General features: G+C 67.0%; 52 protein-coding genes, 7 tRNA genes and 1 riboswitch (2 of these 60 only partly in view). Of the genes, 36 read left to right on the forward strand and 23 right to left on the reverse strand.

The window, feature by feature from the left end:
• The 6 genes from ACFO0G_RS17615 to ACFO0G_RS17640 all read left to right on the forward strand — a co-directional run.
• Positions 1 to 549, forward strand: partial view of a hypothetical protein gene (locus ACFO0G_RS17615; RefSeq protein WP_286403485.1) — the 3' portion only. It extends 12 nt beyond the left edge of the window; the window shows 549 of its 561 coding nt (coding positions 13-561); the start codon falls outside the window, past its left edge; the stop codon is at positions 547 to 549.
• Positions 550 to 558: 9 nt separating this feature from the next.
• On the forward strand, positions 559 to 1536 hold the full coding sequence (locus tag ACFO0G_RS17620; protein ID WP_286403488.1) for an aldo/keto reductase: 978 nt from the start codon (positions 559 to 561) through the stop codon (positions 1534 to 1536).
• 6 nt (positions 1537 to 1542) lie between these two features.
• Positions 1543 to 2568 carry a nucleoside hydrolase gene (locus ACFO0G_RS17625; protein ID WP_376979243.1) on the forward strand — a complete coding sequence of 342 codons (1026 nt, stop codon included), beginning with the start codon at positions 1543 to 1545 and terminating at the stop codon, positions 2566 to 2568.
• 147 nt (positions 2569 to 2715) lie between these two features.
• A complete protein-coding gene (locus ACFO0G_RS17630; RefSeq protein WP_376979245.1) occupies positions 2716 to 3630 on the forward strand; it encodes an ECF transporter S component in 915 nt (304 codons plus the stop codon).
• A gap of 9 nt (positions 3631 to 3639) precedes the next feature.
• Positions 3640 to 4428 (forward strand): energy-coupling factor transporter transmembrane component T, encoded by a 789-nt coding sequence (locus ACFO0G_RS17635; RefSeq protein ID WP_376979247.1) that lies wholly within the window; start codon positions 3640 to 3642, stop codon positions 4426 to 4428.
• Between the two features lie 4 nt (positions 4429 to 4432).
• Positions 4433 to 6022, forward strand: a complete 1590-nt coding sequence (locus tag ACFO0G_RS17640; RefSeq protein ID WP_376979331.1) for an ABC transporter ATP-binding protein — start codon at positions 4433 to 4435, stop codon at positions 6020 to 6022.
• Between the two features lie 45 nt (positions 6023 to 6067).
• Here the strand turns inward: ACFO0G_RS17640 and ACFO0G_RS17645 are convergent, their stop codons facing one another.
• The 10 genes from ACFO0G_RS17645 to ACFO0G_RS17690 form a co-directional block, all read right to left on the reverse strand.
• Positions 6068 to 8230 carry a 3-hydroxyacyl-CoA dehydrogenase NAD-binding domain-containing protein gene (locus tag ACFO0G_RS17645; protein WP_376979249.1) on the reverse strand — a complete coding sequence of 721 codons (2163 nt, stop codon included), beginning with the start codon at positions 8228 to 8230 and terminating at the stop codon, positions 6068 to 6070.
• Positions 8227 to 9504, reverse strand: coding sequence for a thiolase family protein (locus ACFO0G_RS17650; RefSeq protein ID WP_286403498.1), 1278 nt, complete (start codon positions 9502 to 9504; stop codon positions 8227 to 8229). Before ACFO0G_RS17650 ends, ACFO0G_RS17645 begins: the two co-directional genes overlap by 4 nt.
• A gap of 121 nt (positions 9505 to 9625) precedes the next feature.
• A complete protein-coding gene (locus ACFO0G_RS17655; protein WP_376979252.1) occupies positions 9626 to 10960 on the reverse strand; it encodes an HRDC domain-containing protein in 1335 nt (444 codons plus the stop codon).
• Between the two features lie 12 nt (positions 10961 to 10972).
• Positions 10973 to 11662: a DUF3000 domain-containing protein gene (locus tag ACFO0G_RS17660; protein WP_286403504.1), complete on the reverse strand. Its 690-nt coding sequence runs from the start codon at positions 11660 to 11662 to the stop codon at positions 10973 to 10975.
• A gap of 58 nt (positions 11663 to 11720) precedes the next feature.
• Complete coding sequence (locus ACFO0G_RS17665) at positions 11721 to 12818, reverse strand: threonine aldolase family protein (RefSeq protein ID WP_376979333.1); 1098 nt, start codon at positions 12816 to 12818, stop codon at positions 11721 to 11723.
• A 40-nt stretch (positions 12819 to 12858) separates the two neighbouring features.
• Positions 12859 to 13599 (reverse strand): SDR family NAD(P)-dependent oxidoreductase, encoded by a 741-nt coding sequence (locus ACFO0G_RS17670; RefSeq protein WP_376979254.1) that lies wholly within the window; start codon positions 13597 to 13599, stop codon positions 12859 to 12861.
• Positions 13596 to 14963: a DUF6421 family protein gene (locus tag ACFO0G_RS17675; protein WP_376979256.1), complete on the reverse strand. Its 1368-nt coding sequence runs from the start codon at positions 14961 to 14963 to the stop codon at positions 13596 to 13598. Before ACFO0G_RS17675 ends, ACFO0G_RS17670 begins: the two co-directional genes overlap by 4 nt.
• 213 nt (positions 14964 to 15176) lie before the next feature.
• A complete protein-coding gene (locus ACFO0G_RS17680) occupies positions 15177 to 16136 on the reverse strand; it encodes an IS481 family transposase (RefSeq protein WP_376979258.1) in 960 nt (319 codons plus the stop codon).
• A 108-nt stretch (positions 16137 to 16244) separates the two neighbouring features.
• Complete coding sequence (gene msrB / locus ACFO0G_RS17685) at positions 16245 to 16703, reverse strand: peptide-methionine (R)-S-oxide reductase MsrB (RefSeq protein WP_286404375.1); 459 nt, start codon at positions 16701 to 16703, stop codon at positions 16245 to 16247.
• A gap of 59 nt (positions 16704 to 16762) precedes the next feature.
• Positions 16763 to 17254: a hypothetical protein gene (locus ACFO0G_RS17690; protein WP_236802098.1), complete on the reverse strand. Its 492-nt coding sequence runs from the start codon at positions 17252 to 17254 to the stop codon at positions 16763 to 16765.
• A 158-nt stretch (positions 17255 to 17412) separates the two neighbouring features.
• On the opposite strand from ACFO0G_RS17690, the gene ACFO0G_RS17695 reads away from it, so the two are divergent.
• The 3 genes from ACFO0G_RS17695 to ACFO0G_RS17705 all read left to right on the forward strand — a co-directional run bounded on the left by ACFO0G_RS17695 (position 17413) and on the right by ACFO0G_RS17705 (position 21147).
• On the forward strand, positions 17413 to 18684 hold the full coding sequence (locus tag ACFO0G_RS17695) for an alpha/beta hydrolase family protein (RefSeq protein ID WP_376979261.1): 1272 nt from the start codon (positions 17413 to 17415) through the stop codon (positions 18682 to 18684).
• 1 nt (position 18685) lies between these two features.
• Positions 18686 to 20257 carry a succinic semialdehyde dehydrogenase gene (locus ACFO0G_RS17700; RefSeq protein WP_376979263.1) on the forward strand — a complete coding sequence of 524 codons (1572 nt, stop codon included), beginning with the start codon at positions 18686 to 18688 and terminating at the stop codon, positions 20255 to 20257.
• An 80-nt stretch (positions 20258 to 20337) separates the two neighbouring features.
• A complete protein-coding gene (locus tag ACFO0G_RS17705; RefSeq protein WP_376979265.1) occupies positions 20338 to 21147 on the forward strand; it encodes an SDR family oxidoreductase in 810 nt (269 codons plus the stop codon).
• 15 nt (positions 21148 to 21162) lie between these two features.
• Here the strand turns inward: ACFO0G_RS17705 and ybaK are convergent, their stop codons facing one another.
• Genes ybaK through ACFO0G_RS17720 form a run of 3 tightly spaced genes read right to left on the reverse strand, consistent with a single transcriptional unit; the run spans position 21163 to position 23100 of the window.
• A complete protein-coding gene (gene ybaK / locus ACFO0G_RS17710) occupies positions 21163 to 21675 on the reverse strand; it encodes a Cys-tRNA(Pro) deacylase (protein WP_376979267.1) in 513 nt (170 codons plus the stop codon).
• Positions 21676 to 21684: 9 nt separating this feature from the next.
• Positions 21685 to 22146 carry a SufE family protein gene (locus tag ACFO0G_RS17715; protein ID WP_376979269.1) on the reverse strand — a complete coding sequence of 154 codons (462 nt, stop codon included), beginning with the start codon at positions 22144 to 22146 and terminating at the stop codon, positions 21685 to 21687.
• A 30-nt stretch (positions 22147 to 22176) separates the two neighbouring features.
• Complete coding sequence (locus ACFO0G_RS17720) at positions 22177 to 23100, reverse strand: sulfurtransferase (RefSeq protein WP_286403522.1); 924 nt, start codon at positions 23098 to 23100, stop codon at positions 22177 to 22179.
• Between the two features lie 215 nt (positions 23101 to 23315).
• Between ACFO0G_RS17720 and zapE the strand changes: the two genes are divergently transcribed.
• Entirely contained in the window at positions 23316 to 24353 is a 1038-nt protein-coding gene (gene zapE / locus ACFO0G_RS17725) for a cell division protein ZapE (RefSeq protein ID WP_286403524.1), read from the forward strand.
• Here the strand turns inward: zapE and ACFO0G_RS17730 are convergent.
• The 7 genes from ACFO0G_RS17730 to ACFO0G_RS17760 form a co-directional block, all read right to left on the reverse strand.
• Entirely contained in the window at positions 24350 to 25591 is a 1242-nt protein-coding gene (locus ACFO0G_RS17730) for a benzoate/H(+) symporter BenE family transporter (protein ID WP_376979272.1), read from the reverse strand. The genes zapE and ACFO0G_RS17730 overlap by 4 nt on opposite strands.
• A gap of 173 nt (positions 25592 to 25764) precedes the next feature.
• Positions 25765 to 26028 (reverse strand): antitoxin, encoded by a 264-nt coding sequence (locus ACFO0G_RS17735; RefSeq protein WP_376979274.1) that lies wholly within the window; start codon positions 26026 to 26028, stop codon positions 25765 to 25767.
• 148 nt (positions 26029 to 26176) lie between these two features.
• Positions 26177 to 26248, reverse strand: a tRNA-Val gene (locus ACFO0G_RS17740).
• Between the two features lie 33 nt (positions 26249 to 26281).
• Positions 26282 to 26354, reverse strand: a tRNA-Gly gene (locus ACFO0G_RS17745).
• 58 nt (positions 26355 to 26412) lie between these two features.
• Positions 26413 to 26484 (reverse strand) — tRNA-Val (locus tag ACFO0G_RS17750).
• Between the two features lie 38 nt (positions 26485 to 26522).
• A tRNA-Cys gene (locus ACFO0G_RS17755) sits at positions 26523 to 26593 on the reverse strand.
• A 47-nt stretch (positions 26594 to 26640) separates the two neighbouring features.
• A tRNA-Gly gene (locus tag ACFO0G_RS17760) sits at positions 26641 to 26713 on the reverse strand.
• Between the two features lie 304 nt (positions 26714 to 27017).
• Here ACFO0G_RS17760 and ACFO0G_RS17765 point away from each other — a divergent pair.
• From ACFO0G_RS17765 to hisF, 14 genes are all read left to right on the forward strand, one after another.
• A tRNA-Val gene (locus ACFO0G_RS17765) sits at positions 27018 to 27089 on the forward strand.
• 104 nt (positions 27090 to 27193) lie between these two features.
• A complete protein-coding gene (locus ACFO0G_RS17770; protein WP_376979276.1) occupies positions 27194 to 28054 on the forward strand; it encodes a cytochrome in 861 nt (286 codons plus the stop codon).
• A gap of 74 nt (positions 28055 to 28128) precedes the next feature.
• Positions 28129 to 28731: a peptide deformylase gene (gene def, locus ACFO0G_RS17775; protein WP_376979278.1), complete on the forward strand. Its 603-nt coding sequence runs from the start codon at positions 28129 to 28131 to the stop codon at positions 28729 to 28731.
• A complete protein-coding gene (gene fmt, locus ACFO0G_RS17780) occupies positions 28728 to 29648 on the forward strand; it encodes a methionyl-tRNA formyltransferase (protein ID WP_376979280.1) in 921 nt (306 codons plus the stop codon). The genes def and fmt overlap by 4 nt, the downstream gene beginning before the upstream one ends.
• Positions 29645 to 31291, forward strand: a complete 1647-nt coding sequence (locus tag ACFO0G_RS17785) for an RsmB/NOP family class I SAM-dependent RNA methyltransferase (RefSeq protein WP_376979282.1) — start codon at positions 29645 to 29647, stop codon at positions 31289 to 31291. The genes fmt and ACFO0G_RS17785 overlap by 4 nt, the downstream gene beginning before the upstream one ends.
• 69 nt (positions 31292 to 31360) lie before the next feature.
• Entirely contained in the window at positions 31361 to 32038 is a 678-nt protein-coding gene (rpe, locus tag ACFO0G_RS17790) for a ribulose-phosphate 3-epimerase (RefSeq protein WP_286403536.1), read from the forward strand.
• A 39-nt stretch (positions 32039 to 32077) separates the two neighbouring features.
• Positions 32078 to 32227: riboswitch (FMN riboswitch) on the forward strand.
• A gap of 186 nt (positions 32228 to 32413) precedes the next feature.
• Positions 32414 to 33553, forward strand: a complete 1140-nt coding sequence (gene ribD / locus ACFO0G_RS17795) for a bifunctional diaminohydroxyphosphoribosylaminopyrimidine deaminase/5-amino-6-(5-phosphoribosylamino)uracil reductase RibD (RefSeq protein WP_376979285.1) — start codon at positions 32414 to 32416, stop codon at positions 33551 to 33553.
• On the forward strand, positions 33553 to 34212 hold the full coding sequence (locus tag ACFO0G_RS17800) for a riboflavin synthase (protein ID WP_376979287.1): 660 nt from the start codon (positions 33553 to 33555) through the stop codon (positions 34210 to 34212). The genes ribD and ACFO0G_RS17800 overlap by 1 nt, the downstream gene beginning before the upstream one ends.
• Positions 34213 to 34238: 26 nt before the next feature.
• Positions 34239 to 34952 carry a 3,4-dihydroxy-2-butanone-4-phosphate synthase gene (gene ribB / locus ACFO0G_RS17805; RefSeq protein ID WP_376979334.1) on the forward strand — a complete coding sequence of 238 codons (714 nt, stop codon included), beginning with the start codon at positions 34239 to 34241 and terminating at the stop codon, positions 34950 to 34952.
• On the forward strand, positions 34949 to 35683 hold the full coding sequence (ribA, locus tag ACFO0G_RS17810) for a GTP cyclohydrolase II (protein WP_286403540.1): 735 nt from the start codon (positions 34949 to 34951) through the stop codon (positions 35681 to 35683). The genes ribB and ribA overlap by 4 nt, the downstream gene beginning before the upstream one ends.
• 33 nt (positions 35684 to 35716) lie before the next feature.
• Positions 35717 to 36205 carry a 6,7-dimethyl-8-ribityllumazine synthase gene (gene ribH / locus ACFO0G_RS17815; protein WP_018770776.1) on the forward strand — a complete coding sequence of 163 codons (489 nt, stop codon included), beginning with the start codon at positions 35717 to 35719 and terminating at the stop codon, positions 36203 to 36205.
• A 101-nt stretch (positions 36206 to 36306) separates the two neighbouring features.
• Complete coding sequence (locus ACFO0G_RS17820) at positions 36307 to 36570, forward strand: phosphoribosyl-ATP diphosphatase (RefSeq protein WP_009358176.1); 264 nt, start codon at positions 36307 to 36309, stop codon at positions 36568 to 36570.
• Positions 36571 to 36659: 89 nt separating this feature from the next.
• Entirely contained in the window at positions 36660 to 37520 is an 861-nt protein-coding gene (gene hisG, locus ACFO0G_RS17825; RefSeq protein WP_376979290.1) for an ATP phosphoribosyltransferase, read from the forward strand.
• Between the two features lie 53 nt (positions 37521 to 37573).
• Positions 37574 to 38350: an imidazole glycerol phosphate synthase subunit HisF gene (gene hisF, locus ACFO0G_RS17830; RefSeq protein WP_286403544.1), complete on the forward strand. Its 777-nt coding sequence runs from the start codon at positions 37574 to 37576 to the stop codon at positions 38348 to 38350.
• 53 nt (positions 38351 to 38403) lie between these two features.
• On the opposite strand, the gene ACFO0G_RS17835 is transcribed toward hisF, so the two are convergent.
• Positions 38404 to 39048: a TIGR03085 family metal-binding protein gene (locus tag ACFO0G_RS17835; RefSeq protein WP_141940969.1), complete on the reverse strand. Its 645-nt coding sequence runs from the start codon at positions 39046 to 39048 to the stop codon at positions 38404 to 38406.
• Positions 39049 to 39160: 112 nt separating this feature from the next.
• On the opposite strand from ACFO0G_RS17835, the gene hisI reads away from it, so the two are divergent.
• From hisI to pyk, 11 genes are all read left to right on the forward strand, one after another.
• A complete protein-coding gene (gene hisI, locus ACFO0G_RS17840) occupies positions 39161 to 39601 on the forward strand; it encodes a phosphoribosyl-AMP cyclohydrolase (protein WP_286403547.1) in 441 nt (146 codons plus the stop codon).
• Between the two features lie 109 nt (positions 39602 to 39710).
• Entirely contained in the window at positions 39711 to 41273 is a 1563-nt protein-coding gene (locus ACFO0G_RS17845; protein ID WP_286403550.1) for an anthranilate synthase component I, read from the forward strand.
• Positions 41273 to 41962, forward strand: coding sequence for a Trp biosynthesis-associated membrane protein (locus ACFO0G_RS17850; protein ID WP_376979294.1), 690 nt, complete (start codon positions 41273 to 41275; stop codon positions 41960 to 41962). Before ACFO0G_RS17845 ends, ACFO0G_RS17850 begins: the two co-directional genes overlap by 1 nt.
• 105 nt (positions 41963 to 42067) lie before the next feature.
• The gene (locus tag ACFO0G_RS17855) at positions 42068 to 42355 is read left to right on the forward strand and encodes an HGxxPAAW family protein (RefSeq protein ID WP_286403556.1); all 288 of its coding nucleotides are present in this window, start codon (positions 42068 to 42070) and stop codon (positions 42353 to 42355) included.
• Entirely contained in the window at positions 42355 to 43176 is an 822-nt protein-coding gene (gene trpC / locus ACFO0G_RS17860) for an indole-3-glycerol phosphate synthase TrpC (RefSeq protein WP_376979296.1), read from the forward strand. Before ACFO0G_RS17855 ends, trpC begins: the two co-directional genes overlap by 1 nt.
• Positions 43177 to 43294: 118 nt before the next feature.
• Entirely contained in the window at positions 43295 to 44614 is a 1320-nt protein-coding gene (gene trpB, locus ACFO0G_RS17865) for a tryptophan synthase subunit beta (RefSeq protein WP_286403563.1), read from the forward strand.
• Positions 44611 to 45441 (forward strand): tryptophan synthase subunit alpha, encoded by an 831-nt coding sequence (trpA, locus tag ACFO0G_RS17870; protein ID WP_376979298.1) that lies wholly within the window; start codon positions 44611 to 44613, stop codon positions 45439 to 45441. Before trpB ends, trpA begins: the two co-directional genes overlap by 4 nt.
• Positions 45442 to 45444: 3 nt before the next feature.
• Positions 45445 to 46611 (forward strand): prolipoprotein diacylglyceryl transferase, encoded by a 1167-nt coding sequence (lgt, locus tag ACFO0G_RS17875; RefSeq protein ID WP_376979300.1) that lies wholly within the window; start codon positions 45445 to 45447, stop codon positions 46609 to 46611.
• Positions 46612 to 46872: 261 nt separating this feature from the next.
• On the forward strand, positions 46873 to 51486 hold the full coding sequence (gene gltB, locus ACFO0G_RS17880; protein ID WP_376979302.1) for a glutamate synthase large subunit: 4614 nt from the start codon (positions 46873 to 46875) through the stop codon (positions 51484 to 51486).
• Positions 51479 to 52936: a glutamate synthase subunit beta gene (locus tag ACFO0G_RS17885; RefSeq protein WP_376979304.1), complete on the forward strand. Its 1458-nt coding sequence runs from the start codon at positions 51479 to 51481 to the stop codon at positions 52934 to 52936. Before gltB ends, ACFO0G_RS17885 begins: the two co-directional genes overlap by 8 nt.
• Positions 52937 to 53000: 64 nt before the next feature.
• A complete protein-coding gene (gene pyk / locus ACFO0G_RS17890; RefSeq protein WP_376979306.1) occupies positions 53001 to 54509 on the forward strand; it encodes a pyruvate kinase in 1509 nt (502 codons plus the stop codon).
• Positions 54510 to 54648: 139 nt separating this feature from the next.
• Here the strand turns inward: pyk and ACFO0G_RS17895 are convergent, their stop codons facing one another.
• On the reverse strand, positions 54649 to 55254 hold the full coding sequence (locus ACFO0G_RS17895; RefSeq protein WP_009358190.1) for an ANTAR domain-containing response regulator: 606 nt from the start codon (positions 55252 to 55254) through the stop codon (positions 54649 to 54651).
• A gap of 202 nt (positions 55255 to 55456) precedes the next feature.
• Here ACFO0G_RS17895 and ACFO0G_RS17900 point away from each other — a divergent pair.
• Positions 55457 to 55538: transfer RNA gene (locus ACFO0G_RS17900), tRNA-Leu, on the forward strand.
• A 542-nt stretch (positions 55539 to 56080) separates the two neighbouring features.
• On the opposite strand, the gene ACFO0G_RS17905 is transcribed toward ACFO0G_RS17900, so the two are convergent.
• Positions 56081 to 56590 carry the 3' portion of a DNA/RNA non-specific endonuclease gene (locus ACFO0G_RS17905; RefSeq protein ID WP_376979308.1) on the reverse strand. 408 nt of this gene lie beyond the right edge of the window, so the window shows 510 of its 918 coding nt (coding positions 409-918); its start codon lies beyond the right edge, outside the window — the gene reads right to left on this strand; its stop codon occupies positions 56081 to 56083.

Consider the following 56590-nt stretch of genomic DNA (forward strand, 5'->3'; position numbering starts at 1 on the left):
GTCAGGGTCTACAAGCGCGACGACGAGGGCGCCCTCCAGTTCAGGGAAGCCTGGTTTGACGAGGACTATTCCCAGTTCGTGATGAATTTCGGGGCCGTGGGGCACCAGAGCAAGACGGAGGAGACCGACGTTCCCGACGCCGCTGCTGCCGACGGGCTCCTGGACGCCTTTGCGGCGCAGTGCGCGGAGGACGGCTACGCCGAGATCCCCACTGAGGAGCAGTTCTGGGTGGTGGCCCAGTTCGCCCTCAAGACCAGGGAAGGCACGGACCGGGACCGTTACCTGGAGCAGAAGGCCAAGGACGCGCTGATCAGCCACCTGGCATGGCGCGGCCTGGGCACGGTAGAGCGCTCGGAGTTCAGCGACTACAAGCTCAACATCTTCTGCCTGTGCCCGGACGTGAACAAGGCGGTCAACGCAATCAAGGTCTGCATCCGGGGCGAGGACCTGGACTTCACCAAGCTCAGCATAGGCGCTGCGCCCTACAAAGACCCGGACCATTTCAAACTCAAGCACTCAGCCAAGCCCGCCGCCAGCTTCAGCCTTTAGGAGACAACGTTGACCAGTTACCGCCGCCTCGGAAAATCAGGCCTCACCGTCTCCACCGTCGGACTTGGCTGCAACAACCTGGGCCGGGCGAACACCGCCACGGAGTCGCAGGACGCAACAGACGCCGTCGTCCATGCCGCGATCGACGCCGGCATCACCCTGTTCGACGTCGCAGACACCTATGGCCGGGAACCGGGCCTCAGCGAGACCATGCTCGGCAAGGCACTCGGCGCCCGCCGTGGTGATGTGGTCCTGGCCACCAAGTTCGGGATGGACGCCAAGGGCGCCAACGGCCCGGACTTCGGCGCCCGCGGCTCCCGGCGTTACATCGTGCAGGCGGTGGAGGCCTCGCTGCGCCGGCTGGGCACCGACTGGATCGACCTGTACCAGTTCCACACCCCGGACCCGCTGACGCCCATTGACGAGACCCTGGCGGCGCTGGACACCCTGGTCCGCAGCGGAAAGGTCCGCTACATCGGTCACTCCAACCGCTCCGGGTGGCAGATCGCCCAAGCGGAGTACGTGGCCCGCGAACTGGGCACCGAGCGGTTCATCTCGTCGCAAAATCATTACAACCTCCTGGACCGGCGTGCCGAACTCGAAGTGACCCCGGCCGCCGAGGAGTTCGGCCTGGGCGTGCTGCCGTACTTCCCGCTCGCCAACGGGCTGCTCACCGGCAAGTACGCGCCCGGCCACGCGCCCGAGGGGTCCCGGCTCAGCCACACCCGCACCAACCTGGTGAACGACGCCGACTGGGACCAGTTGGCCAGTTTCAGCGCCTTCGCCAAGGAACGCGGCCTGACGGAGATCGAGGTGGCCTTTTCCTGGCTCGCCGCCCAGCCTTCGGTGGCCAGCGTCATCGCCGGCGCCACCAGGCCGGAGCAGGTCAGGCAGAACGCGGAAGCGGCCAACTGGGTCCCCACGCCCGAGGACCTCGCCGAACTGGACGGGATCTTCCCCGCAGTGCCCAAGGTGGCACTCTTCTAGGCAGCCGTGCCCGCCTACCTGCTGGACGTTGATACCGGCATCGACGACGCCCTGGCGCTTGCCTACCTTGCCGCCCTTCCGGATACCGAGTTCGTGGCGGTGACGGCCACGCCGGGGAACGTGGACGCGGACCAGGTGGCCCGCAACACCCTGGCGCTGCTGGAATTGTGCGGCCGGCCCGGAGTGCAGGTGGCAGTCGGTGCCCGCAAGCCGCTGTCCATCCCGCTGCTCACCACGCCGGAAACCCACGGACCCCAGGGCATCGGCTATGCCGTCCTGCCTGATCCATCCGGCCAGCTTAGCCCGCGGGACGCGGTGGACCTCTGGATCGAGTACGCCAGGGCCAGGCCGGGGGAGCTCACCGCGCTTATCACGGCCCCGCTGACCAACTTCGCCCTGGCCCTGCGGAAGGAACCGGAGCTTCCCGACCTCCTGGCCGAGGTGGTCATCATGGGCGGTGCCTTCTACCACCAGGGAAACACCACGCCCACGGCCGAATGGAACACGCACGTGGATCCCCACGCCGCCAAGGAGGTCTACGCCGCGTACCGGGGCCGCCCGGAGGAGAAACTGCCCATCGTCTGCTCGCTGGAGACCACCGAACGGATGGAGCTGCACCCTGCCCACGTTCAGGCGCTGGCCGAGGCCGCCGGGGCCGCCGTCCCGGAACTGGTGCTTCCCGGGGACCCCGAAGGCCGGCGCAGCACCTCCGATAACACGCTGGTCAGGCACCTGTCCGATGCCCTTCGTTTCTACTTTGAATTCCACCGGCACTACGACCAGGGGTACCTGGCCCACGTCCACGACTTTTTCGCCGCCGGAGTCGCCGCCGGCACGCTCGAGTACACCGCCCGGCCCGCCACCGTGGACGTCGAAACCGACTCCCCGCTCCTGATGGGAACAACGGTGGCCGACTTCCGCGGACTCTGGGGCGCGCCCCCCAACGCCCGGGTTGTGTCCGGGAACAACCCCCGGCAGGCCTTCGGTGAGCTCGTGTCCGCCGTCGGGATGTTGGCCCGGCGCGTGGGATAGCAGGTCCCGCACCGCGGAATGGCCGGTAGAATAGGCTCCGGACCGGCCCGGCGCAGTTGCCGCCGGCTGCTGCCGAGGTGACATAGGCAGCCACACTCCGGCCCGGTACTGCCGGGCCACTGCCTGCACCCCAAAGGAACATTCCCCATGTCATCGCCCTCTTTGACGCTCCCGTCACAGGAACGCATCCCGGCCCGGCGCCGGCTGCTGGAGATCCTCGGCGCCCTGGCCATCGCGGCAACCTACATCTACCTGGTGCTCAACCAGCCGGCCGACATCACCGGCGGCCCCGGCAGCGCGTCGGCCCTGATTGCCCTCGCCGGCTTCCTGGCGGGGGCCGTCCTGCTGATCGTCGCCGTCCTGCCCACCCTGCCCGCGTCCACCCTGGTACTGATCCCGGTGGCCTTGGTCCTGAACATCGTGCTGGGCCAGTTCGTCGGCAGCACCCTGGTGCCCTTCTACCTCGATGCCTTCGGCACAGTGCTGATCGCCGTCCTGGCCGGACCGGCAGCCGGCGCAGCCACAGGGGCCCTCAGCAGCATCGTCTGGTCCTTCTTCAACCCCACAGTCCTTCCGTTTGCCGCCGGCGCCGCGCTCATCGGATGCCTGGCGGGACTGGCAGCACGCTACGGCCTCTTCCGCCGTTTCTACCTGGCTCCGGTCGCCGGCTTCGTCACCGGGATCATCGCAGGCGTTGTCTCCGCACCCGTGGCTGCCTTCGTCTTCGGCGGAACCTCCGGTGTAGCGACCGGCGCCATCGTCAGCGCCTTCCGGGCCATGGGCGATACCCTCCTGGGCGCCATCACCAAGCAGGCGCTGATCTCCGATCCCATGGATAAGGCGATCGTGTTCACCATCGTGGCCATCCTGGCCTACGCGCTGCCCCGCCGGGCACGCCAGCAGTTCCCCTTCATCCGGCGCCACCGGGTCCTGGCCGGCAACACCCCGGCAGCCAACGCCCGCGTGGACGCCCCGGCCGAGGGTACGGTGCAGGCCCCAGCCCAAGGCACTGCCCAGGCTCCGGTCCCGGGCACTGCCCGCGATTCAGCCCCGAAGGGCTGACCGGCCCCGGTGACAGCATCCCCGGCAGGCAGGACTGCGGCGTGCACCAGGCGGACAAAGTTTAATCCCCTGACCTGGCTGGCCGCTGCCGGCAGCACGGCGGCCATTACGACGGCGGCCGCAAGCTGGCAGCTGTCAGTCGCCGTGGTTGCCGCGTGCCTGGGCCTGTCCCTGGCGGGCGGCACAGCCCGCCGCGTGGTGCCGGCGGCCGCAGCAGTCCTGGTCCCGCTGGGCCTGTCGCTGCTGGTGCTGCACGGGCTGTTTTTCCCTGAAGGCCGAACTGTGCTGGCGGAGTGGGGACCCTCCCGGGTCACGGCAGAGGGCCTGGAGTTCGCAGGCCAGCGGATCCTGCAGCTGGCCGCCGTCGTCATGGCCCTGCTGCTGTTCTCCTTCAGCGTCAATGTTCCTGACCTGGTGGCCGCGTTGTCCGCCCGCGGCGTGCAGGGCCGGTTCGCCTTCGTGCTGGCGTCCACCCTGACCCTGCTGCCCGCCATCGCGGCACGGGCACAACGGATCCGCCAGGCCCAGGAATCACGCGGCCTGGTGGTCACCCGCAGCCGGGTGTCCCGGGCTGGCGCGTTCAGACTGCAAGCCGTCCCCCTGGTCCTGTCCCTGATCGAGGACGCCGGCACCAGGGCGGCCGCTCTGGAGGCGAGGGGATTGAGCAGCACCGGTCCGCGCACCAGTTACCGGGAGGTTCCCGATTCCAGCCTGCAGCGGACGGCACGCGCGGTCCTGGTGCTGCTGGCCGTGGCAGCGGTGGTGCTCCGTCTGGTGCAGGCAGGCTCGGGTGGCTGAGCGCATGGTCACGGGCGGCCCACAGAACGGTGCAGGCAATACCGGCAATGACAGTAATGCACCCGTGCCCGTGCTCGCTGCCGGGATCCGGCAATTCACCTTTCACGACGCGCACGCACCTGCACTGCGGGAGGTGGCTGTTTCCTTTCCGCCCGGGTCCTTCACAGCCATCCTGGGCGCCTCGGGAAGCGGCAAATCCACCGTGGGCCGCCTCCTGGCAGGCTGGCTGCCACCGGGCGCCCACGGAGCCCTGTCAGGGTTCCTTGAGCTGTCCGGCACCCGGTTGGAGTTCGACGGCGGCCCGGGGGATCCGCGGATCAACCCCGCCGAGTGGGGCAGACACGTGGGCTTCGTCCCGCAGGACCCCGCCACCGTCCTGTCCACCGTCCGGGCGACGGTGGCCGAGGAGCTGGCGTTCGGATTGGAAAACACCGGGATCGACCGCGGAGCGATGGTGGCGGCCGTGGAGCACACCGCCGCTCTGCTGGGACTGCGCAGCAAGCTGGACCAGGACCCGGCGCACCTCTCTGGTGGCCAGCTGCGCCGCCTGGCCATCGGCTGCGCGATGATCGTGGGCCCCCCGGTACTGGTCATGGACGAGCCCTTCGCCTCCCTGGACGCGGCAGGGGCTGCGGAGCTTGCAGCCCTGGTGCGCGACCTCCAGGACCGCGGCACCGCCGTCGTGATCCTCAGCCAAACCATTGATCCGTTGCTCCGGGAAGCCGGCACCTGGGTGGTGCTGTCAGAGGGAACGGTCACCGCGAGCGGGCCGCCTGCCGGCTTGGCGAACAGTCCAGGGGCGCTGCCGGCATCGATCCGGCACCCCGTCCCCATGCAGGCTGCGGCGCGCGCCCTGCCACAGGCCGCCGGAACAGAGCCAGGGCGGCCTGCGCTCCAGCTCCGGAATGTGTCCTTCGGGTACCCGGAAGCACCAGCCCGCGGCAGGCGAAAGAGGAAATCTGCCCAGGCATGCGAGCCGAAGCATCCCGCCCTGGTGCTGCGCGACATCGACCTGGCGGTCAATCCGGGTGAAATCGTTGCCGTGACCGGCCGCAACGGCGCCGGCAAATCAACCCTCCTGCGGCACTTCAACGGCCTGCTGCGTCCCACTTCGGGCAGCGTGGCAGTTGGGGGTACTGACATCGCCGGAGCGCCCGTGGGGCGGACCGCAGCCTCGGTGGGCCTGCTGTTCCAGCAGCCGCGCGACCAGTTGTTTGAGCGGACCGTGCTCCGGGAGGTCAGCTTTGGGCTGGACCGCCTGGTGGGCCCAGCGACGGCGAGGAACCGTGCCGCCGCGGCGCTGCGGGCGGTGGGCCTGGCGGATGCGGCCCACGATCATCCGGCCGAGCTGCCGGCGTCGGCCCAGCGGCTTTTGGCCTTGGCAACCGTCCTGGCACGCAAGCCCGCCGTCCTGGCACTGGACGAGCCCACCGTGGCGCTGGACGGGGACGGGCTGGACCTGCTCGACGCCGCCGTACGGTCGGCAGCGGCGGAGGGCGCCGCCGTCGTGCTGGTCACCCATGACCTGGGCTATGCACGATCGGCAGCGCACCGCAGTGTGGCGCTGGACGGCGGCCGGCTGGTGCCGGCCTGACCGTCCGTGCCGCCTCACCCGTGGGGCCAGACAGCCCGGCGCTGCCTAGCCTTGCGCCGGTGAGGCGACGCCGGGGGCCAGGAAGCGCTTGCCGTTGACCCGCTCCGAGGCGCCCACGCGGTCCAGGTAAGGGGTGATGCCGCCAAGGAACATCGGCCAGCCGGCGCCCAGGATCATGCAGAGGTCGATGTCCTCCGGCCCCGCCACGACGCCCTCGTCCAGCATCAGGCCGATTTCCTCGGCCAGGGCATCCTGGACGCGGTGCAGCACCTGATCTCCGGTGGAGGGAGTGGTACCGAAAGACATCAGTTCCAGGGTGGAGGCCGGGATGGCCCGCGAGCCGTCCGGCGTGGTCTCCCACAACGCCTTGACGTTGTTGTCGATGAGCTTCTTCAGGTTGGTGGACACCGGGAAGCGGTCCCCAAAGGCAGCGTGCAGCGATTCCTGGACGTGCTGGGCCACCGGCAAGCCGACCATGGCCAGCAGCGTGAACGGCGTCATGGGCAGGCCCATGGGACGCAGCGCGGTGTCTGCCACCTCTGCCGGGGTGCCTTCGTCGAATACGGCCGTGACTTCGCCCATAAGCCGGAGCAGGATGCGGTTGACCACGAAGGCGGCAGCGTCCTTGACCAACACACCGGTCTTCTTCAGGGCCTTGGCCAGTTCGAAAGCGGTGGCCAGTACGGCGTCATCGGTCCGCGGGGCGCGCACGATCTCCAGCAGCGGCATGACAGCCACGGGGTTGAAGAAGTGGAAGCCCACCAGCCGTTCCGGGTGCTGCAGGTCGGCAGCCATCGCCGTGACCGAGAGGGAGGACGTGTTGGTGGCCAGGATGCACTCCGGCGATACGATCCCTTCGAGTTCGGCGAAGACCTGCTTCTTGACGTGCAGTTCCTCAAACACGGCCTCGATGACGAAGTCGGCGTCGGCAAACGCTTCCTTGGATACCGAACCCGTCACCAGGGCCTTGGTGCGGTTGGCTGCGTCCTGGCTGACGCGCCCCTTGGCCAGGAGCTTGTCCACCTCGGCATGGACGTAGGCAACGCCCTTGTCCACGCGCGCCTGGTCGATGTCGGTCAGGACCACCGGGACCTTCAGCTGGCGGGCAAAGACCAGTGCCAGCTGGCCGGCCATCAGCCCGGCGCCCACCACGCCCACCTTGGTGACGGGGCGGGCCAGCTTGCGGTCGGGGGCGCCGGCCGGGCGCTTGGCACGCTTCTGCACCAGGTCCAGGAAGGCGTAGACCGTGGAGCGGAACTCGTCCGTCTGCATGAGCTCTGCCAGGGTTTCGCATTCCAGCGCGGCGGATTCCGCGGCCGTCATGGTCCGGTTGGCCTCGAGGAGTTCCAGGACCTTGGCCGGGGCGGGGGAGGCGTTGGAGGTCTTGCCCTCGACGAACTTCCGGCCGGCGTCAACTGCCGCGGTCCAGCGGGCCGCAGCATCAGGGGAGGAGGGGTCGACGGCGTTGGGCCGCTCCGGGACCACGTCGCCGGAGATGACTCCCGCGGCCCAGGCGAGCGACTGTTCCAGGAAATCGGCAGGTTCGAAGAGGGCGTCCGCGATGCCCAGCTTGAAAGCCTGCGTGCCTGAAAGGGTCCGGTTGTTGCTGAGCGGGTTCTCGATCATGACCTTGACCGCAGTCTCCGGGCCCACCAGGCGGGGGAGGATGTAGACGCCGCCCCAGCCGGGCACCAGGCCCAGGAATCCTTCGGGCAGGGCCAGGGCGCCCGCGCCGGTGGACACCGTCCGGTAGGTGGACTGAAGGGCGATCTCCAGGCCGCCGCCCAGGGCAGCGCCGTTGATGAACGCGAAGCTGGGGACGCCCAGGTTTGCCAGGGTGGCGTAGACGTCGTGGCCCAGCTGTGCCATCCACAGCCCGTGCTCGCGCTGCTCCAGGGACTTCACAGCGGAAAGATCCGCCCCGGCCACCAGGTAGTGCGGCTTGCCGGTCACGCCGACGCCCACGATTTCGCCGCGCGCTGCGCGGTCCCGCAGGCCTTCCAGCACGGTGCCCAGCTCCACCAGGGTGTTGGGTCCTAAAGTGGTGGGCTTGGTGTGGTCCAGGTCGTTGTCGAGGGTAACCAGGGCAAAGACGCCCGGGCTTGGTTTCCCGGCCGTGCCCGGCAGGGCGAGGTCCTGCACGTAGGAGTGGGTCACGGTTTCGTTGGGGAAGAGGTCGGCCAACTTGCTGAAATCTGCGGCGCTCATGCCAGGGCTCCTTCGGAAACGGTAGCGGCGGTCTCGCCGGAGGGGGTTCCACTGTAGTCGGGGTGGTGCGGGTTTTCCCAGATCACGGTGCCGCCCATGCCCAGGCCTACGCACATGGTGGTGATCCCGTAGCGCACCGACGGGTCTTCCTCGAACTGGCGGGCCAGCTGGATCATCAGCCGGACACCGGAGGAGGCGAGCGGGTGGCCCACCGCGATGGCGCCGCCGAACCGGTTGACCCGGGGATCGTCGTCGGCAATGCCGTAGTGGTCCAGGAAGCTCAGGACCTGGACGGCGAACGCCTCGTTGATTTCGAACAGGCCGATGTCGTCGATGGTCAGCCCCGCGTTCTGCAGCGCCTTTTCGGTGGCGGGTACGGGGCCGATGCCCATGACCTCCGGCTCCACGCCGGCGTAGGCGTAGCTGACCAGCCGCATTTTCACCGGCAGCCCCAGTTCTGCGGCGGCGTCGGAGGATGCCAGGACCGCTGCGGTGGCGCCGTCATTGAGGCCGGCTGCGTTTCCGGCCGTGACCCGGCCGTGTGCGCGGAACGGCGTGCGAAGCGCGGCGAGGTCCTCCATGGTGGTGCCGGGCCGGGGAGGCTCATCCTTGCTGTGCACGGTCCAGCCCTCGCCGGGCTTGCGGGCAGCGACGGGAACCAGGTCGGGCTGGATCTGCCCGTCCTGGTATGCGGCTGCCAGCTTGTCCTGGGAAGCCACTGCGTACGCGTCGGTGCGCTGCTTGGTGATGGCGGGGAAGCGGTCGTGCAGGTTTTCTGCCGTGTTGCCCATGTTCAGGGCGGCCGGGTCCACCAGGCGTTCGGACATGAACCGCGGGTTGGGGTCCGCCCCGGAGCCCATCGGATGGTGGCCCATGTGCTCCACGCCGCCGGCAATCACCACGTCATAGGCGCCGAAGCCGATGCCGCCTGCCGTCGTCGTGACAGCAGTCATGGCACCGGCGCACATGCGGTCGATGGCGAAACCCGGGACCGTGCGCGGAAGCCCTGCCAGCAGGGCGGCGGTCCGGCCCAGGGTGAGGCCCTGGTCGCCGGTCTGGGTGGTGGCGGCGATGGCCACCTCGTCGATCCGCTCGGGCGGCAGGGATGGGTTGCGGCGCAGCAGGCCGCGGATGCATTTCACGATCAGGTCGTCGGCCCGGGTTCCGGCGTAGATTCCTTTCTCGCCGGCCCTGCCGAAGGGTGTGCGGATGCCGTCCACAAAGACGACGTCGCGGACAGTGCGCTGGGATGCGCCGCTTCCGTGCTGGCTCACGTGTAACTCCTCATCGAGACGTAACGCGCCGGTGCATGCCGGAGGGCGGCAGCAGCCTGACGTGGGTCACATCGATGTTACTCGCGAGTAACTTAGCCTGCAAGGGCTGGAATCGTGCGTGTTATTGGCCAACCGCTGCTGCGGGCGCCTTCGACTCCTTGGGCGGCAGCGGCTGAGGGTTCAGGAACGCACCGGCGATCAGGGGAGCGGTAAGTTCCACCTGCCATTTCCGGGCACCGAGCTCCAGCAGTTCGGCGGAGATTGACTCCTCCGTGACTTCCGCCGGCGGCCGCCACGCCACCCGCCGGAGGTAGTCCGGCGTCAAAAGGTTTTCCAGGGGCAGGTCCAGCTCTTCGGCCTTCGCCTGCAGCAGGGGCCGCGCCGTGGCCAGGCGGGCGGCGGCTTCCGGATCCCGGTCGGCCCAGACCCGGGGCGGCGGCGGAGCGTTGGTGGCCAGGTGCAGCGGCGGCAGTTCCTCCAGGGCGCGGGCCGCCGAGATGCAGCGCAGCCAGCGGGGGGCTTCGCGCTGTGCGGCGCGGCCGTGGAACCCCTTGGTGGTGAGCAGTTGCGGGACGGTGGCGGGCATGGCCTTCGCCGCCGCCACAAGGGCGGAATCGGGAAGCAGCCTGCCTGGGGCAACATCGCGTTTTTGCGCCAGTGAATCGCGTTCCAGCCAGAGCTCGCGGACCGCGGCGAGCTGGCGGCGGTCCCGGATCTGGTGCAGGCCGGAGGTCTTGCGCCACGGGTCCACGCGCGGGGGAGCGATGCCAGCCGCCAGGATGGCTGCGAATTCCTGCTCGGCGTACTCCAGTTTCCCGTTGGCCTGCAACAGCTCGATGAGTTCCTCGCGCAGCTCGGCCAGGACTTCGACGTCAAGTGCGGCGTAGCGCAGCCAAGGCTCGGGCAGCGGGCGGGTGGACCAGTCAGCCGCGGAGTGCTCCTTGGCCAACCCGAACCCGAGCAGCTGTTCGATGACCGCGGCCAGGCCCACGCGGGGCAACCCCGCAAGCCGTGCGGCGAGTTCGGTGTCGAAAAGCTTGTCCGGCCACATGCCCAGCTCGGACAGGCAGGGCAGGTCCTGGCTGGCAGCGTGCAGGATCCACTCGACGCCGCGCAGGGCGTCGTTGATGATCTCCAGGCTCCCGAACGGCTCCGGGTCGATCAGCCACGTACCGGCGCCCTCGCGCCGGATCTGCACCAGGAACGCGCGTTGCCCGTAGCGGAAGCCGGAAGCGCGCTCGGCGTCCACACCCGCAGGTCCGGTCCCGGCGGCGAGGGCGGCTGCGCAGCGTTCCAGGCCAGACTGCGTTTCGATGACCAACGGGACGCCCTCCCGTGGGGCGTCAAGGTCGATGATTTCGGGGATGGGGCTGTCAAAGCCCTCCACCGTGATGTGGGGTGCGGCAGCAGCAGCCGGGACGCCGGCTGTGGTGTTTTCCGGAGTGTTTAGGGTCATGATGCCCCCAGTTTACCGGGCGGTTCCATAACCGTTCTGTTGGCTTCGGCGCCGGGGCGGCAGCGCGGTGACGCCGTCGGGCAGCGGCGGCAGGCCGGCGAACGTGCACACCATGTCGGACCAGGCCTCAAGATGGGCCTGGACGTCCGAGGAATCGGGCGTCCAGGAGGCCCGAAGCTCAATATCGATCGATCCCGGGCGCTCCGACAAGGTGCCGAAGCTCTCAGAGAGGACCCGGGTGGCGGTTCCGCCCGCTGCCCGGTAGCCGGCCTTGTGGTTCTCCAGCGCCTCCACCAGCCAGGTCCACGCCACGGTTCCCAGCATCTGGTCGTTGCCCATCTCCGGTTCCAGCTCGGCCCGGATGTAGGTAACGATGCGGAATTCCCCGTCCCACACCGCCGAGCCCTCCGGGTCATGCAGCAGGATGAAGCGCCCCGTGGCAAGCTCCGTTTCATCCTCATCCGCCGCCGGGCCCGCTGTTCCGGAGGCGGCGGCGAAGGCCAGCGCCGCCGGTCCGTGCATAGGCGTTGAAGGGGCTCCGGCGCCGGGCACCATCACTTCGGCGCCCAGGGCGACGGCGAAGGGTGCCAGGCGCGCAGGGGCAGGGATCTCCGCGAGCCGCAGTTCCTTGCGGCACCGGGCTTTCCTGAGGGTTCCCAAGGCATGGAGAAAATCCGGGGGAACCTGGTCAAGTGCGTTCACCTTGGCAGATTACGGTGTGGGACCGGGCAGGGGAGGAAGGCTCGCCGTCAGCGGACGGTCAGCCGGCCTGTGCGTCCCGGTAGTCCCGGAGTTCATGGCGGATCGCGGCGGCAAAGGCATCAACGTCTTCCTCCGTGGTGTCAAAGGAACACATCCACCTGACTTCTCCCTTGGCTTCGTCCCAGTCGTAGAACCGGAATGAGTTGCGTAGCCTGTCCGCCACGCCGGGAGGCAGGATGGCGAAGACGCCGTTGGATTCGGTCGCCTGGGTTGGCCGCACGCCGTCGATCGTGTCGACGGCGGCGCGGAGCCGGGCGGCCATGGCGTTGGCGTGCGAGGCCGAGCGGAGCCAGAGGTCGCCTTCCAGCAGTGCGATGAACTGGGCGGACATGAACCGCATCTTGGAGGCAAGCTGCATGTCCATCTTGCGCAGGTAGAGCAGGCCGTGGGCTGCCTCAGGGTTCAGCGCCACCACCACTTCGCCGAAGAGCAGCCCGTTCTTGGTGCCGCCGAAGGAGAGGATGTCCACCCCGGCATCCCTGGTGAAGGCGCGCAGGGGCACGCCGAGGTGGGCGGCCGCGTTGGCCAGCCGGGCGCCGTCCATGTGCAGCTTCATGCCTTTGGCGTGCGCGTGGTCGGCAATGGCGCGCACTTCTTCCGGCGTGTAGCAGGTTCCCAGTTCCGTGGTCTGGGTGATGGACACTGCCAGCGGCTGGGCCCGGTGCTCATCGCCCCAACCCCAGGCCTCCCGGTCGATCAGTTCGGGGGTCAGCTTGCCGTCAGGGGTGGGAACGTGGAGGAGCTTGAGGCCGCCGATGCGTTCCGGAGCCCCGTTCTCGTCCATGTTGATGTGGGCGGTGGAGGCGCAGACCACGGCACCCCAGCGGGGGAGGATGGACTGCAGGGACAGGACGTTGGCGCCCGTCCCGTTGAACACCGGGAAGCATTCGATGCCGGGGCCGAAGTGCTCGACCATCAGTTCCTGCAGCCGGGCGGTGTAGTCGTCTTCGCCGTAGGAGACCTGATGCCCTTCGTTGGCCGCGGCCAGGGCCGCCAGGACCTCGGGGTGGACTCCGGAATAGTTGTCCGAGGCGAAGCCGCGCACATTCGGATCGTGCAGCCGCAGCGCCGCGCCGGTTTCTGCTGTTGTCGTCATAGGGTTGCTCACGCTTTCAGTCTAGGGACAGTCACGGCGCTCAGTCCGCCAGCCTGAGCCGGGCGCCGTTGAGTTCGGCGGATGGAGTGCCGAAGAGCCGGACGACGGCGGCAGCCAGGTCCGCCACGTCCGTCGCCCCGGGAAACTTCCGCTCCGGGTGGGCGCGGCGGAGCTCGTCATCCACCAGTGCCTTGACCACCAGGACCGTGGCCGCGGCGTTGCCGCCCCCGGTCTCCGCCGCCCGGCGGAAGCCGTCGGCCATGGCCATGGTCCACGCTTCGGCCGCAGCCTTCGCCGCAACGTAGCTGGCGACTGCCGCGGCGGGCTTGTCCAGCGCCGTGGAGGACACCATCGCGAACCGACCGGAGGCGGATGCGGCAATATCGTCGAAGAAGACGCGCGATACGTTCCGCAGCGTGGTGACGGCACCGCGTTCCAGGAAATCCCAGTCGTCGTCCGACTGGTCGGCGATCCCCTTGGCTCCGCGCCAGCCGCCCACCAAGTGGATCACGGCGTCTACGGGCCCGGAAGCCGCGGCAATCTCGTCGCGCAGCTTTCTGACCTGATCCAAAACCGCGAGGTCGCACGTGTAGGGAGTGACGCCGTCGCCCGCTTTCTCAGCCGCCGCCGCGATTCTGGCCTGGTCTGATCCCACGGTGGACACGCGGTGCCCCGCGGAGGCGAGGGCGCCGGCCACGGCGATGCCGGACGCGCCGCTCCCTCCGGTGACCAGGACATGTGTTGCCACCGGCCTGGCCGTGCCGCTTACCGTACTGGTCACAGGGCGGAGCGGCCGGTGATGCCGGCGGTGGATTCAATGACCGGGCGCATTTTCTTCTCCAGTGCCTCGTAGAACATGGACAGCGGGAATTCGTCGTCCAGGACCTGGTCCGTAAGGCCTCGTGGTGTCCCCGCCAGCGGCAGCGCGTCAGGGCCCTTGGCCCATACGGAGGCCGGGTTGGGGGTGACAGTGGCAGACACCAGCTGGTAGGCCGCCAGCCAGTGCGCGGTCTTGGGCCGGTCGATGGAACGCCAGTACAGTTCGTCGATGTTGGCTCCCAAAGCGATGACGGCGTCCGCCACCTCATCCCAGTCGATGGTAAGCCGCGTGTCCGTCCAGTGCAGCACGTGCTGCTGGTGCAGCCAGGCGAAGAGGAGCTGGCCGCCCAGGCCGTCGTAGTTGCGGACCCGGCTGCCGGTGATGGCGAAGCGGAAGATGCGGTCAAAGATGATGGCGTACTGGACGAGCTTGGCGTGCCGGCGGGCTTCGGGGTCGGCGTCGTCGTCTTTTTCGATCCGGACGGATTCGCGGAAGGCGGTGAGGTCGCAGCGCAGTTCCTCCAGGGAGTACAGGAAGTAGGGCATCCGCTGCTTGATCATGAAGGGGTCGAAGGGCAGATCGCCGCGCATGTGCGTCCGGTCGTGGATCAGGTCCCACATCACGAACGTGGCTTCCGTGAGGTCCTGGTCCGCCAGGAGTTCCGCGGCGCCTTCCGGCAGTTCCAGGGAAGTGATCTCCGCGGCTGCCTTCAGGACGCGGCGGAACCTCGCGGCCTCGCGGTCGGCGAAGATGGCGCCCCAGGTGAAGGTGGGGGTCTGGCTGACCGCCACCGTCTCGGGGAACAGGACCGCGGAGTTGGTGTCGTAGCCCGGGGTGAAGTCGACGAAGCGGATGGGGACGAACAGCTTGTTGGAGTATTCGGCCGCCTCAAGCCCGGCAATGAATTCGGGCCAGATTACCTCGACCAGCACCGCCTCCACCAGCCGGTTGCTGCTGCCGTTCTGCGTGTACATGGGAAAGACCACCAGGTGCTGGAGGCCATCGTGGCGCAGTTCCTGGGGCTGGAACGCCAGCAGGGACGACAGGAAGTCCGGAACCGCGAAGCCCCCGGCCGCCCAGGCTTCGAAGTCTGCGCAGGCAGCCTCGAGGTAAGCGGCGTCGTGCGGGAAGGCGGGGGCAAGGGCCCTGATCGCCGCCACGATGGTTTCCACGTGCCTGGCTGCTTCCAGATGGTCGGCAGGGTCCGGCACTGACCCATCCTTGACTTGCAGGGCCTGCAGTGCGGTGGCGGCCGCCTTCAGCCGGAGCCAGTCCTGGTTCTGTGCGGAAATACCGTTAACGGCGGTGGTCAGGGTCTCTGTCATCGTCGGCTGCCTTTCTGGGTGCTCGCGTCTCTTCGGTGAGCGTAACAAGGAACCAGAACGACTTATGCCCAAAGCTGACTTGAATAAGAAAAACTTAGTCTAGCCAGTGGCTGAACAGGAACGAGACCAGCCCCCGGCTGTGGGAACAGCGCGGGGGCTGGGCCGTACCCTGCGCGGGGACAAGCCTGGCTTTACATGGAGTGCCTAGCTGTATTACCCACGGAGATTGGTGACGCGGCTGGCGGGTGTTTGACCCTTGAGTGAGGTGTGGCCTCGGGTGTGACTGTAGTGATGCAGCCATGCCGGGAACGCCGCAACACGCTCGGTTTCTGAGGCGTAGGGCTGGGCATAGGCCCATTCGTCGAGCATGGTCCGGTTGAACCTTTCAACCTTGCCATTGGTTTGTGGCCGGTAGGGGCGGGTGCGTTTATGTTTGACGCCTGGGCCCAGAGCGTCTTTGAAGGTGTGGGAGCGGTAGCAGGAGCCGTTGTCGGTCAGGACGCGGCGGACGGTGATCCCGGCGGCGTTGAAAGCTGCATGGGCCCGTTCCCAGAAGGCAGCGGCGGTTTCCTTCTTTTCGTCGGTAAGGATCTCCGTGTACGCGAACCGGGAGTGGTCATCGACGGCGTTGTGCAGGTAGGCGTACCCGGGTCGCCGGTTGGCATCGGTGCCGGTCTTGTTCCGGTTGCCCGTGGCCCGGCCGGTGACCCGGTGACCGCCTCCGTCGGGGATGCGGCCGAGCTTCTTGATGTCCACGTGGACCAGGTCGCCGGGCTTGTCGTGCTCGTAGCGGCGGATCACCCTGCCCGTGGCCCGGTCCAGCCAGGCCAGCCTCGCCAGACGGTAACGGGAGAGGACCTTGTGAACCGTGGAGGGGTGGATCCCCAGCAGATAACCGATCCTGGCTGGCCCCCAACGACGGTTCAGCCGCAGTGCGATGATCCTTCGCTCCCGCCGTGCCGGCGTCCGCCGAGGAGACCGCACCGGGCGGCTGGGCAGGTCCTCCATCCCGTTCCCGCCCAGCTCACGGTAGCGGCGAGCCCACCGGACCGCGGTCGCAACGGAGACCTGGAACCGCTCTGCCGCCCTTCGCAGCGACCAACCGTCATCGACAACGCACTTGGCCAGCGCGAGACGGCCACGAGGGCCAAGAAAAGCATTAGGGTGGGACATTGAAGACCTCCGGTGGAACTGGACTCTAGACAAGCCCCACTCCACTCGGAGGTCTTCTTCATGTCACCACACCACGCCGACCGTCACTAACGTCTGTGGCTAATACACCTAGCCCTCGGACCCGCTTCCGGCGTCATCCTTGCCGACCAGCCGGAGGGAGACCGAGTTGATGCAGTAGCGCTGGTCGGTGGGCGTGCCGTAGCCCTCGCCCTCGAAAACGTGCCCCAGGTGGGAGTCGCAGGACGCGCACCTGACTTCGATCCGGTCCATGCCCAGGGTCCGGTCGTGGATGTAGCGGACGTTCCCTTCGGCCAGCGGAGCCCAGAAGGAGGGCCAGCCGCAGTGGGAGTCGAACTTCTCATTGCTGGTGAACAGTTCGGCACCACAGGCCCGGCACTGGTAGACACCTTCGGTGTGGCTATCCCAGTACTCGCCCGTGTAAGGCCGTTCGGTTCCGGCCTGGCGGAGGACGTGGTACTCCTCCGGGGTCAGCTCCTCCCGCCACTGGGCGTCGGTTTTCTGCACCGTGGTTGCCGCGGCGGTGCTTTCCTGGCCCCCACCAACCATGTTCGTTGCCTTGTTGCCGAAGATGCTGTTTCCAAAGATGCTCATAGCATTCCCAACGCTTAGGAGTCGCCGATAAATCCCGAACCGGCGTACAGATGGAGCACAGGGACGCCCAGCTGGTCCTGCGCCTTGTTGGCCCAATCCGTGTGGAAGGTATCGGCCACGGCATGCGGCCTGGTGATCACCACGGCCTGGGACGCCCCGGTTTCCCGGACCTTCGCCACCAGGCTGTCCACGGCCTTGCCGTCCACCACCTGGCCGGTCACCCCGGAACCCAGCCCCTCCAGGGCCGCGAGCGAGGCTGCAAGGGTTTCGTCCGCATGGGCCCGTTCGACGGCGGCGTCCGGATTGCGTGCCGCGAGCTCACGGAAGGCCTTGGCAACGTCCAGCAGGGACAGGTTTTCGAGGAAGTCCACCAGCAGGTGCCGTTCGGTGTTCGCCGGCACCAGGACCAGCAGGCGGCTGTCCCCGCCATCCACCAGCCGTTCAATGTTCAGGCGGTCTTCCGCGCCCAGTGGTTCTTCGGTCAGGATGACGATGGGATCACTCATGGCCTTAGCCTAGCGCCGCCCGGGGACGCCTGCACCGCACTGCCGGTGCGCCAGGCACACGGCGGGGCGACGTGCTGGTCCCGTCCCCGAATGCGGGTATCGGCGGCAGGGCCGGTAAGAATAGTCCCATGGCACCTTTCCGGCGAGCGCGCCCTGCAATGACTGCACCCACCCGGGACTCCGGCGGGATGTCGCCCGGGGCGAAGTGGGCCATCAGCGGAGCGATTGCCGGCGGCTCGGTGGCGAGCCTGCTGGGAGCAGGGTCCTCTGCGCTCGCCGTCTACTTTGCCCGCCGCGTGATCACGCCGGCCCGGCAACGTACCGCGGACAAGGAAGTGCTGGCCGTGATCCGGGACGGGCAAAAGCAGCAGGTGATCCTGGCTGCGGACGATGACACCACAGTGGATGGGGTCTACGGGTTCTTTTTCGACGGCGGCAAGGGCCATGCACGCATCGGCCGCATCATTTCCTACTCACCGGCGGAACGGACGGTCCTGCGCGAGGTCGAAGCCGTCTACAGCGGGGACCTGTCGACGGCCCGCTGGGGGTGGTGGAGCGGTGCTACCTACCCGGACCCGGCCGCCGTCGGGATTCCTGCCGAAGACGTGCTGATTCCGGTCGAGCGGGGCGAGGCGCCGGCCTGGCTGGTGCGCGCAAAGGGAAAGGCCCGCACCTGGGCCATCATGGTGCACGGCCGCGGCGCCACCCGGCAGGAAGCCCTCCGGGCGGTGGGCCCGGTCCTGGAACTGGGACTGACCAGCCTGCTGGTGTCCTACCGGAACGACGGACTGGCGCCCTCGGCCGACGACGGACGGTACGGGCTGGGCTCCACGGAGTGGCAGGACATCGAAGCAGCCATCGACTACGCGCTGGCTTACGGCGCCGAGGAAGTAGTCCTGTTCGGCTGGTCCATGGGAGGAGCCATCTGCCTGCAGACCGCAGACCTCTCCCGCTACCGGCACCTGATCCGGGCCATGGTGCTCGACGCCCCGGTCATCGACTGGGTCACGGTCCTGGCCCACCACGCGCAGCTGAACCGGATCCCTTCCCTGGTGGGCAGGTACGGGCAGCTGATGCTGGGCCATCCACTGGGACGCAGGCTCACCGGCCTGTCCGCCCCGGTGGACCTCAAAGTCATGGACTGGGTGTCCCGGGCCGTCGAGCTGCGGACGCCCACGCTCATCATCCACAGCGTTGACGACGAGTACGTACCGTACGGTCCCTCCGCCCTGTTGGCTGAACGGAACCCGGAGATGGTGACATTCGAAACGTTCAACCACGCACGGCATACCAAGGAATGGAACGTGGATCCGGAACGCTGGGAGCGGCTGGTGAAGGCCTGGCTCCGCCAACAGCTTGCGCCGCGCCTCAATCCCGGGTCCAGGCCCGGCCCGGGATCAGGGGCCCAACACACTGCAATGGGGGCATGACATGGCGAAAAAAGAGGGGACCGGGGCGTTGGTTGAGCGGGGAAGGCTCCTGGCCGCGGATCTTTCCCGACTGGTAGCGGCACCGGCAGGCAGGTCAACCCAGGCTTCCCACGCCCCCTTCGACGGCACGCTGGTGGGCGAAGTGCCCGCCTGCACCACGGGCGACGTCGATGCCGCGGTTGACCTCGCACGCGTGGCCCAGCAGCGTTGGGCCGGGCTCCCGGTGGCTGAACGCCGGGCCGTGATCCGCCGCTTCCGTGAACTGCTGCTGGACCGGGAACAGGACATCCTGGACCTGGTGCAGGCGGAAAGCGGCAAGGCCCGGCTGAGTGCCTTCGAGGAGTTTGCGGACGTTGTGCTGACGGCAAACTATTACGAGCGCAACGCCGAGCGGTACCTGGGGCCGCGCCGCCGGAAGGGCGCCGCCCCCGTCCTGACCCGCACCACCGAATACCGCGTGCCCAAGGGAGTGGTGGGGGTCATCAGCCCCTGGAACTATCCCCTGACCCTCGCAGTCTCCGACGCCCTCCCAGCGCTTTTGGCCGGAAACGGGATCGTGCTAAAGCCGGATTCCGAGACGCCCTTCACTGCCCTGCTGATGCTCAAACTGCTCCGGGAAGCCGGCCTGCCCGCGGACCTGTTCCAGATCGTTACCGGGCCCGGCACGGCGATCGGTCCTGCCTTGATCGCGCGCGTGGACTTCCTGATGTTCACCGGATCCTCCCAGACGGGCAAGACCGTGGCCAGGCAATGCGGTGAGCGGCTGATCGGCTTCTCCGCCGAACTTGGCGGCAAGAACCCCATGCTGGTGCTGGCTGATGCGGATGTGGCCAAAGCCGCCCGCGGCGCGGTGCACGCCTGTTTTTCGAACTCCGGCCAGCTGTGCGTGAGCATTGAACGGATCTACGTCCACGCTGACGTGCATGACAGTTTCCTGGCAGCCTTCACGTCCGAGGTGAAGGCGATCCGGATGGGGCCGGGACCGGACTGGGACTTCGGCATGGGGTCACTCATCAGTGCGGCACAGGTGGAGCGGGTGGACCGTCACGTCCAGGATGCAGTTGCCAAAGGGGCGCAAATTCTCACTGGCGGACGGCGGAGGCCGGACCTGGGGCCATTGTTCTATGAACCCACCGTCCTGGCAGGAGTCACCCCGGACATGCTGCTGGCCCGGGAGGAGACGTTTGGACCCGTGGTGGCCGTCTACCGGGCAGCGGACGACGACGAAGCCGTGGCACTGGCCAACGATTCCGACTTTGGGCTGAACGGCAGCGTCTGGTCGGCCCGCCATGGAGAGGAGGTGGCCCGCAGGCTTCTGACCGGCACCGTCAACGTCAACGAAGGCTACGCTGCCACATGGGCCTCCCATGACGCGCCGATTGGCGGGATGAAGGACTCCGGCGCCGGACGCCGCCATGGCCGGGAAGGATTCCTGAAGTACACCGAGCCGCAGACCATTGCCGTGCAGCGGCTGCTCCGGGTGGCGCCCGCAGCCGGCACGTCCAACCGGACGTATGCGCGGATCATGAAGGGTGCCGTCACCCTGATGAGCCGCTTCCCCCGAAGCCGGTAGGGCTTGCCCTGCCCCAACAGCTTGCCCTGCCCCCTGAACAGCCACCAACACACGCGCCGCCTAACACCAGGAGAACTGACATGGCCAAAGGAACCCCACTTTCCGGCGCAACGCTGTTGATTACGGGAGGTGGAAGCGGGCTGGGCCGGCGCATGGCGCTGGGAGCGGCCCGGCGCGGGAGCCGGGTGGTCATTTGGGATGTGAATGCTGAAGCCGGTGCAGCGGTGTGCGGCGAAATCAGGGCGGCAGGAGGGACAGCCGAGGCCCAGGCCGTGGATGTCACTGACAGGGAAGCGGTGGCTGCTGCCGCCGCCGCGGCCGGCCCCGTGGATGTCCTGATCAACAACGCCGGCGTGGTCAGCGGGCAACCGCTCCTCGATGCCACGGATGAGGCCATCGAGCGGACCATGAAGGTCAACGTCATGGCCCTGTACTGGGTAACACGTGCGTTCCTCGCCGGAATGGCGAGCCGGCGCCATGGAACCGTGGTTACCGTTGCCAGCGCCGCCGCGCTGGTGGGGGTGGCCCGGCAGACCGACTACTCCGCCAGCAAGTTCGCCGCCTTCGGCTTCAACGAGTCGCTCCGCGCCGAGGTCCGTGCCGCCAAACTCGGCATCAACACTCTGGTGGTGTGCCCGTATTACATCGACACCGGGATGTTTGACGGGGTCCAGACCCGCTGGCCCATGCTCCTCCCGATCCTCCAGGAAGAGGATGTGGCAACCAAAGTCCTCGAGGCCATCGAGGCCGGCCGCAGGAAGCTGGTCCTGCCGCCCCTGGTAAACCTGCTTCCGGTTCTTCGGATCCTTCCGGTCGGCGCCTTTGACCGGCTCATGGACGTCCTGGGAGTCAACCGGACCATGGACCACTTCACCGGCCGCTCCAAGTAGTCCCGCCACTCCGCCCTACGGCCGGGACGTACCCGCCGCCAGCGAGCTGATGGGCGCCGCGATGGCGTTTGTCAGGCGGACCAGGTCAGCCGGGGCGAGCTCCAGGTCCAGGCCGCGCCTGCCTCCCGATCCCAGCACGGTGCCCAGGGCCAGGGCGCTGGAATCCAGCACGGTGGGGGACGGCTGGCGCTGGCCCAGCGGTGAAATGCCGCCCAGCACGTATCCGGTGCGCCGCTGGGCTGCGGCAGGATCGGCCATGGCAGCCTTTTTGGCGCCCAGGGCGGCGGCCATGGCCTTCAAATCCAGGCTCCCGCTCACCGGGACGATGCCCACCGCGAGCCTGCCCTCGACGTCCACCATCAACGTCTTGAAGACGCGGGACGGAACGATGCCCAGGGCCTCTGCAGCCTCGGCGCCGTAGCTCGCGGCGGACGGATCGTGGGTGTAGGGGTGCAGCACAAAGGGAACCCCGGCCGCGGTCAGTGCCGCTGTTGCCGGGGTTCCCTGGGCTGAGTTTTTACGCGCCATGGATGCGCGTCAGGACTGCGTCCGGGACGCCGCGGCCACCTTGCGCTTGATCCTGCCGAGCATGGCGGTCATGCCGCGCATGCGCAGCGGCGTGATGGCGCGGGTGAGCCCCAGTAGTTCCGGCATGTCATCCGGTACGGACAGGATCTCTGCTGCGGTCAGGCCGTCCAGGCCCTCGTGCAGGACTCCGGCGAAACCCCGGGTGGTGGGAGCCTCGGCGGGCGCCTTGAAGTAGAGGCGCACTTCGCTGGCGGGACCGGCGTCGCTGGCCTCTGTCTCGATGGTGAGGAACAGCGGCGACTGGCACTCCACCACCTGCTCAAGGAGCTCAGGGTGGTCCTTGAGCCGGTCGGGGAGCTCCGGCAGTCCTTCCGAGAACTCCAGCAGCAGCTGCAGCCTCTCGGGTTCGGACAGGGCCTGGAAGTCGTCCACGATGGCCGCGAGGGCGGAAGGCAAAGCTTGTGTAGTCATCGGTCCAAGTCTACGCGGGGGAGCGGTGGGTCAGGCTCCGACGGCGACGGGTACGGACCCGCGCTCGGCGCCTTTGACGATGGGTACACGCACGGCGTTGCCCCACTCGGTCCAGGATCCGTCGTAGTTGCGGACGGAATCGAAGCCAAGGAGATACTTAAGGGCGAACCAGGTGTGGCTGGAACGTTCGCCGATGCGGCAGTAGGCCACCACGTCGTCACCCTCGGACAGGCCGGCCTCGCCAAGGTAGATGGCCTCCAGTTCCTCCCGGCTGCGGAAGGTGCCGTCGGCGGCGGCGGCGCGGGCCCACGGGATGGACGCGGCCGTGGGAATGTGTCCGCCGCGCAGCGCGCCCTCTTCCGGGTAAGCCGGCATGTGGGTGCGCTGGCCGGTGTATTCCTCGGGGGAGCGGACGTCGATGAGCGGCTTGCCCAGGTGGGCCAGGACATCGTCCTTGAAGGCCCGGATTGGGGCGTCATCGCGTTCGACTACGGGGTAGTCGCCGCGGGCAGGCGTTGGCTTGTCCCTGGTCAGTTCGCGGCCTTCGGCAACCCACTTGTCCCGGCCGCCGTCGAGCAGCCGGACGTCCTTGTGGCCGAAGAGCGTGAACACCCAGAGAGCGTAGGCGGCCCACCAATTGGACTTGTCGCCGTAGATGACTACGGTGCTGTCCCGCGAAATTCCCTTGGACGCGGCCAGTTCTGCGAAGGCGGCGCCGTCAACGTAGTCGCGGGACACTTCGTCGTTCAGGTCGGTGTGCCAGTCAATCTTGACGGCGCCGGGAATGTGGCCGGTCTCGTACAACAGCACGTCCTCGTCTGACTCCACCACGATGAGCTCGCCGTTGGCCACTGCGCCGTTGCTGATGGCGGCCGCGAGCCACTCGGTGGAAACGAGCCGCTCCGGGCGGGCGTAGGCTGCGAACTTCTCATTCTGTTCAACCGGGTAGGGCATGGCTTGGCCTTTCAGTAAGAGCACGGGAAACCGCGGAACATGCATTGGAACCTCTTCCCACCCTAGCCAGCGCCCGCAGGGTTGTCCGTATTCCGTTAATAGGGCGAAATGTTGCCTTCGTCACCCCCGGGGGCGGCAGGACGGCCTCCCGCCCGGGCTGGGTCCGCATTGCCGGTATCCTTTCTGGGGACCAACCACCAGCAGAACGGACCACCTTGGTACAGATCGAACAGCTTGCCGCCCGCACTCCGGCAGTTTCGGTGGATGAACTCTTAAAGGGCTTCTACCCATCGCCGCGGTTTGGGGAGGTTTCCTTTTCGAGCTACCGCCCGGACCCCAAGCAGCCCAGCCAGGCCGCCGCCGTACGCGCCCTCCAGGGATTTGCCGACGGCGTGGGGTCGGGCAACGGGGGCGGGCTTTTCAAGAAGCTGTTCGGCAAGAAGGACGATTCCAGGGCAGGCATCTACCTGGACGGCGGCTTCGGTGTGGGCAAGACCCACCTGCTCGCCTCCCTGTGGCACGCCGCCCCGGGACCCAAGGCTTTCGGCACCTTTGTGGAGTACACCAACCTGGTGGGCGCCCTGTCCTTCCGCAAGACAGTAGACGCCTTGAGCAGCTATCAACTGGTCTGCATTGACGAATTCGAACTGGACGATCCGGGCGACACCGTCCTGATGTCCCGGCTCATGCGCGAATTGGCCGACGCCGGCGTCAAGCTTGCCGCCACCTCCAACACCCTGCCGGGTTCCTTGGGCGACGGCCGGTTCGCTGCAGTGGACTTCCAGCGCGAAATCCAGGTCCTGGCAGACCAGTTCGACGTCATCCGCATCGACGGGGAGGACTTCCGGCACCGTGGCCTCCCCGCGGCACCGGCCCCGCTGAGGAACAGCGAGCTCAGTGCCCACATGAAGGCGGAGTTCGATGGCAAGACCGTGGCCCAGGACGAGTTCTCCACGCTCATCCACCACCTCGCCGGCGTGCACCCCAGCCGCTACCGCCAACTGATCGCCGGTATTGACGGCGTGGTGTGGCGCAACGTGGAGACCATCACGGAGCAGGCCGTGGCGCTGCGCTTCGTAGTGCTGGCGGACCGGCTCTACGACAAGGACGTGCCCATCCTGGCCAGCGGCGTTCCGTTCGACAAGCTGTTCACCGAGGAAATGATGACCGGCGGGTACATGAAAAAGTACTTCCGCGCCGTCTCCCGCCTCACCGCGCTGGCCCGCGAAGGCCAGAACCACGAGCCTTCCTAGCGGGTTCCCGGTTCGCCGCCGCTGCGTTCCGGCGTGGCGGGCCGGAACAGCGCTGCCCTGACGGCGAGCCCGGCCAAGAGTGCCCAGAACGCGGACCCAATGCCTGCAAACGCCAGGCCCGAAGCCGCCATCAAAAAGGTGACGGCGGGGGCAATGCGGTCCTGGGGTTCTGCCAGGGCGGCGGAGATGGCCGAGGCCAGGGTCCCCAGCAGGGCCAGGCCCGCCACGGCCTCAAGCATTCCTTCCGGCGCCTGGTTGACCACGGAGACCAGGGCAGCGGAAAAGCCGGCCAGCACCAGGTAGGCCAGTCCGGACGTGAAGCCGGCCACCCACCGCCTGCTGCGGTCCGCGCCGGCTTCCTCGCCGGCGGCCAGCGCCGCGCTCAGCGCCGCGAGGTTGATGGCGTGGCCGCCAAATGGCGCCGCCGCAACAGTTCCCGCTCCCGTGACCAGCATGGCCGGCCGCCAGGGTGTTTCATACCCGAAGGAACGCAGCACCGCTACGCCGGGCACGTTCTGCGAGGCCATGGTCACCACGAACAGCGGGATGGCTATCCCTGCCAGGGCCTGCAGGCTGAAAGCGGGCGTTGTCCACTCGAGTGCCGGCAGCAGGGGGTCCACATCCGCCGAAGGCCCGGCGGAGGCCAGGGAAATACCGATCACGGCCAGTGCCACGAGCAGGGCTGCGGGCACGGCCCAGCGCGGAGCGAATTTCATCATCAGCAGCCAGCAGAGAATCACCGGCGCTACGTACATGGGCACGGTGCCTAACGCCTTGAAGGGGGCCAGGCAGAGTTGTAAGAGGACCCCGGCCAGCATCGCCTGGGCCAAGGATGACGGGATCCTCGCCATCACCCTGCCGAGCGCCGGCACCAATCCGGTCAGGGCGAGCAGCAGCCCGGCGGCGATGAAGGCCCCGACAGCGGCCGGCCACCCGCCGTCGGGCATTCCCGACGCAGCAAGCAGGGCCGCGCCGGGCGTGGACCATGCAAGGGTGACCGGCACGCGGGAGCGCCAGGCAAGTCCCAGGACGCCAAGCCCGACAGCCATCGTCAGGGCCAGCAGTCCGGATGCGGCCTGGCCGGGATCAGCACCCACCGCCTTGAGTCCGGCCAGGACGACGGCGAACGACGACGTGAAGCCCACCAGGGCGGTGACGATCCCCGCAACAAGCGGCCGGGAATCGATCCGGGCCAATCCGGCCGGTGCGCTGGCTGAGGGTGCGGGGGACTTGGGCATACCGGCAGGTTACCGGTGGGGCATCGCGAAGCGGGAATCACAGCGGCCCTTCTGTCTCCGGCGTCAACCGGGCCGCAGGTAAACAGGCTTTTAAACGCCAAAGGCGCGGGCGCCGCCTCCCGGCGGGACCCGCACCTCCTTGACGTGCCGGGCAAAAGCCCTGGCCAAATCCTTTACGGAGCCCTGTCGACCGGCGGGACCGGATTACCAAGAGCTGCCGGGGGAACCTGCTCGGCGGCAGGAGCCTGCCCCGGGGTGCCGTTCTTGTCAACGAGCTTGGAAGCGCCATCCTGGATCTTGTCGACGTGGCCTGCGTACTTGCCGCCGGTCTTGGTGTCGACGAAATCGCCGGTCTTGGTGATGCCGTCCTTGATAGCCTGCTCGTTGCCGCGGATGAGACCCTGAGCCTTGCCCTTTAGATCGTCAATTAAACCCACGGACACCTCCCTTCTATCGCCGGAGCCAGGTCGCTCCTCGCGCCTTCGATCCTATCCGGGCCCGGGAAGCGTGCCAAGGGAATCACGTTCGCCCGCAGCGGATACGCGGAAACGAAAAAAGCAGCTCCGGAGAGCTGCTGTTCGTGTGTGGGCGATACTGGGATCGAACCAGTGACCTCTTCCGTGTCAGGGAAGCGCGCTACCGCTGCGCCAATCGCCCGGAACCGGAAGACCGGCTGGTGGGATAAAAGAGAGCGGACGACGAGATTCGAACTCGCGACATCCACCTTGGCAAGGTGGTGCTCTACCAGCTGAGCTACGTCCGCATTTGTGCAGGTTGTTCCGGAGAATCCGGTGGTACTGCCGGCAAGTTGCCTTGCCGAGTGGGCGATACTGGGATCGAACCAGTGACCTCTTCCGTGTCAGGGAAGCGCGCTACCGCTGCGCCAATCGCCCATTGAATCCGAAAGATCCGGAATCCATGGTTTTCACCGAGGTGGGTACGGGATTCGAACCCGTGTATACGGCTTTGCAGGCCGCTGCCTCGCCTCTCGGCCAACCCACCGTGTTAGCGTCAATTCCGAAGAATGTTTGCTGTGACAGTGTCCTGCGAGCGGACGACGAGATTCGAACTCGCGACATCCACCTTGGCAAGGTGGTGCTCTACCAGCTGAGCTACGTCCGCATTTTGGAGGGTTGATTCCTTGCCGTTTCCGGCATTTCCTCGCGTTCCAACGAGTAAAAACAATATAGGAGGTTCCGGGAAACTCCAAATCGCTCTGCCCGCCCGGAGTCGCATGGCCACTACTTCCGCGTGATTCCGCGGGACCAGCTACTTACAGGCGTGTAATTCACGACGGCGGCTGGCGGCCCCTGTGGGCGGGCTGCGCGTAAGCAGGGCTGCTGGAGGCACTTTTACGGGGGTGCGTCAGGGTGCTGCAGCCGATTTTTGAAATGGGGCATAGGTGGGCTAGCATTCAAATGCATCGGGGCGATTGGCGCAGTGGTAGCGCGCTTCGTTCACACCGAAGAGGTCACTGGTTCGAACCCAGTATCGCCCACCGCAGAGGTCCGTTTCCGCTCATCAGCAGCGGAAACGGACCTTTTTCGTGTGCAGCTCCGGCCCCCGGAGCTTTTGTCGGCCCCCTGTGAAAGAGTCTTTTGTATGACTGATCCGCTTCTCGCCCACGCCACCGAATACGGCCGGATGTACGCACGGTCAACGTCTGAGCAGTTTGCCGTGCCTTCCATCACCACTGTGATCAGCCAGCAGCCGCATGGCCTCGACGGCTGGTTCGGTTACATGGGTGCCAGCAGCCTGGCCAATGATCCGCTGCTCTCGGACTGCCTGGGGAGCCCGGCCAAGATCAAGCAGGCCGTCAACCGCGCCGCCAAGGCTGCCGAAACCTACCGGGATGATGCGGCCAGGCGGGGGGACCGCGTCCACAACTACTGCGAGCAGGTGGCACTGCGCGCGCTTGGGCGTCCGCACACCATGAAGGAGGCCCGCGAAGCCCTGGCCGCCAACGGCGAGGAAGCTTTCGCGGTCCGCTTCGACGAGTGGTGGGAACTTTTCCGGGTGGAGCCCATCGCGCCTGAGATCACGGTGTGGAACGATTCCGTGGGCTACGCCGGAACCCTGGACCTGGTAGCGCGTATCAATGGACGCATCTGCCTGATCGACTACAAGACCAAGGGCACCACCCGGGACGGGCTGGTCAAGCCCCTGGACAACAAAGTGGTCATGCAGCTGGTGGCGGGGATGAAGGCGGAAGAGAGCCTGGTGGATGCGGAGGCGGGAACCTGGGAGCCCTGGAAGTATGGGGAGAACCCGGTCCTGCTGGCCGTTGCCATCGGCGAGACAGAGGTCCGGCCCGTCCGTGCCAACCCAGAGGTCCTCAAGCACCACTGGTGGAAGTTCTGCGCGCTGCGGCGGGTCTGGGAACTGAACGCTGACACCATCAGTGCCGGCACGGCGCTGCTGCCTATCGCACCGCCGCCGCTGGCCCAGGCCCGCACGGCCTAGCTCCGTGCAGGCACCACGACTGCACCTAAACTGGATAAGTTCCAATTGCCGCCAACCGTGAGGACAAACAGCGCATGGCTATTCTGAATATCCGCATCATCGGCGATCCTGTGCTCCGCACAGTCGCCGATCCTGTGACGGAATTCGGACCCGAGCTGGCCAAACTGGTCGCCGACATGACCGAGACCATGGAGGACGTGGACGGCGCCGGACTTGCCGCCCCGCAGGTCGGCGTCAGCAAGCGCGTTTTCACCTACCGCATTGACGGCGTCGAAGGGCACATCATCAATCCGGTCCTGGAGAACAGCGAGGACTACCAGCCGGACCACGTGGAAGGCTGCCTCTCCATTCCGGGGCTAGGGTTCCCGGTCCGCCGCTTCCGGTCCACGCGGGTCACCGGCGTGGACATGCATGGCACCCCGGTCTCCATCGAAGGGGAGGGCATGCTGGCACGCTGCTTCCAGCATGAGAACGACCACCTGGACGGGATCCTTTACACCGACCGGCTTGAGGGCGAGGACCGGAAGACTGCGTTGCGGTCCATCCGCAACGCCAATTACGACGCCGTGACCGAACGCACCACGGCCAAGCGCGCCAAGAGCGTGGGGTCGAGTTTCGGCGGGTCAAGCTTTGGCGGAAACAGCACCCCCGGCTCCAGCTTCGGCGCAGCCGGGTGAGGGTCCTCTTTGCGGGGACCCCCGCCGTCGCTGTCCCATCACTGGACGCACTGGTTAACGGCGGCTTCGAGGTCGTCGCCGTCCTTACCCGTCCCGATGCGCCGGTCGGCCGCAAACGCGTGCTGACGCCGTCGCCCGTTGCGCGGCGGGCTGCTGAACTGGGCATCGATGTCATTCACGCTGCCCGCGTGGACGCCGAGGCCATCGCCAAAATCTCCGCCGTGCAGCCGGACGTTGCCGCCATTGTCGCCTACGGCGGACTGGTTCCGCCCGCAGCTTTGGACATCCCGCGGCACGGCTGGGTGAACCTGCATTTCTCCCTGCTGCCCGCCTGGCGCGGAGCAGCCCCCGTCCAGCGCTCTGTCATCGCGGGCGACGACGTCACCGGCGCTGTTACCTTCCAACTCGAGGAAGGCCTGGACACAGGCCCTGTCTTCGGCACCCTGACGGAAGCCGTGAAACCCCAGGACACCGCAGGTGACCTGCTGGAACGGCTGTCCCACAGCGGCGCCGTGCTGCTGGCACAGACACTGTCGGCCATCGACGCCGGAAAGGCCTTCCCCCAGCCGCAGGCCGGCGAGGTGTCGCTCGCGCCGAAGCTGACCCTGGAGGACGGCCACCTTAACTGGACCCATCCCGCGCTGGCCATCAGCAGGCAGGCACGCGGCGTTACCCCGGAGCCCGGAGCCTGGACCCTTCTCGACGGGCAACGGGTCAAACTTGAGCCTGTCCGGCTCCGGCCGGATGTCGCCGAACTGGCCCCGGGCGCGGTGGCGCTCCACGGGAAGGCTGTTTTGGTGGGAACGGGTTCTCATGCCGTGGAACTCACCCGGATCCAGCCCGCGGGGAAAAAGATGATGGCCGCAGCCGACTGGGCACGCGGCATGGCTTCTCTGGAAAGTGTGGTGTTCGAATGAGCAGCTCCGGCGGCAACACAGGCGGACAAGGCAGCACCGGAGGACGGGGCGGCGCCGGGCGGAACGGCCAGGGCAGCAGCGGGGCATCCGCCGGCGGCCGCGGCAAGGGCGGACCCAGGGACACCAGCAGGCGCAACGCCAAGGGACGGGAACGCAACCGCGGGCCGCAACGGAGCTTCACAGAGCAGGCTCCGTCGCAGCGGACCAGGCGCGCCGACCCCGCCCGCCTGGTGGCCTTCGAAGTACTCCGCGCGGTGGCAGAGGAGGACGCCTACGCCAACCTGGTGCTGCCCGCGCGGATCCGGCAACACCACCTGGACAAACGTGATGCCGGGTTTGCCACCGAGCTGAGCTACGGGGCCCTGCGCAGCCAAGGCACGTACGATGCCATCCTGGCCCGGTGCGTCGACCGGCCCCTCTCTCAACTCGATCCAGCCGTCCTGGACGCCCTCCGCATCGGCGTGCACCAGCTGCTGGCCATGCGGGTCCCAGCACACGCAGCCCTGGACCAGACCGTGGGGCTGGCCCGCGCCGTCATCGGCGCCGGCCCTTCCGCCTTGATCAACGCGGTCCTGCGGAAGGTGTCCGCACGGACCCTTGAAGAGTGGCTGGACCTGCTGGTGGAGGGCGAAACCGACCAGACGAAGATCGCCGCGCTCCGGTTCGCCCACCCCGAATGGATCGTCCGGGCCATGCGCCAGTCGCTTGTGGCCCACGGCCGGCCCGCCACCGAAATCGACAGCCTGCTGGAAGCTGACAATGCCGCCCCGGTGGTCAACCTGGTGGCCCTTCCCGGGCTGGGCAGCCTGGACGAAGCCCTGGAAAGTGGTGCCGCCCCCGGCGAGCTGGTGGAAGGTTCCGCGCTCTCCAGCGGCGGTGACCTGGGCCGCCTCGCGTCCGTGCGCGCCGGCACCACGCGGGTGCAGGACGTTGGGTCCCAGTTGGTGGCCAGGGCCCTTGCTGCCGTGGACCTCGGCGCGGCAGCAGGGGATGCAGTCGCGGACCGCGCGGCGCCCGCCAAAGCAACGGTTCCGTCCACTGCAGATGAGGCGTGGCTCGATCTCTGCGCCGGCCCCGGTGGAAAAGCTGCGCTCCTTGGTGCCCTGGCGCGCCAGCGGGGCGCCACGCTGCTTGCGAATGAACCGGCGCCGCACAGGGCAAAGCTCGTCAGCCAGGCCCTGTCCGCCGTTCCGCACGACAGCTGGCAGGTCCGCACCGGTGACGGCCGGGAAGTGGGGACCGAGCAGCCGGAACGGTACACCCGTGTTTTGGTGGACGTACCCTGCACCGGCCTGGGAGCCCTGCGGCGCAGGCCGGAGTCCCGGTGGCGGCGCTCGCCCAAGGACATCACGGACCTCGGCCCGCTGCAGCGTGAACTGCTCGCCTCGGCCCTCGCTGCAGTCCGTCCCGGGGGAGTGGTGGCCTACGTGACCTGTTCACCCCATCCGGCCGAGACCACCGCGGTTGTGGCGGACGCGCTGCGCAAGCGCGATGACCTGGAGCTCCTCGACGCCGGGGCCGCCCTTGACGCCGTCAGCCTGACCGGCAAGCTCCACGCCGGGCACGACATGACGGCCCAGCTCTGGCCCCACATCCACCACACTGACGCCATGTTCCTGGCCCTGATCAAGAAGAAGGCCTGAACAAAGCGCTCCTGACCGGAAAAGCGCTTGTTTCCTAAGACACCCGCACCTTCAGCGAAAGGCACACCCTTGACGCAATGCTGCATCAACCCGAGCATCCTCTCCGCCGACTTCGTCAACCTTGAAGCCGAACTGCAGCGGATCAGCAATGCCGACGCCGTGCACGTGGACGTCATGGACAACCACTTCGTTCCCAACCTGACCATCGGGTTGCCCGTCGTACAGCGCATCCAGGCCGTCAGCCCGGTTCCGCTCGACGCCCACCTCATGATTGCCGATGCGGACCGCTGGGCACCCGGATTCGCCGACGCAGGCCTGGCTTCCGTCACGTTCCATGCCGAGGCGTCCATTGCCCCCATCAAGCTGGCAAGGGAACTGCGCAGCAGGGGATCCAAAGCGGGAATGGCACTCCGCCCCGCAACTCCAGTGGAGCCGTACCTGGACATGTTGACGGAGCTGGACATGCTGCTCATCATGACGGTGGAACCGGGCTTCGGCGGCCAGGCCTTCCTGGACATCACCCTGCCGAAGATCCGCAGGGCCCGTGCGGCCGTGGACGGCTCCGGAGCGGATGTTGCCATCCAGGTGGACGGCGGCATCACCGAGGAAACCATTGAGCGCGCCGCTGAGGCCGGCGCCAATGTCTTCGTGGCAGGCTCCGCCGTATACGGCGCCGAGGATCCCGCCGCCGCCATCGACCTGTTGCGCACCAGGGGTGCCCGCACATTACGTGCGGCGACGGAATAACCGGGAGCCGCTGCCGGTTGTGGCACAATAACAACACACATACGTGCTCCGGGGTCGGTGTAAGTCCGAACCGGCGGTGACAGTCCGCGACCCGCGAGCCGGTGTCCTCTCCCCGAGGATCCCGGCGGACGGTTGAACCGGTGGAATTCCGGTACCGACAGTTAAAGTCTGGATGAGAGAAGCACGTACAGCTGTATCTGTGCAGCCCTTGCGCTGCGCAGCGTTCTGCTGTCGTATCCCCGGAGCCATCGCGGTTCGACAGGGAAGGAACGACACACGAATGAACCCCAAGCGATGGCTCTTTAACGCCGAAACTCCTGCCGCTTCGATGGCAGGCCCACATTCCGGATCCATGCAGCCAGCAACGGCCGCCGCATGACGGGCGCCGTGGAACTGCAGCCTGGAGCCGGGGTGGTCACGGCCTTCACTGCAGAAGAAACCGGGGCCATGGAACATGCCCTCCAAGCAGCCTTGGAGGGACCCCGCGGCGCAAATCCCCTGGTGGGTGCCGTCGTCGTCGGTCCTGACGGACGGGAACTCGTCACGGGTTACCACCGCGGAGCCGGCACCGCACATGCCGAAGCCGACGCCATTGCCCGGGCTGCCGCCGTCGGCCTGGATCTCTCCGGCTGCACCATGGTGGTCACCTTGGAGCCCTGCAACCACGTGGGCCGCACCGGTCCGTGCACGGAGGCGATCATCGCCGCCGGGATCACTGACGTGGTGTACGCGGTCGACGACCCCCATGACCCCGCCGCCGGTGGTGCCGCAACCCTGCGCGCGGCCGGTGTCCGGGTGCGGAGTGGCCTTGGCGCAGACGAAGCGCTGGACCTTAACCGCCAGTGGTTTGAAGCGGTGGCAGCCAAGCGCCCCTTCGTTACCCTCCACATCGCCCAGACGCTGGACGCCCGGATCGCCGCGGAAGATGGCACCAGCCAATGGATCTCCAGCCCCGAATCGCTGGCGGACAACCACGGGATCCGCAGCCGCATCGACGCCATACTGGTGGGCACCCAGACCGTACTGGTGGACAACCCCCGGCTGACCGCCCGGGACACCGAGGGCAACCCGGCGGCAAAGCAGCCAGTCCGGGCCGTCATGGGGCTCCGCGGGATTCCGGAGGACGCCGCCATCCACGGCGACGACGGCCTTGCCGTGCACCTTCCCACGCGGGACCCGCGGGAGGCGCTGTCCATGCTGTACGACGCCGGCACCCGGCACGTGATGGTGGAGGGCGGCTCCAGCATCCTCAGCTCTTTCCTCGCGGCGGGCCTGGTGGATGAACTCATCGTGTACCTGGCGCCCACCCTGCTGGGATCCGGCACCCCCTCGTTGAATGGACTGGGCATCACCAGCCTTCCCGACGCCCAGCAGTGGGAATGGGACCCGTCCGACGGCGGCGCGGTCCGCATGCTGGGCCGGGACCTTCGACTGCACCTCAGACCGCAGCACAAAGTTGCACTCGACCACCAACCAACCCGCACCACCGCGGAGCAAGCCCAGGGAGGCTACTGATGTTCACCGGAATTATTGCCGAGCAGGGGCAGGTGCTGTCCGTTGAGCGTGACGGCGACACCAGCGCCACCCTCCGCCTGCATGCGCCCGGCTCCACCGAGGGCCTGGCACTGGGCGGCTCCATCGCCGTCAACGGAGTCTGCCTCACCGCCACCAAAATCGATGGCAAGGATTTCAGCGTGGACGTTATGGGCGAGACTCTGGTCCGCAGCACCATCGGCGAGCTTGCCGCTGGGGACACCGTTAATCTGGAGCGCTGCGTTCCCGCCGGCGGCCGCCTGGACGGGCACGTGGTGCAGGGACATGTGGACGGCGTGGGCGTCCTGCTGGAACGCGAACCCCAGGGAAACTGGGAGCGGCTGCGCTTTGGCGTGCCCGCCAACCTGGCCCGCTACATTGCCGAAAAGGGCTCCATCGCGATCGACGGCGTCTCCCTTACGGTGACGGCAGTCAGCCCGGCAGCCGAGCAGGAGCCGTGGTTCGAAGTGGGCCTGATTCCCACCACCCTGGCCGAAACCGGGCTGGGCATCAAGACCACCGGCAGCCGGGTGAACCTGGAAGTGGATGTGCTGGCCAAATACACCGAACGCCTGCTTGCCTTCAGCGGCACGGGCGCGGCAGCCGGGACCGAAGCAGCCATCACGGGAGGTGCACGGTGAACGCCGCAGTACACCTGGAATCCAACATTGCCGCCGGACCCGCGTCCGCCGCAGCACCGGCCGCACCGGCCAGGGGACTGGACTCCATCGAAGACGCCGTACGCGCCATGGCTGCCGGCCGGCCCGTGCTGGTTGTCGACAACGAGGACCGGGAGAACGAAGGCGACATCATCTTCGCCGCCCAGCACGCCACCCCGGCCCTGATGGGCTGGACCATCCGGTACAGCTCCGGCGTCATCTGCGTGCCGCTAACCGGAGACCGGGCAGACGCCCTGGCCCTGCCTCCCATGACGGCCGTCAACGAGGACGCGAAGGGCACCGCCTACACCGTCTCCTGCGACGCCGCCACCGGTGTCAGCACCGGCATCTCTGCAACGGACCGAGCCCTGACCGCCCGCATCCTCGCGGACCCATACGCCGTTCCTGCCTCCGTGACCCGTCCGGGGCATATTTTCCCGCTCCGGGCAGTTGACGGAGGTGTGCGGGAACGCCAGGGCCATACGGAGGCCGCAGTGGACCTGTGCCGCCTGGCTGGCCTGGAGCCTGTCGGGGTAATCGCGGAAGTGGTGTATGACGACGGTGAAATGATGCGCCTGGACGGGCTCCGTTCGTTCGCAGCTGAACATGGGTGCTCCCTCATCTCCATCGAGGACCTGGTGGCGTATCTTGAAGCCGGGGCCGGGGGAGCCCCGCAAGAGGATGCCCGGGCGGTCCCGGGCGAAGAGAAGGAGAAGCCATGACGGCAGCGGCAGCCAGCGACGACAGCCAGCAGGACGGCCACCGGAAGCCCCACGCGGTGTCCGGTGAAGCGCCCCATCCTGTCAGCGGAGGGCCCATCGTCCAACTCCCCACCGCCTTTGGCGACTTCGTTGCGCAGGCATGGACGGACCTCGTGACCGGCGTTGAGCACCTGGCTGTCAGTTCCCCCAATCCTCCCACCGACGGAAAAGCTCCCCTGGTGCGCCTGCACTCCGAGTGCCTGACCGGCGATGTCTTCGGTTCCTACCGCTGCGACTGCGGTGAACAGCTTGCCTTCGCACTGGAACTGATCCGGGACAACGGCGGCACCTTGCTCTACCTGCGGGGCCAGGAAGGCCGCGGCATCGGCCTGGCCAACAAGATCAAGGCCTACGCGCTGCAGGAAGCGGGCTTCGACACCGTTGAAGCCAATGAGCAGCTGGGCCTGCCCGTTGATGCACGGTGCTACAAGGCCGCAGCCCAGATCCTCGCGGAAATGGGCCTGCACGAGGTGCGGCTGTTGAGCAATAACCCGGACAAGCAGAACAGGCTGGCCAAGGCCGGGGTGAAGGTCGTGGAAATGGTGCCCACCGAGGTACCGTCCCGCGAACAGAACATCCGGTACCTGCGCACCAAGAAGGACCGCATGGAACACCGGCTGCTGCTGGACACGCAGGTGGCTCCCGTTTCCGTGCCGGCCCCCGAAACCCCCTACGACCACGAACAAGACTGACGTCTTCAAGAACGAACGGAAACAGAAGAACCCATGAGCGGACACGGCGCCCCCGACATCGACCTGAGCACCCTCAACCCGGCCGAGACCTCACAGCTGAAGCTTGCGATCATCGCAGCCAGCTGGCACACCCAGATCATGGACGGGCTCCTGGACGGCGCGCTCCGGGCGGCCAAGGACGCCGGCATCGCCGAGCCCACCGTCCTGCGGGTTCCCGGCAGCTTTGAGCTCCCGGTGGCTGCCGCGCGGCTGGCACCGCACTTTGACGCCGTGGTTGCCCTCGGCGTCGTCATCCGCGGCGGAACCCCGCATTTCGACTACGTTTGCCAGGCCGCGACGTCGGGCCTCACCGACGTCAGCGTCTCCACCGGAGTGCCGGTGGGCTTTGGCGTGCTCACCTGCGACAACGAGCAGCAGGGCCTGGACCGCGCCGGCCTGCCGGGCTCCAAGGAAGACAAGGGCCACGAGGCCGTGACCGCGGCGCTGGCCACCGCCGTCGTCCTCAAGCAGTACCGCAGCTAAACGCTAAAGCGGACGGGCGCGGTGTGTATTCCCTCACATCGCGCCCGTCATGCAAGAGCCCGGGAAGCGCCCGCGCGGCCGCAGCAAGTAGGCTGGAGGGCGTGAAGAATTTCGAGACGCTGTTCGCTGAGCTCAGCGAGAAGGCAGCCACCCGCCCGGAAGGCTCCCGCACCGTCGCTGAATTGGAGTCCGGTGTTCACGGCATCGGCAAAAAAGTCGTTGAGGAAGCAGCCGAGGTATGGATGGCTGCCGAATATGAATCCGATGAAGCCGCGGCCGAGGAAATTTCCCAGCTGCTGTACCACCTGCAGGTTCTGATGCTCGCCAAAGGCCTGACCCTGGAAGACGTCTACAAGCATCTGTAGCCACCGGTCCGGCGCGATCTTTCCGCCGGTTCCTGCCGTGGCTTGCACTGCTTGAACACCTAGACAAATCAATCCAGAAAGAATTTCCCATGCTGCGAGTAGCCGTCCCCAATAAGGGCTCCCTGTCCGAAGCCGCCTCCGCCATGCTTTCCGAAGCCGGATACCGCCAGCGGCGCGACAGCCGCGAGTTGGTCATGGTGGACCCCGACAACGACATTGAGTTCTTCTTCCTCCGCCCCCGTGACATCGCCGTGTACGTGGGCCAGGGAACGCTCGACGTCGGCATTACCGGCCGCGACCTGCTGCTGGACGCCGAGGTGGAAGCCGAAGAACTCCTTCCGCTGGGATTCGCCGCCTCCACCTTCCGCTTCGCCGGGCCGGTGGGCGACTTCAGCTCCGCCGCCGAGCTTGAAGGCAAGCGCCTGGCCACCAGCTACGACGGCCTGCTGCGCAACTACCTTGCCGAACGCGGCATCAACGCCAGGGTGGTCCGCCTCGATGGCGCTGTTGAGTCCTCCGTCCGCCTCGGCGTCGCGGACGCCATCGCCGACGTCGTGGAAACCGGCAACACCCTAAAGGCTGCCGGGATGGAAATCTTCGGCGACCCCATCCTCAAGTCCGAGGCGGTCCTTATCCGGCGCACCGGCAACGGGGGCGCCGCCAACGGCACGGCCAAGGAGATTGAAGTCCTGATCCGCCGCCTGCAGGGTGTCCTGGTGGCGCGCCAGTACGTGCTGATGGATTACGACATCCGCAAGGAACTCGTGGAGAAGGCCGCCAGCCTTACGCCCGGCCTCGAATCGCCCACCGTTTCCCCGTTGCGCGACTCCGACTGGGTGGCTGTCCGGTCCATGGTTCCCAAGAAGGAAACCAACCGGATCATGGACGAACTCTACGACCTCGGTGCCCGCGCCATCCTGGTCAGCAGCATCCACGCCTGCCGCATCTGATCAGCGTCTGATTACCGGCGACCCCCAGCAGCACTGAATATCCAGGAGTTCCCATGGCAGTAGCAGTACGCGTCATTCCCTGCCTCGACGTCGACGCCGGGCGCGTTGTCAAGGGCGTCAACTTTGAGGGCCTCCGCGACGCCGGCGACCCCGTTGAGCTCGCCCACCGCTATGACAATGCCGGTGCCGACGAACTGACGTTCCTTGACGTCACCGCCTCCTCCGGCAACCGCGAGACCACCTTCGACGTGGTCCGCCGCACTGCCGAGGAAGTCTTCATCCCGCTCACGGTCGGCGGCGGCGTCCGCGGCGTGGCTGAGGTGGACAAGCTCCTGCGCTACGGCGCCGACAAGGCCTCCATCAACACAGCGGCCGTGGCCCGGCCCGACGTCATCGACGAAATCACCCGGCATTTCGGTTCCCAGGTGCTCGTCCTGTCCGTGGACGCCCGGCGCGCCCGACCCGGATCCCGGCCCACGCCGTCGGGATTCGAAGTGACCACCCACGGCGGGCGCACCGGCACCGGGATCGACGCGATCGAATGGGCCAGGGAAGCAGCGGACCGCGGGGTGGGAGAGATCCTGCTGAACTCCATCGACGCCGACGGCACCAAGGACGGCTTCGACCTCGAGCTGATCAAGCTGGTCCGGGCCGCCGTCAAGGTTCCCATCATCGCCTCCGGCGGGGCGGGGGAACCTGCCCACTTCCCGCCCGCTGTGGCAGCCGGGGCCGACGCCGTCCTGGCCGCCTCGATCTTCCACTGGGGCCCGGACAACATGATGCACCAGGTCAAGGACGCCATCCGCGAAGCCGGCTTTGAAGTCCGGTAATAGCAGCCGCGGAAAAACAAGGCCGGGTCACGGAGAGTGACCCGGCCTTGTCTTTAAAGTCCTACTTCGGCGGATTGGAGGAGGGCGACGGCGTCCGGCTGGCCTTCGAAGGTGACCAGGGCGTGGCGGGTGCGGCCGTGGGCGTGCATCAGCAGTTCGCCCGGCTCGCCGACAATGGCCACGGAAACAGGAGCGCGCTTGGCGACGTGGCGCGGACCGGACGGGCGGACCAGCACAATGCCAAGGTCCACGCCGCGGTACAGGATGGCGGCGCGCTTCACGAGTTCGTCCCACAGCGCATCGGAGTAGGCCTCATCGAGTGCCCTGGGGGCCCACCGGTCCACGGCGCGCCGGACGTCCTCGGTGTGCACGAAGTACTCGATCAGGTTGGCGCTCTCGTCCAGCGCCTTGATGCTCATCGGAGAGAGCGCAGGCGGCCCCGCGCGGAAGGTGTTCACCAGCCGGGCGTAGTCCTCGTTACTGGTGAGCTTGGCAGCCAACTTGGCGGTTGCCTGGTCCGACGCTTTGGCAAGCCGCTTGATGACCAGGCCCAGCCCGACGGCGGCCTTCCGCTCGCGCAGGTACAGGTGCGCGGCAAGGTCCCTGGTGCGCCAGCCCTTGCACAGCGTGGGCGCATCAGGGCCGGCCGCAAGCAGGGTTTCGGCCAGGACTTCTCGGGACGGTTCGACGAAATGCATCACTTGTGAAACTAGCACGAGAGCTGTGGAGTTGGGCAGCACTGCAGCGGCCGGTGGCGTGCCGTTGTTCACAACAGGAGAGCGGGTGCGCGAAGGCACTAGACTTGACCCGATGTCTGAGCAGCCAACCCCCGTCCAAACCGCAGGATCCGGCGTGTCCCACGTGCCGTCGTCGTCCGTTGAAGCTCCGCCGGCCAGCCCCCTTCCGGAAGAGCTTGCCGCGGCACTGAAGCGCGACGCCGCAGGCCTGGTGGCAGCTGTGGTGCAGCAGTACGACACCAACGAAGTCCTGATGCTCGGCTGGATGGATGATGAAGCCCTGCACCGCACCATGACCACCGGCCGGGTGACGTTCTACTCCCGCTCACGCCAGGAGTACTGGCGCAAGGGCGATACCTCCGGGCACGTCCAGTGGGTCAAATCCCTGGCCATGGACTGCGACGGCGACGCACTGCTGGTGCGCGTCGACCAGGTGGGCGCCGCCTGCCATACGGGCACCCGCACCTGCTTCGACGGCAGGGAACTGGCCGTGGTGGAAGGCCACGCGGGCTAGGTAGAACCGCTGCCCCGGCCGGCGCCTTCAACGCTGCGGCCACCCAGCAAGCACACCCAAGGAGCCGGCACGGCCGGCCCTTTCGAAGAACAGGCGGACAAGCATAGCCATGCAGGACCTTGGAACCATCAGCCCAAGCCTTGAGGAATTCCGGGAACTCGCCGGCCACAGCCGCGTCATCCCCGTCAGGCTCAAGGTCCTTGCCGACGCCGAAACCCCCATCGGCCTGTACCGGAAGCTGGCGCAGGGCCAGCCCGGCACTTTTCTTATGGAATCGGCGGCGGTGGGCGGCGCCTGGTCCCGCTACTCCTTCATCGGCGCCAGGTCCCGCGCAACGCTGACCACGAAAGATGGCCAGGCGCACTGGCTCGGCGAGCCCCCTGCCGGTGTGCCCGTCAGCGGGAGCCCCGTGGACGCCATCCGTGACACCATCGACGCCCTGCGCACCGACCGCTTCGAAGGACTGCCGCCCTTCACCTCCGGCCTGGTGGGCTTCCTTGGCTGGGAGACCGTCCGGCACTGGGAACGGCTGGTCAGCCCGCCCGAGGATGACCTGCAGCTGCCGGAAATGGCCCTGAACCTGGTCACCGACATGGCTGTGCATGACAATGTGGACGGCACGGTGCTGTTGATCGCCAACGCCATCAACTTCGACAACAGCTCCGAGCGGGTCGACGAGGCCTGGCACGACGCCGTGGCCCGGGTCAAGGAACTCCTGGCCAAGATCAGCGCGCCCGTGGTGCAGCCGGTCTCCGTGCTGGAGCCTGCGGCCCTGGACTTTGCCTCCAGCGTGCAGGAACGCTGGGATGAAGCCGAATACCTCGCAGCGCTGGACCGCGGCAAGGAAGCCATCGTGGACGGCGAGGTTTTCCAGGTGGTCATCTCGCGCCGGTTCGAGATGGAATGCAACGCGTCCGCACTGGACGTGTACCGCGTGCTGCGCAACACCAACCCCAGCCCGTACATGTACATCTTCAGCCTGGCCGACGCCGAGGGCCGGGAGTACTCCATCGTCGGGTCCTCCCCGGAAGCCTTGGTCACGGTGACCGGCGAGGAAGTCATCACCCACCCCATCGCCGGCTCCCGCCCCCGCGGGAAGACCGTGGAAGCTGACAAGGCCCTGGCCGAGGAACTCCTGGCCGACCAGAAGGAACGCGCCGAGCACCTGATGCTGGTGGACCTCTCCCGCAACGACCTCTCCAAGGTCTGCGTGGCGGGAACGGTGGACGTCACCCAGTTCATGGAAGTGGAGCGTTTCAGCCACATCATGCACCTGGTATCCACCGTGGTGGGCCAGCTCTCCCCGCAGGCCAAGGCGTACGACGTCCTGAAGGCCACGTTCCCCGCCGGTACCCTCTCCGGAGCGCCCAAGCCGCGTGCCCTGCGGCTCCTCGACGAGCTGGAACCGCACCGCCGCGGCATCTACGGCGGTGTGGTGGGCTACCTGGACTTCGCCGGTGACATGGACATGGCCATCGCCATCCGGTCCGCCCTGATCCGGGAAGGGCGCGCCTACGTCCAGGCCGGCGGCGGCATCGTGGCGGACTCAGTGAACCCCACCGAGGCCCTGGAAACCGTCAACAAGGCCGCCGCGCCGCTGCGCGCCGTTCACACGGCCGGCTCCCTGCACAACATCTCCGCGGAATCCCTTCCCGGCGGGGCGGATTCCTGATGTCCGGCTCCGGAGTCGCCCCCGGCCACCCAGGCAACGCAGATAAGCCGGGCAAGCCAGGCCAGGCAGGGAAAGCGGCCAAGTCCCCGAAGCCCCGGGCCGTGCCTGTGTGGGCGCGCAAGTCCAACGTGGTGCTGCTGATCACCCTCCTGGCACTTGCCGCGTTTGGAACCACCACGCAGACCTGGATGACCGCCACGCTCGACCCCAACCAGGTGGGCCAGGCGGCAGCAACCCAGAACGCGATCCAGGTGCAGGGCAGCAAGGCCGCCACCACCGTGACGGCCCTGGCCCTGGTTGCCCTGGCCGGCGGCCTCGCAGCGGCCATCGCCGGCAGGATCGCCCGCTGGGTCATCACCGCGATCATCCTTCTTGCTTCAGCCGGGGTGGTGACCGCCGCGGCCATGGTCCTGGCTGATCCGCTCGCGGCGGCGCAGGGAACCATCGCGGGGGCCACCGGTGTTTCCGGCAGCCAGGCGCACATTGAGGTCACCGCCTTCCCCGTGCTCGCCGTCGTCGCCGGCTGCCTGCTGGCCCTGGCGGCCCTGTTGATCCTGCCCGCGTCGCATTACTGGAAGACGCGCACCAAATACGACGCCCCGGGCACTGCCGGGGGGGCTGCACCGGCCGGCCCCGTGGACGAGATCGACAGCTGGGACCGGCTTTCCCGGGGCGAGGACCCCACCTAGGGCCGGGGCCGCCGGCACCGGACCGGGCGTTGAAGCCCGGCGGTACGCGGACGGCAGCCAAAAAATGGCAGAATGTAAGCAGTATCCATCCTGAGGAGATTTTCCATGAGCAAAGCACCTGCGTCCGTTTCCAAGTCAGGCACCCGCACGGTTGCCCCCGGCGCCATTGACCACAGCCAGGAACTGGGCCACGGCAACAGCCCGGCCGCCTGGACCTGCGTCATCGTCATGCTCGTAGGCGCCCTCATCGCAGCCATCGCCTTCGTCATTGCCAGCACCCCCATCTTCATCGGCGGCGCCGTTGTCATGGTGATCGGCCTGATCCTCGGGTACATCATGCGCAAGGCAGGTTACGGCGTCGAAGGCAGCAAGCTGAAGAACTCCGGCCACTGATGGCGACTGTTCTCGACGACATCAACGCCGGTGTCAGGGAGGATATGGAGGCCAGGAAGCGGCTTGTTTCCCTGGCTGAGCTGAAGGACCTGGCCCAGGCCGCGGCACCTGCCCGCGACGCCTGGGCGGCGCTCGGCGGCACCTCCCCAACCCGGGAACAGCTGAAGGTCATTGCCGAAATCAAGCGCCGCAGCCCCTCCAAGGGCGATCTCGCCAGCATTGTGGATCCGGCGTCGCTCGCCAGGCAGTACGCCGACGGCGGTGCCTCCGTCATCAGCGTGCTCACCGAGCAGCGCCGCTTCAACGGGTCGCTGGCCGACCTCGACGCCGTGCGGGCCGCCGTCGACACCCCCTTGCTGCGCAAGGACTTCACGCTCGACGAGTACCAGATCTGGGAAGCCCGCGCCCACGGTGCCGACCTCATCCTCCTGATCGTGGCGGCCCTTTCGGACGCCCAGCTCTCCGCATTCAGCGCCCTCAGCCACGAACTTGGCATGAACGTGCTGGTGGAGACGCACACGGAAGAAGAGATCGAGCGTGCCGTCGCGGCCAAGGCGCGCATCATCGGCGTCAACGTACGCAACCTGAAGACGCTCGACGTCGACCGTTCAGTTTTTGCCTCACTGGCGGGGAAGATCCCTGCTGAGGCCGTCGTGGTCGCCGAATCCGGCGTCCGTGACGCTGACGACGTCACGCATTACGCTGCCAGCGGGGCCAACGCGATACTGGTGGGCGAGGCGCTGGTAAGCCACGCCACCCCGCGCGAACGAATCGCTGAATTCACTGCCGCGGGTGCCGCCGCCATCGCTGCCCGGGCCTGATGCACTTACGCGTACCTGATCCTGTGGGGCCGCCAGCCGGCCCCGCAGGGTCGCACTCCGGTTCCACGCCGGACCATAAAGAACTTTTTGACCGCTAACTTCGAAGAGGACAGGACTGATGGCTCAAGCACCCTCAGGAAACGCTGACAACAACACCGCGGAAGCATTCCTGCAGGGCGGATCCCTCCGCCACGCCCCGGGGCCGTACTTCGGCAACTACGGCGGGCGATGGATGCCCGAGTCCCTCATCGCCGCCCTCGACGAACTTGAAGAGACCTTCAACAAGGCCAAGGACGATCCTGAGTTCGTGGCCCAGATCGCGGACCTGAACAAGAACTACTCCGGCCGTCCGTCCCTGCTGACGGAAGCCAAGCGGTTTTCCCAGCACGCCGGGGGAGTGCGGGTGTTCCTCAAGCGCGAGGACCTGAACCACACCGGGTCGCACAAGATCAACAATGTCCTGGGCCAGGCCCTGCTCGCCAAGCGCATGGGCAAGACCCGCATCATCGCCGAAACCGGCGCTGGCCAGCACGGCGTGGCCAGCGCCACCGCTGCAGCCCTGATGGGCCTGGAATGCGTGGTGTACATGGGCGCGGAGGATTGTCGCCGCCAGGCGCTGAACGTCGCCCGGATGGAACTGCTGGGCGCCAAGGTCATCCCCGTCACCAGCGGATCGCAGACCCTCAAGGACGCCATCAACGACGCCCTCCGCGACTGGGTGGCCAACGTTTCCACCACCCACTACCTGCTGGGCACCGCCGCGGGCGCCCACCCGTTCCCCGCCATGGTCCGGTACTTCCACGAGGTGATTGGCGACGAAGCCCGCGCCCAGATCCTTGAACAGGAGGGACGCCTCCCGGACGCCGTGTGCGCCTGCATCGGTGGCGGGTCCAACGCCATCGGCATCTTCCACGGTTTCCTGGACGATCCTTCCGTGAAGATCTACGGCTTCGAGGCCGGCGGCGACGGCGTCGATACCGGCCGGCACGCGGCCACCATCACGCTGGGCAAGCCCGGCGTGCTGCACGGCGCACGCTCCTACCTGATGCAGGACGACGACGGGCAGACCATCGAGTCGCACTCCATTTCCGCCGGCCTGGACTACCCGGGCGTCGGCCCGGAGCACTCCTACCTGGCCGACATTGGCCGGGTCAGCTACGAGCCCATCACCGACAGCGAAGCCATGGAAGCCTTTCGCCTCCTCTGCCGCACCGAAGGCATCATCCCGGCCATCGAGTCCTCGCACGCGCTGGCAGGGGCCATCAAGGTGGGCCAGCGGCTCGCCGCCGAAGACCCGGCCTCCGCCGGCGACAAGATCGTGATCGTCAACCTGTCCGGACGCGGCGACAAGGACGTGGCCACCGCCGCCGAATGGTTTGACCTGTTGGACAAGAATTCCGCCGAATCCGAAATCGGCAAAGAGGGGGAGCAGCTGTGAGCAGCGCAGACATCGCCAGCCAGGCAGGGACCACCAGCAAGTCGGCAGCGGCCATTGACAGGGCACGGGCCCAGGGCCGCGCCGCCCTCATCGCCTACCTGCCCGCCGGCTACCCCAGCGTCGAGGAATCCATCGCCGCCGGCATCGCCGCGGCCCGAAACGGCGCCGACCTGATCGAAATCGGCATCCCGTATTCGGACCCCGTCATGGACGGCCAGGTCATCCAGGCCGCCACCACCGAGGCGCTTGCCAAAGGCTTCCACGTGAGCCAGGTGTTCGACGTGGTTGCCGGCATCACCAGCCAGACAGAGGCCGCCGTCCTGGTCATGACCTACTGGAACCCCGTAGTCCGCATGGGCGTGGACGAGTTCTCGCGCCGGCTGGCCGAGGCAGGGGGAGCGGGACTCATCACTCCCGACCTCATTCCCGATGAGGCCGCCGAATGGATGGAAGCCTCGGACAAGTACGGCCTGGACCGGGTCTTCCTCGTGGCGCCGTCCTCCACCCCGGAGCGCATGCAGCGCACTGTGGATGCGAGCCGCGGCTTCGTCTACGCAGTCTCCATCATGGGCGTCACCGGCGCCCGTACCTCGGTAAGCAGCGCCGCCAAGGATGTTGTCTCCGCAGCACATGGCGCCGGCGCGCAACGCGTCTGCGTGGGCCTGGGCGTGTCCAACGCCGACCAGGTACGTGAGATTGCCGCCTACGCAGAAGGCGTCATCGTGGGCACCGCCCTGGTGAAGACCCTTGGCGACGGCGGCGTGGACGCAGTGGCCACCCTCACCAAGGACCTCAGCACCGGCCTTGCCCGGGAAAGCGGGGCCTAAGGCATGCAGGCACTCCTTCAGGCAGCCGCCGTGGCTCCCGCGCTCCTTCCGGCGAGCATCCCCAGCCCGGACTGGTCCGGCTTCGACATACCCCTGCCGTGGGGCAGCCTGCGGATCCACGCCTATGCGCTGTGCATCCTGGCCGGAATCGTCGTCGGCCTGTGGCTGACATCCGTGCGGTGGGCCAAGCGCGGCGCCCCTGAAGGCAGTGTCTGGGACATCGTTATCTGGGCCATCCCCTTTGGCATCATCGGCGGCCGGCTGTACCACGTTGTGTCATCGCCGGACGCCTACTTCGGTCCCGGCTTTGACGGCACCGGGGATCTCTCCCTCATCCCGCAAATCCAGCGCGGTGGGCTGGGAATCTGGGGCGCCGTCGTCCTCGGGGCCGTCGGCGCCTGGATCGGATGCCGGCGCAGCGGGGTCAAGCTGAGCGCCTTCGTTGACGCCGCTGCACCCGGCCTGCTCCTGGCCCAGGCCATCGGCCGGTGGGGCAACTACTTCAACCAGGAACTTTTCGGTGGACCCACCACCTTGCCGTGGGGCCTGCAGATCGATCCCAACAACCCCAACTTTCCTGCAGGCATGCCCGCAGACACCCTGTTCCACCCCACCTTCCTCTACGAGTCCCTGTGGAACCTGGCCGGCGTCCTGATCCTGCTCGCCCTGGACCGGCGCTTCCACTTCCGCCGCAGCCGGCTCTTCTGGCTGTACGCCATGTACTACACCCTGGGCCGGGTCTGGATCGAAGCGATGCGGATCGATGACGCAGAGCAGATCAGCATCCTCGGAATCACCACACGGCTCAACGTGTGGACAAGCATCTTCGTCTTCCTCGCGGCACTGATCGCCTTCATCCTCCTGGGTCTCAAGGGCCGCCCGGATCCGGACACCGTCTACCTCCCGGGCCACCAGCCGGAGAAGCCGGCGGAAGCCGTCACGGACTCCGGTGCCAGTCATGAAGTCCGTGATACGGACCGCAGTGTCTCAGATAGTGATTCGCGTGGTAATCTCCCTGATAACCACAGCGGTTCCAGGCATGCTTCCGACCCCACGGAAGACGCCGCGGCGGCACCGGAAGGCCCAGAGCCCGGAACGGATGCCACTGCTGCCGGACACTCCGGCAGCACAGCCACCGGACCCGCATCGGAGGCAGGCACCGTTAAGTAGGGCGCCCGCCAGGCAGGGCAGCAGAGCCACCGCTCGAAGGGCCCGAACAACCACAATGTCGTGGCATGGGGCAGTCCGGAAAGTCAGAAATGGCACCCGGTGCTGCCCTGGGCAGGGGCCTGCGTAACCTTTAGTTCCGCAGGCGGCGCTGACCTACAATTTCCAGTAATCAACACTTTGTTGTGCCCACCGCAGCGGCGCCGACGAGTGGGGCCAACGGTGTCCCTTCCATACGCACGATCAGGAGGAAGGACGTCTCCCATGACCCAAACTCTTAACACTCCCAGCTGGTCCGAACCGGATCAGCCTGAGACTGCACTGTCGCCGTTCAAGCGCTTCGCAGCCATGCCGGAGGCTGCCGGGCTGTACAACCCGGAGCAGGAGAAGGACGCCTGCGGACTCGCCATCATCGCGACGCTGCGTGGCGAGCCCGGATACGACATCGTCGACGCCGCGCTGACCGCGCTGCGCAACCTTGAGCACCGCGGCGCCGTGGGCGCCGACGAAGGTACCGGCGACGGCGCAGGCCTGCTCATGCAGATTCCGGACGAGTTCTTCCGGGCCGTCACCGAGTTCGAGCTGCCGGCTCCGGGACAGTACGTCGCCGGCACGGCCTTTCTGCCTGCCGAGCAGCGGGAAGCCAACGCCGCCAAGGCTGGCATCGAGGGCCTGGCCGCCGACGAAGGCCTGAAGGTCCTCGGCTGGCGCGAAGTGCCCGTGGTCGCCGACCTGGTGGGCGCCATGGCCCGCGCCTGCATGCCGTATTTCTCCCAGCCCTTCCTGGCATCGGCCAACGGCGAGGAACTGGACCGCAACGAACTGGACTCCCGCGCCTGGCGCATCCGCAAGCGCGCCCAGAACAAGTTCGGCGTCTACTTCCCGTCGCTGTCCTCCCGCACGATCGTCTACAAGGGCATGCTCACCACCGCCCAGCTGGAGCCGTTCTACCCGGACCTCTCCGACAAACGGTTCAAGACCAAGCTCGCGATCGTGCACTCGCGCTTCTCCACCAACACCTTCCCGTCGTGGCCGCTGGCGCAGCCGTTCCGGACCATCGCCCACAACGGTGAAATCAACACCGTCAAGGGCAACCGGAACTGGATGCGCGCGCGCCAGTCCCAGCTGGCCAACCCGCTGCTGGGTGACTCGCCGGAAGAGCTGTACCCCATCTGCACCCCCGGTGCCTCCGACTCCGCGTCCTTCGACGAGGTAGCGGAGCTGCTCTGGCTCTCCGGCCGCCCCATCACGCACTCGATCATGATGATGATCCCCGAGGCCTGGGAAAACCACGCCACCATGGATCCGGCCCGCCGTGCCTTCTATGAGTACCACTCCCTCCTGATGGAACCCTGGGATGGCCCCGCTGCGGTCTCCTTCACCGACGGCAACCTGGTCGGCGCAACCCTGGACCGCAATGGCCTGCGCCCGGGCCGCTTCTGGATCACCGAGGACGGCCTGATCGTCTTCGCCTCCGAGGTGGGCGTGATCGACGTCGAACCCTCCAAGGTGGTCAAGAAGGGCCGCGTGTCCCCGGGCAAGATGTTCCTGGTGGACACCGAGGCCGGACGCATCATCGACGACGAAGAGGTCAAGGCCGAGGTCGCCGCCGCCAACCCGTGGGCTGAGTGGGTCAAGGACAACCTGATCGACCTTAACGACCTGCCCGAGCGTGAGCACGTGGTGCACACGGCTGCGTCCGTGAACATCCGCCAGCGCACCTTCGGCTACACCACCGAGGAACTCAAGATCCTGCTGGGCCCCATGGCCCGGACCGGCGCTGAGCCGCTGGGCGCCATGGGCTCCGACACCCCCGTCGCTGTGCTGTCCAAGCGCCCGCGCCTGCTGTTCGACTACTTCGTGCAGTCCTTCGCGCAGGTGACCAACCCGCCGCTGGATGCCATCCGCGAAGAACTGGTCACCTCGCTCACCTGCGCCATCGGACCCAACGGCAACCTGCTGGACACCAAGCAGGTCCGCCAGGCCCAGGTCCAGCTGCCGTTCCCGGTGATCAACAACGACCAGCTGGCCAAGATCGCCAACATCGAGGACGCCGACGGCAACCGCGTGGCCATGAAGGTCCGCGGCCTCTACCGGCCCGAAGGCGGCGAAAACGCGCTGCGTGCACGGCTCACCGAAATCTGCGAGCAGGTTTCCGGCGCCATCAACCGGGGTGTGCAGTACATCGTGCTGTCCGACCGCGATTCCAACGCCCAGTGGGCCCCCATCCCGTCGCTGCTGCTGGTCAGTGCCGTGCACCACCACCTGCTGCGCAGCGCCAACCGCACCAAGACCGCCCTGGTGGTTGAGGCCGGCGACGTCCGCGAAACGCACCACGTTGCCGTGCTCATCGGCTACGGCGCGTCCGCCGTCAACCCGTACCTGGCCATGGAATCCGTGGAGCAGCTCATCGCCGCCGGCGACGTCACCGGGGTGACCCCGCAGGACGGCGTGTACAACCTGATCAAGGGCCTGGGCAAGGGCGTCCTGAAGATCATGTCCAAGATGGGCATCTCCACCGTTGCCTCCTACACCGGCGCCCAGACCTTCGAGGCACTGGGCCTGGGCCAGGAACTGGTGGACGAGTTCTTCGCCGGAACGCATTCCCAGCTGGGTGGCGTTGGCCTGGACGTCATCGCGGCCGAGGTTTCCGCACGCCACCAGATGGCCTACCCGGATGGCGGCATCGAGCAGCCGCACCGGCCCCTGCTGGGCGGCGGCGAGTACCAGTGGCGCCGGGACGGTGAACCCCACCTGTTCAACCCGGAGACCGTCTTCCGGCTGCAGCACGCCACGCGTGAGCGCCGCTACGACATCTTCAAGGCCTACACCAAGGGCGTGGACGACCAGTCCACCAACCTGATGACCCTCCGCGGCCTCCTGAAGTTCAAGAACAACCGCCCCTCGGTTCCCCTCGAGGAAGTGGAGCCGGTCTCCAGCATCGTCAAGCGGTTCTCCACCGGCGCGATGAGCTACGGCTCCATCTCGCAGGAGGCCCACGAGACGCTGGCCATCGCCATGAACCAGCTGGGCGGCAAGTCCAACACCGGTGAAGGTGGCGAGGACGTTGAGCGCCTGCTGGATCCGAAGCGCCGCTCCGCGGTCAAGCAGATCGCGTCCGGCCGTTTCGGCGTGACCAGCCTCTACCTGACCAACGCCGACGACATCCAGATCAAGATGGCGCAGGGTGCCAAGCCCGGTGAAGGCGGCCAGCTGATGGCGCAGAAGGTCTACCCCTGGGTGGCCCGCACGCGGCACTCGACCCCCGGCGTTGGGCTCATTTCTCCGCCGCCGCACCACGACATCTACTCTATCGAGGACCTCGCGCAGCTCATCTACGATGCCAAGCGCGCCAACCCCTCGGCACGTGTGCACGTGAAGCTGGTCTCCGAAGTCGGGATCGGCACCGTGGCGTCCGGCGTGACCAAGGCGAAGGCCGACGTCGTCCTTGTCTCCGGACATGACGGCGGCACCGGCGCCTCACCGCTGAACTCGCTCAAGCACGCCGGCGTTCCGTGGGAGCTCGGCCTGGCCGAGACGCAGCAGACGCTGATGCTCAACGGCCTGCGCGACCGCGTGGTGGTGCAGGTGGACGGCCAGCTCAAGACCGGCCGCGACGTCGTCATCGCTGCCCTGCTGGGCGGCGAGGAGTTCGGCTTCGCCACCGCCCCGCTGGTGGTGGAAGGCTGCATCATGATGCGCGTCTGCCACCTGGACACCTGCCCCGTCGGTGTTGCCACCCAGAACCCGGAACTGCGGGCCCGCTTCAGCGGCAAGCCCGAGTTCGTGGTCAACTTCTTCGAATTCCTCGCTGAGGAAGTCCGCGAGATCCTCGCCGAGCTCGGGTTCCGGAGCCTCGAAGAGGCCATCGGCCACGCCGAGGTGCTGGACACCCGGGAAGCGATCAACCACTGGAAGGCCGACGGGCTGGACCTGGACCCGATCCTGCACGGCCTGGAGTTCGACGACGACGCGCCGCTGCGCAACATGACCGGCCAGAACCACGAGCTGGACAAGCACTTCGACCAGCGCCTGATCACCATGGCCACCGAAGCGCTGACGGACCGCAGCCCGGTGAAGATCACCGTGGACGTCATCAACACTGACCGTTCGGTGGGCACCATGCTGGGCCACGTCGTGACCAAGACCTTCGGTACCGATGTCCTGGCCACGGACACCATCGACGTCACGCTGAACGGCACCGCGGGCCAGTCCCTGGGCGCCTTCCTGCCGGCAGGCATCACCCTGCGGCTGTTCGGTGACTCGAACGACTACGTGGGCAAGGGCCTGTCCGGCGGCCGGATCATCGTCCGCCCGGACCGCACCAACGTGTTCAAGGCGGAGACCAACGTGATCGCCGGCAACGTGATCGGCTACGGTGCCACCAGCGGTGAGCTGTTCCTGCGTGGCCAGGTGGGCGAACGCTTCCTGGTGCGCAACTCCGGTGCCACCGCCGTGGTCGAAGGCATTGGCGATCACGGCTGCGAATACATGACCGGCGGCCAGACGCTGATCATCGGACGCACCGGCCGCAACTTCGGCGCCGGCATGTCCGGCGGAACCGCGTACGTCCTGGACCTGCGGACCACGCGCGTCAACAAGCAGGCACTGGAATCCGGTGAGCTGCAGCTGCGCGAGCTGGACGCGGAGGACCGCGACATTGTCCACGGCCTGCTGGTCAAGCACGTGGAAGAAACTGACTCCCAGCTGGCAACGCGCCTCCTCGAGAACTTCGATGACACCGCTGCCCGCATCACCAAGGTGCTGCCGCGCGATTACGCGGCCGTGCTGCAAACCCGCCTCGACGCCATCGAAGAGGGCCTCGACCCCGACGGCGAAGAAGTATGGTCTCGAATCCTGGAGGTTACCGGTGGCTGATCCACGCGGATTTCTGAAAGTACGCCAGCGTGAAACCCAGCCGCGCCGTCCCGTCCCCGTCCGCATCATGGACTGGAAAGAGGTCTACGAGGCACAGGAAAAGGGCACGCTGAAGGCCCAGGCCGGGCGGTGCATGGACTGCGGCATCCCGTTCTGCCACCAGGGCTGCCCCCTCGGGAACCTGATTCCTGAGTGGAACGACCTCATGTGGCGGGACAAGGGCGAGGAAGCAATCGAGCGCCTGCACGCCACGAACAACTTCCCCGAGTTCACCGGCCGGCTTTGCCCGGCGCCCTGCGAGGCGTCCTGCGTGCTGGGGATCAACCAGCCCGCGGTGACCATCAAGCAGGTGGAAGTCTCGATCATTGACGAGGCCTGGGACAACGGCTGGGTCAGCCCGCTGCCGCCCACGCGCCTCACCGGCAAGACGGTTGCCGTGGTCGGTTCTGGTCCCGCCGGACTTGCCGTGGCCCAGCAGCTGACCCGCGTTGGCCACACCGTTGCCGTCTACGAGCGGGACGACAAGATCGGTGGCCTGCTCCGCTACGGCATCCCCGACTTCAAGATGGAAAAGGAGCAGGTGGACCGCCGCGTCGAACAGATGAAGGCCGAAGGTACCCGCTTCCGGACCGGCGTCTCAGTGGGCACGGACGTCACTTGGGAGCAGTTGCGCCGCCGTTACGACGCCGTCGTGGTGTGCACGGGTGCCACCGTTCCGCGCGACCTGCCCATCCCGGGCCGTGACCTGGACGGCGTCCACTTCGCCATGGATTACCTGGTGCCCGCCAACCGCGCGGTGGCCGGGGAAACCATCGAGAACCAGATCAACGCCCACGGCAAGCACGTGGTGATCCTGGGCGGTGGCGATACCGGTGCCGACTGCCTGGGCACGGCGCACCGGCACGGAGCCGCGTCGGTGACCACCCTGGCCATCGGCAAGCAGCCGCCGTCGGAGCGTGCCAGCCACCAGCCGTGGCCGACATTCCCCACCCTCTTCGAAATGGCCAGCGCGCACGAGGAAGGCGGCGAACGCACCTACCTCGCCTCCACCGTCGAGTTCGTTGGCGAGAACGGCAAGCTGACCGGCGTGAAGGTGGCCGAGACCGAGTTCGTCGACGGCAAGCGCCTCCCCAAGGCCGGCACCGAGCGGATCATCCCGGCCGACCTGGTGTTCCTGTCCCTTGGTTTCACCGGCGCAGAGCCTGCGGGCATCACCGACCAGGTGCACGCCGAGTTCGACGGCCGCGGAAACGTGGCCCGCGACGGCTACTACATGACCAACACCGAAGGAGTGTTTGTTGCCGGTGACGCCGGCCGCGGACAGTCCCTGATTGTGTGGGCCATCGCCGAGGGCCGCGCCGCCGCGGCCGCGGTGGACAAGTACCTGATGGGAAGCACCATCCTTCCCGCGCCGGTCGCGCCGACTGACCGCGCCATCGCCGTCCTCTAGCGGTGCACCAAGGGTTCACCCCGCCGACAACTTAACCAATGCAAGAGATCACTAGGGTAGGTATATGAGACGCGCAAAAATTGTGGCTACGTTCGGCCCGGCAATTGCCAGCTACGAAAACACCCTCGCGGTGCTGGAGGCCGGCGTTGACGTCGCACGCATGAACATGAGCCACGGTGACTACACCGTGCATGACAACACCTACGAGAACGTCCGCAAGGCCGCGTCCGACCTGAGCAAGGCAGTGGCCATCATGGCCGACCTGCAGGGTCCCAAGATCCGCCTGGGCCGTTTCGTGGACGGCCCGCACGCCCTCGCTGTTGGCGACATCTTCACCATCACCACCGAGGATGTTCCGGGCACCAAGGACATCTGCTCCACCACGCTGAAGAGCCTCACCGAGGACGTCAACGTGGGCGACGCCCTGCTGATCGACGACGGCAAGGTGGCGCTGCGTGCCATCGAGGTCGACGACGTTAAGGTGGTCGCCGAGGTGACCGTCGGTGGCATGGTGTCCAACAACAAGGGCATCAACCTGCCCGGCGTGGCAGTCAACGTCCCCGCGCTGAGCGAAAAAGACGAGGACGACCTCCGCTGGGCCATCCGCCGCGGTGTCGACCTGGTGGCGCTCTCGTTCGTCCGGGATGCCTCGGACATCACCCGCGTTCACGAGATCATGGACGAGGAAGGCCGCCGCGTGCCGGTCATCGCCAAGATCGAAAAGCCGCAGGCCGTGGACCAGCTGCCCGAGATCATCGACGCGTTCGACGCCATCATGGTGGCCCGTGGCGACCTCGGCGTGGAACTGCCGCTGGAGGAGGTGCCGATCGTCCAGAAGCGTGCCGTTGAACTGGCGCGCCGCTGGGCCAAGCCGGTCATCGTGGCCACCCAGGTCCTGGAATCCATGATCGACAACCCGCGCCCCACCCGTGCAGAGGCGTCCGACTGCGCCAACGCCGTGCTGGACGGTGCTGACGCCGTCATGCTGTCCGGTGAGACCAGCGTGGGCAAGTACCCGATCGAGACGGTCAAGACCATGGCCCGGATTATCGAGTCCACCGAAGTGCATGGCCTGGAGCGCGTTCCCCCGCTGGGGACCAAGCCCAAGACCCGTGGTGGCGCCATCACGCGTGCCGCCGTCGAAATCGCCGACCAGCTGGACGCGAAGTACATCTGTACCTTCACCCAGTCCGGCGACTCCGCCCGGCGCCTCTCCCGCCTGCGGCCCATCAAGGCCGTGTTCGCCTTCACCCCGGTGGAGCACGTGTGGAACCAGCTGGCACTGACCTGGGGTATCCAGCCGGTGCTGGTCCCCATGGTGGGCCACACCGACGAGATGACGTCCCAGGTTGACCGCAGCCTGCTGGAAATGGACCTGGTGGACGACGGCGACCTGGTGGTTATCGCCGCCGGTTCCCCTCCCGGAAAGGCAGGTTCCACGAACATGCTGAAGGTCCACAAGGTGGGCGACCTCGCCGATGCCGGCAGCCAGGGCGGCGAGCCCGGCAGCAACCGCGAGAAGCTCGGCCCCTGGCCGGAAAAGAAGAAGAAGAACCAGGCCGCCCAGGCCTAGGCTTCGGACAGAAAAGGACCCCTGCCTTATGGCGGGGGTCCTTTTTGCTGCTTTGCTTTTTGGTGACCGGTCGCTGTGGTGACCGTTCCTGGTTGGTGGCCGGGCCGTCGTCGTAATCTCTCCGAGCCCGGCCAGCGCGCTAGTTGACCTGGTTGATGATGGTTTCGGCGACCTCGCGCATGCTGAGGCGGCGGTCCATGGAGGTCTTCTGGATCCAACGGAAGGCTTCCGGTTCCGTCAGGCCCATCTTGGTGGTCAGGAGGCTCTTGGCGCGTTCCACGAGCTTGCGGGTGGCGAACTGCTCCTGCAGGTCAGAAACTTCGCTTTCGAGGGCCTTGATTTCCTCGTGGCGGGAGAGGGCGATCTCCAATGCCGGGATGAGGTCTGCGGGCGTGAACGGCTTGACCACGTAGGCCATGGCACCGGCGTCGCGGGCGCGCTCCACCAGTTCCTTCTGGCTGAAGGCGGTCAGCAGCACCACGGGGGCGATGCGGGCCTTGACGATCTTCTCCGCAGCGGAGATGCCGTCCATGACGGGCATCTTGACGTCCATGAGGACCAGGTCAGGCTTGAGTTCCTCGGCGAGCTGGACGGCCTTCTCGCCGTTGTCCGCCTCGCCCACAACGTCATAGCCTTCACCGCGCAGGATCTCGATGATGTCGAGGCGGATGAGGGTTTCATCCTCTGCCACAATGACGCGGCGCGCCGGCTGGGACGTGGGCTTGGACTCCGTCTGTTCAGTCACGGGATCTCCTTGAAAAGGTACGGCGGGACATCACTATCTTAGGTGCCACCGCGGCTGTACTTGGCTTGCAGGGGTTCGGTTGCGGCGACGGCGGCGCGATTCTGGAATTCAGCCTATCTGCATGTAGAGTAATTCCGCGTACGTGAAGCGATCGCGTTGCTCACAGTCAGCTGTGGGCGTAGTTTCGCTCCTCGTATTCCGCGCCCGAGTGGCGGAATTGGCAGACGCGCCGCACTCAAAATGCGGTATCGAAAGGTGTGTGGGTTCGAGTCCCACCTCGGGCACAACGTTTTCCCTCGTCAGAGGCTTTTTTGCTTTGACGTGTGTACAAAGCTTGATTTTCGTCGCTCTGACGGGTTGGTTCGCGAGCTTTGGCCTGGTCGCCGCGGAGCCTATGCAGGTGTGTGGAGTCGCGGGTTCAAGTCTCTGACTGGAGAGCCTTCCGCCTGGTGGGAGTGGGTTCTTGCGTTACCTCGTTCCGGTTTTGTTGGGTGGGCCGTTGGTGGCCTACACCTATTCATGTTCCGGGGGAGTAGGAACTACATGACCGTGGCGGTTTCGCCTTAGGTGTTCCAGGAATTGGTCTTCTCACCGCCGGTGAGAGCCGTGTACCGCGCTTTGTCCTGCCAAAGAGGGTGTGGACAGTGTCCACACATAAGTCTGTTTTGTGGCGACTCCTCATGGACACGCCGGAGCTGAGCGATAGTGCCAAGGGACGCAAACCTTCTAGCCCTTAGGCTTTGGGATTTCATACTCCGACCGGGCCTCAATGACAGTTTGATGGATGGCCTGGCTTAACCAAACGCAAAGCACTAAGGGTTTACCTTCAGCGATCGTTAGGCAAGGGGAACGGGGTGAATACCGCCCGGCAGCGGATGGCCGAGGGAGAGACCGCCGAGCACGTTGCGCGCATGATTTGCTCGGGGCCGATGGTCCGAAGAGCTTCTTTAAACTGCCTGGTTAGTTGTGGAGGTCGAAGCCCAGGTCGAGGTCTTCGGGGGAGTGCAGGTCCCGCCAGGTTGAGGTCAGCCGGGCACTGGGCAGTGCTGCTGCGATGGGCATCCGGTCCACGGCCACTAGCTGCTCCACGTTCCAGTCCGGTGAGGGCAGCGATGTCCCTGATGGGGACCTGGAACGTACGGAACTGGCCCGGCGGGGCAGGCTCTTCGGTGACGCGCGGCTTCGGGAGATCCGGAAGATCAGCCAGGACTTCGGTCTGGTCCACGACGTAGCCGGTGGCGGCCAGCTCGCCCTGGTACAGGAAGACAGCGACTTTGAAGAACTTCAGCGGAATGTCCACGCCGCGGTAGATCGGATCCTTGGCATCAAAGACGGG

This window comes from Arthrobacter sedimenti, from assembly GCF_042652025.1.
Taxonomy (GTDB): domain Bacteria; phylum Actinomycetota; class Actinomycetes; order Actinomycetales; family Micrococcaceae; genus Arthrobacter; species Arthrobacter sedimenti.

What these genes read in the sequence shown, in the direction of transcription:
- msrB (WP_286404375.1), bottom strand. Translation starts at nt 16,703, where the DNA reads ATGGTTGGTGGGGGCCAGGAAAGCACCGCCGCGGCAACCACGGTGCAG.
- lgt (WP_376979300.1), top strand. Translation starts at nt 45,445, where the DNA reads ATGCAGGCACTCCTTCAGGCAGCCGCCGTGGCTCCCGCGCTCCTTCCG.
- pyk (WP_376979306.1), top strand. Translation starts at nt 53,001, where the DNA reads ATGAGACGCGCAAAAATTGTGGCTACGTTCGGCCCGGCAATTGCCAGC.
- trpC (WP_376979296.1), top strand. Translation starts at nt 42,355, where the DNA reads ATGGCGACTGTTCTCGACGACATCAACGCCGGTGTCAGGGAGGATATG.
- ACFO0G_RS17655 (WP_376979252.1), bottom strand. Translation starts at nt 10,960, where the DNA reads ATGACCCTAAACACTCCGGAAAACACCACAGCCGGCGTCCCGGCTGCT.
- ACFO0G_RS17720 (WP_286403522.1), bottom strand. Translation starts at nt 23,100, where the DNA reads ATGCCCTACCCGGTTGAACAGAATGAGAAGTTCGCAGCCTACGCCCGC.
- hisF (WP_286403544.1), top strand. Translation starts at nt 37,574, where the DNA reads ATGGCAGTAGCAGTACGCGTCATTCCCTGCCTCGACGTCGACGCCGGG.
- ribH (WP_018770776.1), top strand. Translation starts at nt 35,717, where the DNA reads ATGAGCGGACACGGCGCCCCCGACATCGACCTGAGCACCCTCAACCCG.
- ACFO0G_RS17850 (WP_376979294.1), top strand. Translation starts at nt 41,273, where the DNA reads ATGTCCGGCTCCGGAGTCGCCCCCGGCCACCCAGGCAACGCAGATAAG.
- def (WP_376979278.1), top strand. Translation starts at nt 28,129, where the DNA reads ATGGCTATTCTGAATATCCGCATCATCGGCGATCCTGTGCTCCGCACA.
- ACFO0G_RS17675 (WP_376979256.1), bottom strand. Translation starts at nt 14,963, where the DNA reads ATGACAGAGACCCTGACCACCGCCGTTAACGGTATTTCCGCACAGAAC.
- ybaK (WP_376979267.1), bottom strand. Translation starts at nt 21,675, where the DNA reads ATGGCGCGTAAAAACTCAGCCCAGGGAACCCCGGCAACAGCGGCACTG.
- ACFO0G_RS17640 (WP_376979331.1), top strand. Translation starts at nt 4,433, where the DNA reads ATGGTCACGGGCGGCCCACAGAACGGTGCAGGCAATACCGGCAATGAC.
- ACFO0G_RS17835 (WP_141940969.1), bottom strand. Translation starts at nt 39,048, where the DNA reads ATGCATTTCGTCGAACCGTCCCGAGAAGTCCTGGCCGAAACCCTGCTT.
- ACFO0G_RS17845 (WP_286403550.1), top strand. Translation starts at nt 39,711, where the DNA reads ATGCAGGACCTTGGAACCATCAGCCCAAGCCTTGAGGAATTCCGGGAA.
- ACFO0G_RS17690 (WP_236802098.1), bottom strand. Translation starts at nt 17,254, where the DNA reads ATGAGTGATCCCATCGTCATCCTGACCGAAGAACCACTGGGCGCGGAA.
- ribD (WP_376979285.1), top strand. Translation starts at nt 32,414, where the DNA reads ATGACGGGCGCCGTGGAACTGCAGCCTGGAGCCGGGGTGGTCACGGCC.
- ACFO0G_RS17700 (WP_376979263.1), top strand. Translation starts at nt 18,686, where the DNA reads ATGGCGAAAAAAGAGGGGACCGGGGCGTTGGTTGAGCGGGGAAGGCTC.
- hisG (WP_376979290.1), top strand. Translation starts at nt 36,660, where the DNA reads ATGCTGCGAGTAGCCGTCCCCAATAAGGGCTCCCTGTCCGAAGCCGCC.
- ACFO0G_RS17770 (WP_376979276.1), top strand. Translation starts at nt 27,194, where the DNA reads ATGACTGATCCGCTTCTCGCCCACGCCACCGAATACGGCCGGATGTAC.
- ACFO0G_RS17800 (WP_376979287.1), top strand. Translation starts at nt 33,553, where the DNA reads ATGTTCACCGGAATTATTGCCGAGCAGGGGCAGGTGCTGTCCGTTGAG.
- ACFO0G_RS17645 (WP_376979249.1), bottom strand. Translation starts at nt 8,230, where the DNA reads ATGAGCGCCGCAGATTTCAGCAAGTTGGCCGACCTCTTCCCCAACGAA.
- ACFO0G_RS17705 (WP_376979265.1), top strand. Translation starts at nt 20,338, where the DNA reads ATGGCCAAAGGAACCCCACTTTCCGGCGCAACGCTGTTGATTACGGGA.
- trpB (WP_286403563.1), top strand. Translation starts at nt 43,295, where the DNA reads ATGGCTCAAGCACCCTCAGGAAACGCTGACAACAACACCGCGGAAGCA.
- gltB (WP_376979302.1), top strand. Translation starts at nt 46,873, where the DNA reads ATGACCCAAACTCTTAACACTCCCAGCTGGTCCGAACCGGATCAGCCT.
- ACFO0G_RS17665 (WP_376979333.1), bottom strand. Translation starts at nt 12,818, where the DNA reads ATGACGACAACAGCAGAAACCGGCGCGGCGCTGCGGCTGCACGATCCG.
- ACFO0G_RS17680 (WP_376979258.1), bottom strand. Translation starts at nt 16,136, where the DNA reads ATGTCCCACCCTAATGCTTTTCTTGGCCCTCGTGGCCGTCTCGCGCTG.
- ACFO0G_RS17855 (WP_286403556.1), top strand. Translation starts at nt 42,068, where the DNA reads ATGAGCAAAGCACCTGCGTCCGTTTCCAAGTCAGGCACCCGCACGGTT.
- ACFO0G_RS17730 (WP_376979272.1), bottom strand. Translation starts at nt 25,591, where the DNA reads ATGCCCAAGTCCCCCGCACCCTCAGCCAGCGCACCGGCCGGATTGGCC.
- ACFO0G_RS17695 (WP_376979261.1), top strand. Translation starts at nt 17,413, where the DNA reads ATGACTGCACCCACCCGGGACTCCGGCGGGATGTCGCCCGGGGCGAAG.
- hisI (WP_286403547.1), top strand. Translation starts at nt 39,161, where the DNA reads ATGTCTGAGCAGCCAACCCCCGTCCAAACCGCAGGATCCGGCGTGTCC.
- ACFO0G_RS17630 (WP_376979245.1), top strand. Translation starts at nt 2,716, where the DNA reads ATGTCATCGCCCTCTTTGACGCTCCCGTCACAGGAACGCATCCCGGCC.
- ribA (WP_286403540.1), top strand. Translation starts at nt 34,949, where the DNA reads ATGACGGCAGCGGCAGCCAGCGACGACAGCCAGCAGGACGGCCACCGG.
- ACFO0G_RS17785 (WP_376979282.1), top strand. Translation starts at nt 29,645, where the DNA reads ATGAGCAGCTCCGGCGGCAACACAGGCGGACAAGGCAGCACCGGAGGA.
- ACFO0G_RS17715 (WP_376979269.1), bottom strand. Translation starts at nt 22,146, where the DNA reads ATGACTACACAAGCTTTGCCTTCCGCCCTCGCGGCCATCGTGGACGAC.